Source organism: Paenibacillus sp. FSL R7-0331, from assembly GCF_000758645.1.
Lineage (GTDB): Bacteria > Bacillota > Bacilli > Paenibacillales > Paenibacillaceae > Paenibacillus_AQ > Paenibacillus_AQ camerounensis.
The window spans coordinates 85,001-132,500 of sequence record NZ_CP009284.1; the positions used below are offsets into that span (position 1 = coordinate 85,001).

At 51.0% G+C, this 47,500-nt stretch carries 46 protein-coding genes, 1 tRNA gene, 1 rRNA gene, 1 other RNA gene and 2 riboswitches (1 of these 51 only partly in view); of the genes, 35 read left to right on the forward strand and 14 right to left on the reverse strand.

Annotated elements, in window-relative coordinates; genetic code table 11:
* The 9 genes from guaB to R70331_RS00440 all read left to right on the forward strand — a co-directional run.
* Positions 1-943 carry the 3' portion of an IMP dehydrogenase gene (gene guaB / locus R70331_RS00400; protein WP_042171906.1) on the forward strand. The gene continues 515 nt to the left of window position 1, outside the view, so the window shows 943 of its 1,458 coding nt (coding positions 516-1,458); the start codon falls outside the window, past its left edge; its stop codon occupies positions 941-943.
* Between the two features lie 122 nt (positions 944-1,065).
* Positions 1,066-2,469, forward strand: a complete 1,404-nt coding sequence (locus tag R70331_RS00405; protein ID WP_042171907.1) for a D-alanyl-D-alanine carboxypeptidase family protein — start codon at positions 1,066-1,068, stop codon at positions 2,467-2,469.
* Between the two features lie 40 nt (positions 2,470-2,509).
* Positions 2,510-3,391: a pyridoxal 5'-phosphate synthase lyase subunit PdxS gene (gene pdxS / locus R70331_RS00410; RefSeq protein WP_042171909.1), complete on the forward strand. Its 882-nt coding sequence runs from the start codon at positions 2,510-2,512 to the stop codon at positions 3,389-3,391.
* A gap of 19 nt (positions 3,392-3,410) precedes the next feature.
* Entirely contained in the window at positions 3,411-3,995 is a 585-nt protein-coding gene (pdxT, locus tag R70331_RS00415) for a pyridoxal 5'-phosphate synthase glutaminase subunit PdxT (protein ID WP_042171911.1), read from the forward strand.
* 85 nt (positions 3,996-4,080) lie between these two features.
* The gene (serS, locus tag R70331_RS00420) at positions 4,081-5,370 is read left to right on the forward strand and encodes a serine--tRNA ligase (RefSeq protein WP_042171913.1); all 1,290 of its coding nucleotides are present in this window, start codon (positions 4,081-4,083) and stop codon (positions 5,368-5,370) included.
* Positions 5,371-5,434: 64 nt separating this feature from the next.
* A tRNA-Ser gene (locus R70331_RS00425) sits at positions 5,435-5,523 on the forward strand.
* 130 nt (positions 5,524-5,653) lie between these two features.
* Positions 5,654-5,995 (forward strand): hypothetical protein, encoded by a 342-nt coding sequence (locus tag R70331_RS00430; protein ID WP_042171915.1) that lies wholly within the window; start codon positions 5,654-5,656, stop codon positions 5,993-5,995.
* A 13-nt stretch (positions 5,996-6,008) separates the two neighbouring features.
* Entirely contained in the window at positions 6,009-6,158 is a 150-nt protein-coding gene (locus R70331_RS00435; RefSeq protein ID WP_042171917.1) for a small acid-soluble spore protein P, read from the forward strand.
* Between the two features lie 104 nt (positions 6,159-6,262).
* Positions 6,263-7,354 (forward strand): hypothetical protein, encoded by a 1,092-nt coding sequence (locus tag R70331_RS00440; protein ID WP_042171919.1) that lies wholly within the window; start codon positions 6,263-6,265, stop codon positions 7,352-7,354.
* 67 nt (positions 7,355-7,421) lie between these two features.
* On the opposite strand, the gene R70331_RS00445 is transcribed toward R70331_RS00440, so the two are convergent.
* Together R70331_RS00445 and tadA are read right to left on the reverse strand one after the other, a co-directional pair.
* On the reverse strand, positions 7,422-7,994 hold the full coding sequence (locus tag R70331_RS00445) for a GNAT family N-acetyltransferase (protein ID WP_042171921.1): 573 nt from the start codon (positions 7,992-7,994) through the stop codon (positions 7,422-7,424).
* Between the two features lie 80 nt (positions 7,995-8,074).
* Entirely contained in the window at positions 8,075-8,584 is a 510-nt protein-coding gene (gene tadA, locus R70331_RS00450; protein WP_042171923.1) for a tRNA adenosine(34) deaminase TadA, read from the reverse strand.
* Positions 8,585-8,902: 318 nt separating this feature from the next.
* On the opposite strand from tadA, the gene R70331_RS00455 reads away from it, so the two are divergent.
* Together R70331_RS00455 and R70331_RS00460 are read left to right on the forward strand one after the other, a co-directional pair.
* Positions 8,903-11,182 (forward strand): ATP-binding protein, encoded by a 2,280-nt coding sequence (locus tag R70331_RS00455; RefSeq protein ID WP_042171925.1) that lies wholly within the window; start codon positions 8,903-8,905, stop codon positions 11,180-11,182.
* A 36-nt stretch (positions 11,183-11,218) separates the two neighbouring features.
* Positions 11,219-11,920: a pseudouridine synthase gene (locus tag R70331_RS00460; RefSeq protein ID WP_042171927.1), complete on the forward strand. Its 702-nt coding sequence runs from the start codon at positions 11,219-11,221 to the stop codon at positions 11,918-11,920.
* A gap of 68 nt (positions 11,921-11,988) precedes the next feature.
* On the opposite strand, the gene motB is transcribed toward R70331_RS00460, so the two are convergent.
* Together motB and motA are read right to left on the reverse strand one after the other, a co-directional pair.
* A complete protein-coding gene (motB, locus tag R70331_RS00465; RefSeq protein WP_042171929.1) occupies positions 11,989-12,801 on the reverse strand; it encodes a flagellar motor protein MotB in 813 nt (270 codons plus the stop codon).
* Positions 12,785-13,582 carry a flagellar motor stator protein MotA gene (gene motA / locus R70331_RS00470; RefSeq protein ID WP_042171931.1) on the reverse strand — a complete coding sequence of 266 codons (798 nt, stop codon included), beginning with the start codon at positions 13,580-13,582 and terminating at the stop codon, positions 12,785-12,787. Before motA ends, motB begins: the two co-directional genes overlap by 17 nt.
* Positions 13,583-13,784: 202 nt before the next feature.
* Here motA and R70331_RS00475 point away from each other — a divergent pair, with 202 nt between their 5' ends.
* A complete protein-coding gene (locus tag R70331_RS00475) occupies positions 13,785-14,078 on the forward strand; it encodes a hypothetical protein (RefSeq protein ID WP_039868947.1) in 294 nt (97 codons plus the stop codon).
* A gap of 235 nt (positions 14,079-14,313) precedes the next feature.
* The gene (locus R70331_RS00480; RefSeq protein WP_042171933.1) at positions 14,314-14,601 is read left to right on the forward strand and encodes a 4a-hydroxytetrahydrobiopterin dehydratase; all 288 of its coding nucleotides are present in this window, start codon (positions 14,314-14,316) and stop codon (positions 14,599-14,601) included.
* Between the two features lie 92 nt (positions 14,602-14,693).
* On the opposite strand, the gene R70331_RS00485 is transcribed toward R70331_RS00480, so the two are convergent.
* From R70331_RS00485 to R70331_RS00510, 6 genes are all read right to left on the reverse strand, one after another.
* Positions 14,694-15,050: a c-type cytochrome gene (locus tag R70331_RS00485; RefSeq protein WP_042181948.1), complete on the reverse strand. Its 357-nt coding sequence runs from the start codon at positions 15,048-15,050 to the stop codon at positions 14,694-14,696.
* A 127-nt stretch (positions 15,051-15,177) separates the two neighbouring features.
* The gene (locus R70331_RS00490; RefSeq protein ID WP_042171934.1) at positions 15,178-15,663 is read right to left on the reverse strand and encodes a GNAT family N-acetyltransferase; all 486 of its coding nucleotides are present in this window, start codon (positions 15,661-15,663) and stop codon (positions 15,178-15,180) included.
* Positions 15,664-15,927: 264 nt separating this feature from the next.
* Positions 15,928-16,419 (reverse strand): C40 family peptidase, encoded by a 492-nt coding sequence (locus R70331_RS00495; RefSeq protein WP_042171936.1) that lies wholly within the window; start codon positions 16,417-16,419, stop codon positions 15,928-15,930.
* Between the two features lie 5 nt (positions 16,420-16,424).
* Positions 16,425-16,569: riboswitch (cyclic di-AMP (ydaO/yuaA leader) on the reverse strand.
* 380 nt (positions 16,570-16,949) lie between these two features.
* Entirely contained in the window at positions 16,950-17,378 is a 429-nt protein-coding gene (locus tag R70331_RS00500) for a C40 family peptidase (protein WP_042181950.1), read from the reverse strand.
* A gap of 72 nt (positions 17,379-17,450) precedes the next feature.
* Positions 17,451-17,589, reverse strand: a riboswitch (cyclic di-AMP (ydaO/yuaA leader).
* 223 nt (positions 17,590-17,812) lie between these two features.
* Positions 17,813-18,643 (reverse strand): hypothetical protein, encoded by an 831-nt coding sequence (locus R70331_RS00505; RefSeq protein WP_052418860.1) that lies wholly within the window; start codon positions 18,641-18,643, stop codon positions 17,813-17,815.
* An 11-nt stretch (positions 18,644-18,654) separates the two neighbouring features.
* Complete coding sequence (locus tag R70331_RS00510) at positions 18,655-20,670, reverse strand: M1 family aminopeptidase (RefSeq protein ID WP_042171938.1); 2,016 nt, start codon at positions 20,668-20,670, stop codon at positions 18,655-18,657.
* 158 nt (positions 20,671-20,828) lie between these two features.
* Between R70331_RS00510 and R70331_RS00515 the strand changes: the two genes are divergently transcribed.
* Positions 20,829-21,335 (forward strand): YwhD family protein, encoded by a 507-nt coding sequence (locus tag R70331_RS00515; protein ID WP_042171939.1) that lies wholly within the window; start codon positions 20,829-20,831, stop codon positions 21,333-21,335.
* A gap of 103 nt (positions 21,336-21,438) precedes the next feature.
* Here R70331_RS00515 and R70331_RS00520 read toward each other — a convergent pair whose 3' ends face one another.
* From R70331_RS00520 to R70331_RS00530, 3 genes are all read right to left on the reverse strand, one after another.
* On the reverse strand, positions 21,439-21,906 hold the full coding sequence (locus tag R70331_RS00520; protein ID WP_042171941.1) for an AbrB/MazE/SpoVT family DNA-binding domain-containing protein: 468 nt from the start codon (positions 21,904-21,906) through the stop codon (positions 21,439-21,441).
* A gap of 228 nt (positions 21,907-22,134) precedes the next feature.
* Positions 22,135-22,803 (reverse strand): DNA-3-methyladenine glycosylase, encoded by a 669-nt coding sequence (locus tag R70331_RS00525; RefSeq protein WP_042171942.1) that lies wholly within the window; start codon positions 22,801-22,803, stop codon positions 22,135-22,137.
* 85 nt (positions 22,804-22,888) lie between these two features.
* Positions 22,889-24,952, reverse strand: a complete 2,064-nt coding sequence (locus R70331_RS00530; protein ID WP_042171944.1) for a transglycosylase domain-containing protein — start codon at positions 24,950-24,952, stop codon at positions 22,889-22,891.
* Positions 24,953-25,188: 236 nt separating this feature from the next.
* Between R70331_RS00530 and R70331_RS00535 the strand changes: the two genes are divergently transcribed.
* The 6 genes from R70331_RS00535 (at position 25,189) to argS (ending at position 31,094) form a co-directional block, all read left to right on the forward strand.
* Positions 25,189-26,346 carry a beta propeller repeat protein gene (locus tag R70331_RS00535; protein WP_156131055.1) on the forward strand — a complete coding sequence of 386 codons (1,158 nt, stop codon included), beginning with the start codon at positions 25,189-25,191 and terminating at the stop codon, positions 26,344-26,346.
* 211 nt (positions 26,347-26,557) lie between these two features.
* The gene (locus R70331_RS00540; protein ID WP_042171945.1) at positions 26,558-27,415 is read left to right on the forward strand and encodes a carbon-nitrogen hydrolase family protein; all 858 of its coding nucleotides are present in this window, start codon (positions 26,558-26,560) and stop codon (positions 27,413-27,415) included.
* A 15-nt stretch (positions 27,416-27,430) separates the two neighbouring features.
* Positions 27,431-28,099 (forward strand): GNAT family N-acetyltransferase, encoded by a 669-nt coding sequence (locus R70331_RS00545; RefSeq protein ID WP_042171946.1) that lies wholly within the window; start codon positions 27,431-27,433, stop codon positions 28,097-28,099.
* A gap of 52 nt (positions 28,100-28,151) precedes the next feature.
* Positions 28,152-28,823 carry a hypothetical protein gene (locus R70331_RS00550; protein ID WP_042171947.1) on the forward strand — a complete coding sequence of 224 codons (672 nt, stop codon included), beginning with the start codon at positions 28,152-28,154 and terminating at the stop codon, positions 28,821-28,823.
* A gap of 145 nt (positions 28,824-28,968) precedes the next feature.
* Positions 28,969-29,412: a YwiB family protein gene (locus R70331_RS00555; protein WP_042171949.1), complete on the forward strand. Its 444-nt coding sequence runs from the start codon at positions 28,969-28,971 to the stop codon at positions 29,410-29,412.
* Positions 29,409-31,094: an arginine--tRNA ligase gene (gene argS / locus R70331_RS00560; RefSeq protein ID WP_042171951.1), complete on the forward strand. Its 1,686-nt coding sequence runs from the start codon at positions 29,409-29,411 to the stop codon at positions 31,092-31,094. Before R70331_RS00555 ends, argS begins: the two co-directional genes overlap by 4 nt.
* Before the next feature lie 121 nt (positions 31,095-31,215).
* Here the strand turns inward: argS and R70331_RS00565 are convergent, their stop codons facing one another.
* Positions 31,216-32,391, reverse strand: a complete 1,176-nt coding sequence (locus tag R70331_RS00565; protein ID WP_042171953.1) for a S8 family peptidase — start codon at positions 32,389-32,391, stop codon at positions 31,216-31,218.
* Between the two features lie 358 nt (positions 32,392-32,749).
* Here R70331_RS00565 and rpoE point away from each other — a divergent pair, with 358 nt between their 5' ends.
* The 15 genes from rpoE to R70331_RS00635 all read left to right on the forward strand — a co-directional run bounded on the left by rpoE (position 32,750) and on the right by R70331_RS00635 (position 47,426).
* Complete coding sequence (rpoE, locus tag R70331_RS00570; protein ID WP_042171955.1) at positions 32,750-33,307, forward strand: DNA-directed RNA polymerase subunit delta; 558 nt, start codon at positions 32,750-32,752, stop codon at positions 33,305-33,307.
* 293 nt (positions 33,308-33,600) lie between these two features.
* The gene (locus R70331_RS00575) at positions 33,601-35,208 is read left to right on the forward strand and encodes a CTP synthase (RefSeq protein WP_042171957.1); all 1,608 of its coding nucleotides are present in this window, start codon (positions 33,601-33,603) and stop codon (positions 35,206-35,208) included.
* 279 nt (positions 35,209-35,487) lie between these two features.
* The gene (locus tag R70331_RS00580) at positions 35,488-35,862 is read left to right on the forward strand and encodes a response regulator (RefSeq protein WP_042171959.1); all 375 of its coding nucleotides are present in this window, start codon (positions 35,488-35,490) and stop codon (positions 35,860-35,862) included.
* A gap of 220 nt (positions 35,863-36,082) precedes the next feature.
* The gene (gene fba / locus R70331_RS00585) at positions 36,083-36,937 is read left to right on the forward strand and encodes a class II fructose-1,6-bisphosphate aldolase (protein WP_042171962.1); all 855 of its coding nucleotides are present in this window, start codon (positions 36,083-36,085) and stop codon (positions 36,935-36,937) included.
* A gap of 187 nt (positions 36,938-37,124) precedes the next feature.
* Positions 37,125-38,378, forward strand: coding sequence for a UDP-N-acetylglucosamine 1-carboxyvinyltransferase (locus tag R70331_RS00590; RefSeq protein WP_042171965.1), 1,254 nt, complete (start codon positions 37,125-37,127; stop codon positions 38,376-38,378).
* Positions 38,379-38,513: 135 nt separating this feature from the next.
* Complete coding sequence (gene rho, locus R70331_RS00595; RefSeq protein WP_042171967.1) at positions 38,514-39,872, forward strand: transcription termination factor Rho; 1,359 nt, start codon at positions 38,514-38,516, stop codon at positions 39,870-39,872.
* A 25-nt stretch (positions 39,873-39,897) separates the two neighbouring features.
* Positions 39,898-41,175: a radical SAM family protein gene (locus tag R70331_RS00600; protein ID WP_042171969.1), complete on the forward strand. Its 1,278-nt coding sequence runs from the start codon at positions 39,898-39,900 to the stop codon at positions 41,173-41,175.
* A gap of 114 nt (positions 41,176-41,289) precedes the next feature.
* Complete coding sequence (rpmE, locus tag R70331_RS00605) at positions 41,290-41,487, forward strand: 50S ribosomal protein L31 (RefSeq protein WP_042171971.1); 198 nt, start codon at positions 41,290-41,292, stop codon at positions 41,485-41,487.
* A 124-nt stretch (positions 41,488-41,611) separates the two neighbouring features.
* Positions 41,612-41,880: signal recognition particle sRNA large type (gene ffs, locus R70331_RS30880), an RNA gene on the forward strand.
* 135 nt (positions 41,881-42,015) lie between these two features.
* Positions 42,016-43,788 carry a DNA polymerase III subunit gamma/tau gene (gene dnaX, locus R70331_RS00610; RefSeq protein WP_042171973.1) on the forward strand — a complete coding sequence of 591 codons (1,773 nt, stop codon included), beginning with the start codon at positions 42,016-42,018 and terminating at the stop codon, positions 43,786-43,788.
* Between the two features lie 48 nt (positions 43,789-43,836).
* On the forward strand, positions 43,837-44,148 hold the full coding sequence (locus R70331_RS00615) for a YbaB/EbfC family nucleoid-associated protein (RefSeq protein WP_042171975.1): 312 nt from the start codon (positions 43,837-43,839) through the stop codon (positions 44,146-44,148).
* A 36-nt stretch (positions 44,149-44,184) separates the two neighbouring features.
* On the forward strand, positions 44,185-44,781 hold the full coding sequence (recR, locus tag R70331_RS00620) for a recombination mediator RecR (protein WP_042171976.1): 597 nt from the start codon (positions 44,185-44,187) through the stop codon (positions 44,779-44,781).
* Positions 44,782-45,014: 233 nt separating this feature from the next.
* On the forward strand, positions 45,015-45,272 hold the full coding sequence (locus R70331_RS00625) for a hypothetical protein (RefSeq protein ID WP_052418861.1): 258 nt from the start codon (positions 45,015-45,017) through the stop codon (positions 45,270-45,272).
* Between the two features lie 39 nt (positions 45,273-45,311).
* Complete coding sequence (locus tag R70331_RS00630; protein ID WP_042171978.1) at positions 45,312-45,575, forward strand: pro-sigmaK processing inhibitor BofA family protein; 264 nt, start codon at positions 45,312-45,314, stop codon at positions 45,573-45,575.
* Positions 45,576-45,878: 303 nt separating this feature from the next.
* A 16S ribosomal RNA gene (locus R70331_RS00635) occupies positions 45,879-47,426 on the forward strand.
* Positions 47,427-47,500 lie beyond the last annotated feature (74 nt).

The window sequence follows — 47,500 nt, forward strand, 5'->3', positions numbered from 1 at the left end:
AGAGGTTATGCTGCAGCGCCATAAGATCGAGAAGCTGCCGCTGGTCGATGATAACAATATCCTCAAAGGCCTCATTACTATTAAAGACATCGAGAAGGCCATCCAGTTCCCTAACGGAGCCAAAGATGCGCAGGGCCGCCTTCTTGTAGGTGCGGCTATCGGTATATCTAAGGATGCAGCAGAACGCGCCCAGGCATTGGTTGAAGCCGGAGTCGATCTTCTAGTCGTGGATTCCGCACACGGACACCACATTAATATTATTGAAGCAGTACGCAATCTGCGTGCACAATACCCGGATCTTACCATCGTAGCAGGCAATGTGGCAACAGGTGAAGCAACCCGTGATCTGATTGAAGCAGGCGCATCTATTGTTAAGGTAGGTATCGGGCCAGGCTCCATCTGTACAACCCGCGTTATTGCTGGTATCGGCGTACCGCAAATTACGGCAATTTATGACTGTGCAACAGTCGCACGCGAATACGGAGTACCGATTATTGCTGACGGCGGGATCAAATATTCAGGCGAGATTACAAAGGCGATTGCTGCCGGAGCCTCTGCAGTTATGATGGGAAGCCTGTTCGCTGGAACGGAAGAAAGCCCGGGAGAATCGGAGCTGTACCAGGGACGTAAGTTTAAAGTATACCGCGGTATGGGTAGTATGAGTGCTATGAAGCAGGGCAGTAAGGACCGTTACTTCCAGGATGATGACAAGAAGCTTGTTCCGGAAGGCATTGAAGGAAGAGTCGCATTCAAAGGGCCTCTTTCCGATACAGTTCACCAGCTGATTGGCGGACTCCGTTCAGGCATGGGATACTGCGGAACCAGGAATCTGACTGAACTGCGTAATGATACCAGCTTTATCCGGATTACCGGAGCAGGGCTGCGCGAAAGTCATCCGCATGATGTGCAGATTACTAAGGAAGCACCTAACTATTCCTTATAATCGGGCTAATTTGCTAAAATACGGGCAGGCAGGGCGAAATTCGCACTGTCTGTCTTTTTTTGCAGATACCCCTGTGTTAGAATAGAACAAGCAATGGATATGAGGATTAAAGGAGAGTAGTAATTTTGAAGCACAAGCGTAAATTCAGCAGCAAGCAATTTGTGATCAAGACAGCGACAGTAGGTCTGCTTTTAAATATGTTAGCTTCTCCAGTAAGTTCCGCAGTTTTTGCCTCCGAGGTACAGACTCCGGTAACCAGCGAATCAGGCACGGCAGCAACAAGTACTCCCGCAGCAAATACGGCAGCTGTAAAGATTCCAACCGTGGAATCACTTGGACTGAACGTAAAATCTGCTGTGTTGATTGAGCCTACTACAGGTGAAGTCCTGCTCTCGCTCAATGCAGATCAGGCTATGCCTCCGGCGAGTATGACCAAGATGATGACAGAATATCTTGTTACCGAAGCCGTTAATAATGGCCAAATTTCCTGGGACCAGATCGTAACGGTTCAGGAGAATGCGGCCAAGCAGATCGGCTCAAGAATTTTCTTGGCGCAGGGGGACCAACATACGGTTAAAGAGCTTTACATAGCTATGGCAGTAGGTTCCGCTAATGATGCTACAGTTGCTCTGGCAGAGCTGGTGTCCGGCTCGGAGCAGCAATTCGTGGCATTGATGAACGAGACGGCCCAGAAGATGGGGATGAAGACAGCCTATTTCATTAATTCCACCGGTCTGGACCGGGCTGATATGCCTGCCAAGTACCGGCCGGAAATAGACCGGGAGACAGTTATGTCTGCAATGGATGCGGCTATTCTTGCTAAATTTATTGTAACGGAACATCCTGATTTTAATGAATTTACAACGATTCAATCCTATAAGTTCCGTGAGCGTGATGCCAAGCCGATGATTAACTACAACTGGATGCTCGAAGCCAATAAGGATATTGCGAACTTTAAGGCATATGCCTATCCGGGCCTTGACGGACTGAAGACAGGACATACTACCAATGCAGGTAACTGCTTCACCGGTACGGCTGTACGCGATGGCATGCGCCTGATCAGTGTGGTAATGGGGGCAGACTCTGAGGCGCACCGTTTCACAGAGACAAAGAAGGTGCTTGACTTTGGCTTTAATAATTTTGAAATCAAGCAGGTTGTAGCTGCAAAATCTGTTATCTCCGGGAATGAAACCGTGCCTGTGCAAAAGGGGAAAAGCGAAAGCGTACCTGTAGTCACAGACGCCGGTGTAACCTTCATGGTGCCAAAAGGAACAGTGAACCCTGCAGTGGAAACAGCAGTTGCTGTTAATGATGCCTCCACACTAGTTGCTCCTATTGCCAATGCTACTGCTGTTGGTAAAGTAACCTATAGCTATAAGATTGAAGGCATGGAAAGTGTGCAGCAAAAAACAGTTAATCTGATTACAGCAGAGGAAGCAGAGAAGGCCGGCTGGTTCAAGCTGCTGATGAGGGCAATTGGTGATTTTTTCGGTGATCTGTTTACAGGGATTAAGGATCTGTTCTAAAATTAGCTAGATACAGTTAGATAATCGGGGGGCTGGGGACATGGAAACAGGAACATCGCGGGTCAAAAGAGGTATGGCAGAAATGCAAAAGGGCGGCGTCATTATGGACGTTATGAATGCTGAGCAGGCGAAAATTGCCGAAGCTGCAGGTGCAGTAGCTGTAATGGCGCTTGAACGGGTTCCTTCTGATATCCGCGCAGCAGGCGGTGTAGCCCGGATGGCTGACCCAACCATTGTGGAAGAAGTACTCAAGGTTGTTAGCATCCCTGTGATGGCAAAGGCACGTATCGGTCATTATGTTGAGGCTAAGGTGCTTGAATCACTCGGCGTGGACTACCTTGATGAGAGCGAAGTCCTTACCCCTGCTGATGAAGTATTCCATATTGACAAGCGCGAGTTCACTGTTCCTTTTGTATGCGGAGCCAAAGACCTCGGAGAGGCGTTGCGCCGCATTAATGAAGGTGCTTCCATGATCCGTACCAAGGGTGAGCCGGGAACTGGCAACATCGTCGAAGCTGTGCGGCATATGCGCTTTATTAACAGCCAGATCCGCAAAGTGACCGGCCTGTCTAAGGACGAGCTGTACAACGAAGCCAAAACCCTTGGTGTACCTTATGAGCTGCTGCTCGAGGTTCATGAGCTGGGTAAGCTCCCGGTGGTTAACTTTGCCGCAGGCGGAGTTGCCACACCGGCGGATGCTGCGCTGATGATGCATCTGGGTGCAGACGGCGTATTTGTCGGCTCCGGTATTTTTAAATCGGATAACCCTGAGAAATTTGCCCGTGCAATCGTTGAAGCAACCACTCACTTCACAGATTACAAGCTGATTGCTGAGGTATCCAAGAACCTGGGTACTCCAATGAAGGGCATTGATATTGCCACTCTGACCCCGGCTGAGCGCATGTCAGAACGCGGCCGTTAATAGAGAGAAGGTTGTCCGGATGAAAATAGGAGTGCTGGCGCTGCAAGGCGCTGTTACTGAGCATATTATCAGCATAGAGAAGACTGGTGCACAGGGGCTGCCTGTTAAGCGCGTGGAGCAGCTTGAGGAAATTCAGGGCCTGATTATCCCCGGCGGTGAGAGTACAACCATTGGCAAGCTGATGCGCAAGTACGGCTTTATTGAAGCAATACGTAACTTTTCTAACCAGGGTAAGCCAATATTTGGTACATGTGCCGGGATGATTGTACTGGCAAAGAGAATTGCCGGAGATGAAACCGCTCATCTGGAGCTGATGGATATTACCGTGGCCCGGAATGCCTTTGGCCGTCAGCGGGAAAGCTTTGAATGTGACCTGAATGTAAAAGGAATTAACGAGCCGGTCCGCGCCGTCTTTATCCGCGCTCCGCTGATCAGCGAAGTAGGTCCTGGTGTTGATGTGCTGACAGTCTATAATAATGAGATTGTCACAGCACGCCAGGACAACCTGCTGGTATCCTCTTTTCATCCGGAACTGACAGATGATTACCGGCTGCATCAATATTTTGCCGATATGGTAGAGGCAAGGGCTGCAGCCAAACAATAGAACTGCATATAAGGACAATCTGACTCTTTCAATGCTGTAAACAGCAATTTGAAAGGGTTTAGGCTGTTTTCAGGAGGGAAACTTTGTGCTAGATGTAAAAGTATTGCGCAATGACTACGCTAAAGTAGAAGAAGCGCTTAACAACCGGGGTAAATCGCTTGACCTGATTGCCGGATTCCCGCAGCTTGACCTGCGCCGGCGTGAACTGCTGCAGGAAACAGAGGGCCTTAAGAACCGCCGCAATGTCGTTTCAGGCGATGTAGCCAAGAAGAAAAAGAATGGTGAGCCGGCTGACGATCTGATTGCAGAGATGCGTACTGTATCTGACCGGATTAAAGAGCTGGATGATGAAGTACGCGAGCTAGAAGTACAGATTGATGAACTGACGATGAGCATCCCTAATATTCCTCATGCTTCAGTGCCTGTAGGCAAATCTGAAGAGGAAAATGTCGAGGTCCGCCGCTGGGCTCAGCCGCGTGAGTTCGGATTCACGCCCAAATCCCACTGGGAGCTTGCGCAGCAGCTGGATATCCTGGACTTTGAAGCTGCGGCCAAGGTTACCGGCTCCAGATTCGTATTCTATAAAGGCCTTGGAGCACGCCTCGAACGTGCATTGATTAACTTTATGATGGATCTGCACAGCGGGGAGCATAACTATGAAGAAATGCTGCCGCCGCAAATCGTTAACAAAGACAGCCTGTTTGGTACAGGCCAGCTGCCGAAGTTTGAGGAAGATCTGTTCAAGCTGCGTGATACAGAATACTATCTGATCCCGACTGCTGAAGTACCGGTCACTAACTATTACCGCGAAGAGATTCTGACAGCTGCAGATCTGCCGAAGTATTTTGTCGCTTATAGCTCCTGTTTCCGTTCTGAGGCAGGTTCGGCAGGCCGCGATACCCGTGGTCTTATCCGCCAGCATCAGTTTAATAAGGTAGAGCTTGTAAAGCTCACTACGCCGGATACCTCCTATGAGGAGCTGGAGAAGATGACAGCGGACGCTGAGCGCGTACTGCAGCTGCTGGAGCTGCCATACCGCGTACTGGGACTATGTACGGGGGACATGGGCTTTACTTCAGCTAAAACGTATGATCTGGAAGTATGGCTGCCGGAGAGCGGCATGTACCGTGAGATTTCTTCTTGCTCGAATACAGAGGATTTCCAGGCCCGCCGGGCCAATATCCGTTTCCGCAAAGAGCCTAAAGCGAAGCCGGAGTTTGTTCATACGCTGAATGGCTCGGCACTCGCTGTAGGACGTACTGTGGCAGCTATCCTGGAGAATTACCAGCAGGAGGACGGCAGTGTGCTGATTCCGGAAGTACTTCAGCCGTATATGCGGAACGTAAAAGTAATCAGTCCAAAAGTTTCTCAATAATACTTGCATATTAATCAGGGTGTGTGGTATAATTCCTAATGCATGTGAAATTCGTATGCATTATGGAGAGGTACCGAAGCGGTCATAACGGGGCGGTCTTGAAAACCGTTAGGGTGCAAGCCCACATGGGTTCGAATCCCATCCTCTCCGCCATTTCCTTTAAAGTCATTGATATGCAGATAGAAGCCGTTCTCTAAGGAGAACGGCTTTTTTGTATTCGGCAAACAGGAATAAAAATCCGCACTTCTCCGCAATGTAATAGAGAAGGAGGATGATACTAACAATGAACCGAGACATGCAGTTAGACCAAAACACGCTTGTTTCAGCCTGGCAGGAACGTTTGCCTGAGCTGATGAAAGACGGCGACAGCTTCAGCCTGCAGGGGGATGCGGCAGATCCGGGGAGTCTGCTTATTCATTTCAACGCGGCCGGCCATCAGGCTTATTCTCTGGACTTCCGCTGTACCTATGTGGACAGCCGGGAGGTTGCCGTAAATTTAATTGATGTGGAGCAGGGCGGGCAGCATACGGATGAGCGTACTGATGCTGTACAGCAGCTGGCGCAGCAATATACCAGACGGATTCATGAATGCGCCCAGGCGCTGCAGAATTTGACCAACCCTTAGGAGGAGATGTAAAATGAGCAAGCCGAAAAGTATGCCCGTACCTGGAGCGGACAATAATCAGCAGTCCGGCAACGAGCGTCATTCATCCGGACCCAAGCCGTTATCCGGCTCCAAAAAGGTAAAACAGGCCAATCATGTGGACCATAATAACCCGCAGGGATAGAGTGGAACCGGAGCGATATGTGAAACGTAATGTTTCTCGTATTTACTAATTGGTTTATCATTAACATGGGGAAGTAATATTTTTACATGGGAGAGGAGAACAATATGATTAAAAAGTGGGGGCTATCAGCTGCAGCATTGCTGCTAACGGCTGCAGTAATTCTACCTGGATGTGCAAGTAAAGAATCACCTAAAGAGGCAATATCGTCGTCTGCCAGCAAGGCTTTAACGATGAACTCTTATGAAATGAAGAGTGTACTTACCGTAAACAAGCTGAGTATTGATGCACCTGCGGGCGCCAATGATGATACTACGGGTATGGTGCTTAATATGCTGCAGAACGCAGATATTTCCATCAATGCAGTTCATCAGTCTGAGCCGATGCAGACTGAACTAACAATGGTGCTGAATTTGAAGGGGGACATGGCGATGTCCTTCAACATTCCGATGGTACTGACCGGTGACAAGATGTATGTCAAAATCCCGTCCATTCCGTTCCTGCCGCTTCCGGAGACGGTCGTAGGCAAGTTCCTGGAGCTTGATCCGCAGGAGCTGGCTGCGCAGCAAGGAGTTGCTGTAACACCAGGCACGACCATAGATACCAAAAAGGTTCAGGATCTCTCTAATGAAGTGCTGAGCACATTGCTTGGCGAATATGACGAGGAGACCTACTTCAAGAATGTAAAGCCTGAAGAAGCGGGAATACCTGAAGAGGTAGATGCCAAACAGGTCGTTCAGTTCCAGGTGACGAACAGCAATGTCAAGGAAGCCTTGACCATCCTGGTAAACAATGCGCTTCCTAAAGTTATTGATGTTCTGAATAAAGAGGAGTACAAAGAGCTGCTGAAAATTGACGACACCAAACTGGCAGAGGTCAAGCAGGAGCTGCAGTCCGGTGAAGCCCGGGCAGAGTTCGACAAGAGTGTAGCTGATCTGGATTCCTATCTGACCGTTAACAACTTCCAGCTGAATACAGCCCTTAACGGAGATGACTTCCCTGAGTATCAGAACCTGCTCATGGATGTTGTAGTTAAAAATCCGGAGCAAGGACAGAACATTAACCTGTCTCTGACCGGAAGCAACCAGTACAGCAAAATCAATGAGAAGCAAACCTTCGTGATCGGTATCCCGCAGGACGGGGATATCATAACAATGGAAGAGCTTCAGCAGCAATTTGGAGCAATGAGCACGTACTAATTTTTATCTATCAGAAAAGACCTGCAGGTGCTGAAATGCACTTCTGCAGGTCTTTTCTTTTGTTAACTCAGAGCACAGGCCTGTCTGCCGGTGAATCATCCGCGAGAATACTATACGTCCGGTGATCCTGCCATTCCCCGTTAATTTTAAGATACCGGCGGGCGGTACCTTCCGCTTGAAATCCGCTTTTCTCCAGCACCCGCCGTGAAGCATCGTTATGAAGCAGTATTGACGCCTGAACCCTGTGCAGGGCAAGTGCACGGAAAGCATAATCCAGAACCATTCCTACAGCAGCCGTCATATGTCCCCTGCCTTGAATAGCATAATCTATAAAATATCCCAGGTCTGCATATTGCGCAACTCCGCGCACCAGATTGGAGAGGGTGATTTGGCCAATCAGCTGCCCATCGGCCAGGAAGATACCGAACATGTAAGCCTTGTCCTGTTCGGCATCGCTCAGACGCTGGCTTAGCAGCAGCTTCTGGCTTTCAAGTGTATAATAGTCTGCTTCACGCAGCGGCTCATACGGCTGGTGATGTGCTTGGTTACGCAGGCGCAGCTGGAGCAGTTTATCGGCATCCTGCAGCTGCAAAAGAGAAAGATAAATACCTTGAGTATGATTGTTGAGCGTGAGCTCCATGGCGGGAAAACCTCCTTTTAGCATGAATAATATTGTGTAACAAGAAGCTTAAGCAGTCAACTGCCACAGATGTTCATCCGTTAAGACTTGGGCGGCTTCCGTCGCAGCTGGCGGAAAAAGGAGGTGAGCAGCTCAGCGCATTCCTCCTGAAGTACCCCCTGAATAATTTCAGTCCTGTGATTGAATCGCGGTTCTTCAAGCAGGTTCATAAGGGTGCCTGCACAGCCCGCCTTAGGGTCTGTGGTTCCATATACAGTAAGCGGCAGCCGGGATTGGACCATCGCCCCTGCACACATGGGACAAGGCTCAAGCGTAACATAGAGCTGGCAGTCCAGCAGCCTCCATGAATTAAGCGCAATGCTTGCCTGGCGGATCGCCACCATTTCGGCATGCGCAGTAGAGTCCAGTGTTGTTTCCCGCAGATTGTAGCCGCGCCCGATAATCTCCCCGTAGCGGACAATGACTGCACCGATAGGCACTTCGCCTAAGCTTTCCGCTTTATGCGCTTCTGCAATCGCCTCGTTCATCCAGAATTCATGAAGGCTCCGTTCACTCTCCGGCAATTCACTGCTGTGAATATTCAAGCTCATCTTTCCTTTCCTATAGCAATCCTTGTACAACGAACAAATATTCGTTCTGAACAAATTGTGCATAACTCTGTGGATAACAGGCTACTTATACACAATTTTGTGCACATCTACACTTAATAAAATGTTTATATGTGAATAGCCTGTGGATAGTGTTCATTATTTCCTTCATTATTGTAGAGAAACTGCCTCCAAAATACAATGTCTGTCCGGGGATAAGAGACTCTTGAAGGCTCTTTTCAAATAGAGGGGCAGAAGGTATGATATTTATGAACCACCTGCTTGATTTTTTTACCAGCTGATAAGAGGTGAATATACAGCTTGTCCATAAAAACTAAATTGTCAGCGATCATTTTTGGTTCAGTGTTATTGATACTGGGGCTTAATCTGACGCTGAATCTATATGCGGCACGTAATAATTTGCTTACAGAGAGCAAAAATAATATGAAGACCACGGCCATGCAAATTGCTGTTTCTGTCGAGCAGAGCAACTACAGCTCGAATTATGTCCAGCAGCAGATAGCCCAGAATCTGCGCCTTGCGGCCATTCTGGCAGCAGGAGAGCTTGATCCGGATATTAATAATGTAAGCAACTCACAGCTGAAGCACCTGTCGGACAAGCTGGATGTATCTAACATCTCGCTTCTTGTCCAGACTGATGATGACATCATAGTGGCTAAATCCTCAGATCCTGCCGAACTTGGCTTGTCTACCAAGGGCATGGGTTTTTGGTATGTGGCTTTTCTTGAGCTGTTTGCGGGACAGAAGGTATCGGTTCAGCAGGGACAGACGTTTGAGAACTTCTGGTCAGGGCCGTTTGAATTCTCAACCTCAAATCCTGAGTTTATAGAGAAGTGGGGATATTACCGTGACCCGTCAAGAAACTATATTATAGACCCTTATATTCGCAGCACAGCGGTTAGTGACTATGTGAGGATTATGGAGCCTGAGGAGATTGTCCGGCGCTCCAAGGAGGTCAATCCCGGACTTCTGGAGATTACGGGGATGAATCCGAAGACCTTTGGCTCTGAGTCTATGCAGCCGGACGGTACAGACAGCGTGAATCATAAGCTGCGCAACCGCCCCATCCGATTCGGAACTTATATTTTCGGGAACATTGATGAGGATAAGACAGCTATGATGACGGCGATACGGAAGGATGCTCCGGTTACAATCGATACTTCAGCCCTGGGGAAAAGAGTGCTAAAAAGCTTTATCCCGGTTGCTCTTCCGGGTAACGATGACTATGTCATCAGCGTAGTTATGGATTATTCGGTGATTTCCTCTGTAATCAAAGAGGAGCTTGTCAGTAATATTACAACCTCGGTGCTGCTGCTAATCATTTTTTTCATTTGCAGCTATGTACTGTCCGGAATTGTTACGAGACCGATTAAGGCTATTCTGCGGAAGGTTAATGATGTAGCCAAGGGGAATTACGAATCCCCGCTAAGCGTAGCAAGCGGGGATGAGCTGGGCCAGCTGGCCAGCCGGATTAATGCGATGACCGCTCACCTGCATGAGCATACCAATGAGCTTGGACGGGCGCTGGAGGAGAACCGGGCTGTAAAGGAGCACCTGGAGTCGGTCATTAACGGGACATCCGATGCCATCCACACAGTTGATATGGAGGGGCGGATTACCAGTACGAATATGGCTTTTGAGAAGCTCTACGGCTGGAATGCAGCGGATGCGAGGATTAAGCTGCCTTATCTGGTACCGGCAACCGTACAGAAGCAGGAGGATATGAGACTGCAGGAGCTGAGGGCTGGAGCTGTCCTGCCGCCGGTGGAGACGCTCAGGCTGAAGCGCGACGGATCGGTAGTAGAGGTCAGCGTGAGTACATCCATGATCCGGGATGAGGAAGGCCAGCCTCAGGCCTTTGTTCATGTATCACGTGATATGACCGAACGTAACCGGATTGAAGAGCTGCTCAGACGCTCGGAGAAATTGACGACGGTAGGCCAGCTTGCGGCAGGAGTAGCCCATGAGATCCGTAACCCGCTGACCACACTTCGCGGATTCCTGCAGCTTCAGAGGGAGAAGGGCATTCTTGTACCTCTGCATATTGAGCTAATGCTGTCTGAGCTTGACCGGATTAACCTGATTGTGAGTGAGTTTCTGATTCTGGCCAAGCCGCAGGCGGTGCACTTTCAGGAGAAGGATGTGAGGCATATCCTGAATGATGTTATTTCCCTGCTGGACAGCCAGGCGCATCTGTTCGGAATCGAATTTGAATCACAGCTGTCCGGGAAGCCCGCAATAGTCCATTGTGAGGAGAATCAGCTGAAGCAGGTCTTTATCAATATCGTTAAAAATGCCATTGAGGCTATGCCCGAAGGCGGTACCATTACCGTTTCGCAGCGGATTGAAGGAAATTCTGTTATCATTGTAATCTCAGACGAAGGCGAAGGAATCCCGGAAGAAATGCTGCCTAAGCTGGGAGAGCCCTTCTTCACCAACAAGGAGACAGGAACAGGGCTCGGGCTGATGGTTAGCCAGCGGATCATCCATGCCCACAAAGGCGCTATGGAAATCAGCAGCGAGTACGGCAGCGGGGCTGAGATCACTATCATATTGCCAGTATTATATAATCAGGCCTGATGTAAGGATTGAAAAAGGAACGGAGTGAGGACAGAAATGAGAATTAATAAGTTCATCAGTGAGACAGGCTACTGTTCACGCCGTGAAGCAGACAAGCTGGTAGAGAGCGGAAGAGTTACTATCAACGGACAAACGGCTGTATTAGGCAGCCAGGCTGTTCAGGGAGATCAGGTGCTGATTGATGGTAAGGCGCTTGTAACGGGCAGCCAGGTGGTTTATATCGCCTTAAATAAGCCGGTGGGGATTACCTCAACCACAGAAGCCCATATTCAGGGCAATATTGTTGATTTTATCGGCCATCAGGAGCGGATTTTTCCAATCGGAAGGCTCGATAAGGATTCAGAAGGCTTAATTCTGCTGACTAACGACGGCGATATTGTTAATAGAATCCTGCGGGCTGAAGGCAAGCATGAGAAGGAGTATGTGGTCACTGTAGACAGGCCCGTTACTACATCCTTCCTCACAGGCATGTCCAGCGGGGTGAAAATTCTTGGCGGCAAGACTCTTCCCTGTGAAATAACACGGATATCGGAGCGGGAGTTCCGCATTGTCCTGACCGAAGGCAAGAACCGGCAGATCCGCAGGATGTGCAGTGCCTTTGGTTATGAGGTCAGAAGCCTGCGGCGTATCCGGATTATGAATATTCACCTGGGTGTCCTGAAGACGGGCCAATGGCGGGATTTGAGCACGCAGGAGAAGCAGGAGCTGGGAGCCATGCTCAGTTATGAGCTGCAATAGCAGTAAATCAAAGAAAGAGCTGTTTTCACGGGTAATCCCGGAAAACAGCTCTTTTGCAGCTCTGTCTATTATGTCGGCGGAGTAACGCTTGTTGTTTCAGCTGAATCTGTGTATTTCCGCAGGATCGAGACTTCTACACGGCGGTTTTTGGCCCGTCCGGCAGCAGTTGCATTATCAGCTATCGGATGGTATTCACCGTAACCGATCGGGCTGAACTTAACCGGATCCAGATTCGGGTTCAGCAGCAGGATTTTCATGAAGTGCAGGGCACGGTCTACGCTGAGGTCCCAGTTGGATGAATAGTTATTGTTGGAAATCGGAATATTGTCGGTATGTCCCTGAACCAGCACGTTGTAATCCGGGAATTGCTGCAGCATACTGGAAATCGATTTGGCCAGCTGCCGGGATTCATCCTTAACCACTGCCTGGCCTGAGGCGAACAGGGCGTTATCACTGATTGTAATCATCAGCTGTGACTGGTTCAGCTTGGTGCTCAGCAGGTCAGTAAGCCCGTTCTTCTCGATATACTGGTCAAACTGCTTCTTGAGCTTCTCAAGGTCCTGCTGCTCCTGCTTACGCAGCTTGGCAATTTCGGACTCTCCGGTGTTCGGGGCGACAACGTTGTCCATCTTATCATTCTTACCCTGATCCAGCTGTGACTCGGTAGGAGTAGCTGAACGCTGGTCCAATATACCTGTTCCGCCGTTCAGGGCGGAGCTGAATGCCTGACTCATCTCTTCAAACTTCTTGGCATCAGTAGCACTCATTGCATACATAACAAGGAACAAAGCGACCAGCAGAGTCATCAAGTCGGAATAAGGCAACAGCCAGGATTCGTCGGCATGTTCCTCATGTTCCTCATGCCTAGTCTTTTTGCTCACTAGCGCCGCCCTCCTTATTTAACTTGGCACGTTCTGTTGGTGTAAGGAAGACAGAGAGCTTTTGGTTAATTGCAATGGTTGAAACTCCTGACTGGATAGAGAGCAGCCCCTCGACCATCATCAGTCGGATCTGAATTTCCTTTTTGGAGATACGTTTAAGCTTGTTGGACATGGGATGCCACATTACATAACCGGTAAAGATACCAAGCAGCGTAGCAATAAACGCGCCTGCAATCGCATGGGCAAGCACATCCATGTCACTCATATCCGCAAGGGCGGCAATCAGACCGACAACGGCCCCGAGCACCCCGAGTGTAGGAGCATACATCCCTGCCTGGGAAAAGATCAGTGCACCCGCTTTATGTCTGTCTTCCGTAGCGTGAATATCTTCCATTAATACATCGCGGACAAATTCCTGATCGTTGCCGTCGATGATCATCCGCATGCCGTTTCTCAAAAAATCGTCTTCAATCTCATCGACCTTTGATTCCAGCGCGAGCAGTCCTTCACGGCGGGTAATGGATGCCCATTCCATGAAAGTGGTGATCAGCTCTGATTTCTGCACCATTTTTTGCTGAATGAAGAGCAGCTTGAACAATTTGGGAATATTCTTAATATCAGTCATTGGGAAGGCCATGAATACAGACGCTGCTGTACCGAGAAAAATGATGACATAAGCTGCGGGGTTATTCAAGCTTGAGAGCGGAGCGTGTTTGAGCACCATGCCCCAGAGAACTGCAACCAGACCAAAGACTAAACCGAGTATTGTTGATAATTCCATTATGCACCTCGTCCATGAGAATTAAGAAGTGATCCGTTATATCCGCATATATCATCCTTGAACAGCGGTGGGACACCCTGTATTGCTATAAATCGTATATTCTTATTTATCGACAGCATTCCCTTTTTTGTGAAGTCATTTTTTCGGCTATAATAGATAGGGTAAGTTATTATTCATCTGTGGAGAAAACGGAGTGATAGACGTGGGTGTTAAGCATGGCAGAGATTACAGTGAGATCCTGAACGAGCTGACGGAGGCCGTTAGCCGGATTTCAGACAGTTATGTATTTTTTGAAATGGAGCCGGACGAGTGGCAGGAGCTGCCGCAGGAATCGAAGCTGGAGGTATGGGAAGCGCTCGCAGAGGATTTGTTCTACGGGCTTGGCAATGAGCCTGTAATTCACGTGGGCAGCGGAGTGGTCATCTATGACAAGGAGACGCACCGGATCAACATTCTGCTCGGCGAACAGGACCTGGCTTCGGTCGTTTTGGTCTAAAAGTGCTGCAGCCAAGGGAGGCCGGTTTGCCCGCCTCCTTGCGCACGTGGTAAAATTGATGCGACGAGTGCTATTTGCCGGGAATTCAGAATACATTAAACCGAAAAAAAGCCTTCATCCTGGCGCATCCCTTGGACTTTCAGAAGCTGAGGGATGTTTTGTTTAAGGCTAATGGAACAGGTAAAGAACTGAGGCATACGGACTTTACTGCTAATTAAGTAAGGGAGGAAGCAAATTGCAATTATCAGTGGAAGAGCTGCGTGAACAGATAAGGAAGCTGGAGGGCTGGAAGCTGGAGCAGGAGACTCTGGTGCGCAAGTACATGTTTAGCGAATTTATGAAGGGCATTGCTTTTGTGGACGAGGTAGCAGCCATATCGGAAGCCTTTGACCATCATCCGCATATCACCATTGACTACAAAACCGTCATCCTGCGCTTATCGGCAAAAGAAGAGAACGGTCTTGCGGCCCTTGATATCCGCCAGGCTAATGAATTCAATGAAGCCTTTGACAAAACACGTTAGGACACGGTATTAATATAACGGCTACACCAAAAATGCCCGTACGAGGACCGGCTTGAGTCCTTATACGGGCATTTTAAATGAATATGGGTAATTTACTTTTTTTCTGCAAGCCACAAGGCAATGTTGGCAATCTCCTCCGGGGCCAGCTTATCCTTAAAGGACGGCATTTGCCCGCGGCCCTTAGAGACGATGCTGTATATGCCCTCGGCGTCCCGCTCATTTCCTTCATGCTGCAGGCTTGGGCCGGCACCGCCCTGAAGCTGATCACCGTGGCAGGAAATACAATTGGCTTTGACCACGGCCTCCGCACCAGCGGCATCCAGGGTTACCTGAGGCATTACAGGCTTATTCTCTTCCGCGACCTTTTCTTTACCGGGCAATGTGAACAAGAGTACTACTGCAAAGGCGCAGGCGGCAAAAAACAAACCGCTCATGATCCATTTCTGCATCTTCATCCGTCCCCTCCATGTAAGCTGCTTCCTTCATTATACAGAATGGTAAAGCGTTATCATAGAGTTTGTGTCAAAAAAATGAACAAAATCCGCAGTTGCAGACCACATAACGGAAGGTCCGCTGTCATTGATTATAGACCATGCAGTAAAAGGGCTTATCCCCGGTGGGAGTGCGGCGTTCATATGTATCGGTGATCGTAAAGCCGCATTTCTGATAAGTTCGTATAGCACGCTGATTCCAGGTCAGTACCTCCAGATCAATCTCACGGTCAGGGAATCTGCTGATGGCAGCCTGCACGATTACTTTCATAAAAGAATGACCCATTCCATGTCCGCACAGCTCGGGACGCATGCCTATGCCGAGCCGGACCACGCCTTCCATCGGAAACAGCTGCGCAAAGCCGCAGAGGCTGCCTGTCTTGTCTACAACGGATACATATTGCTCACTGCGCAATACCGGGTCACCGAATTCAATACCGAGCGCCTGCATTTGCTCCCAGGGCAGCCAACCGTAAATGTTATAGGGCGGCCTGTAATCCCAGGTACAGATATCCTCAGCATGGCTGGTGTCCATCGGTACAACGTGAAATGTAACAGGGGAACTGCTCATAAGGCCACAGGCCTCCTTCCAATGCTGCAATTTGCTATATGTGTATATTTAATTATATACAAAAGAGGGCGTGTTCAACTCAGGAATTTGCCGCAGGCAGCAGAAACTTGACAAACCGCCAAAAATATTTTATGAAAACGCAGAAAAATGGGTTTTAAGCTGTTTTATGCATGAGGGAAGGGGTAAGTAATTTTATAGACAAAAAAACAGGAGCCCTCCAAGATTTCGGCAAAAATCCTGGAAAAGCGCCTGTCTTATCGTTACTTATTGAACATCATCGTTATCTTCGGCATCCGTTGCAACTGCATGGTAAGCATCTGTGCTCATGATCCGTTTGGCGCCAACGTAGCGGTTGACGTAGTAGTTGTCACTCAGCGAGCTGATGGTTACGCCCTTTGAGCTTGAAGCATGTGCGAATTTGCCGTCACCGACATAAATGCCGACATGGGATACGCCGCGGCCGCTTGTATTAAAGAATACAAGATCGCCTTCCCGCAGATTATCACGGGAGATCGCAGTACCCATCTGGTATTGGGAGCCGGATTGATGCGGCAGGTTAATGCCGATCTTATCAAACACGTACATGGTGAAACCGGAGCAATCAAAGCCGTTAGTCGATACTCCGCCGGAAACATATTTGGTTCCGATGGCCTTATCGATGACTTTATCCATTTTGGAATCGGCAAAAGCGCTTCCTGCTCCAATGGTTAGCATAATAGAAAAACTGAGTAGTGCGGCGGCTAACTTCTTCTTCAAAAGTAAATACCCCTTCCAAATGCCTACGAGGTTAGCTTAAGGGTTCGGTTGAAGGTCCCCTATGACCCCTCTGTGAATAGGAGGTCAATTCACCCAAAATCGGTTCCCCCGTTTCCCTTATTTCGTAAGGGAACTCGGCACGACTGTTGATTAGGATTAGCTTGCAGAACATTATGACAAAACGTTTGTAAAACCCGGTTGAATAATTACAAAAATGTTACTAAAATCTCACTGCGATAATTGTAACAAAGACAGAGGCCGTTGGCAATCACTTAAAACATATTAGTGCATAATATTTGCGTTATTTAAGAGAGAAAACTGCATATAAAGACTCAAATTTACGTGCAAAGTAAGCTTTTTTCTGAAAAATTGTGGAATTTTTAGTAAGAAGGGTGTTTCAGTACTCTTTGAAGTGTGTAAAAGGTATAATAAGGAAAAAAAGAAGCAACCCGGAGATGATTACGGCAATAATCACGTCCGGGCTGATATAATTTACAATTATGTGTCAGAGGTTATATGTGAGGGGAAGTTCAATCGTAAGCGACAGCCTGGTAAGCTGTTGTGCTCATTACGCGTTTAGCGCCAACGTAGCGGTTGGCCCAGTAAGCCTGACTCAGCGAACTGATGGTTACACCCTTTGAGCTTGAGGATTGTGCGAATTTACCGTCACCGACATAAATACCTACATGGGAGACTCCGTTACCCAGCGTATTGAAGAAGACAAGATCGCCGGCACGCAGATTGCTTTTAGAAACGGGCGTTCCTACACTATACTGCGCTTTAGAGGTGCGGGGCAGTGTAAGGCCGACGTTTTTAAATACGTATTTGGTAAAACCTGAACAATCGAAGCCGGAAGTGCTTGTACCTCCCGTTTTGTACGAAACTCCGATGGTTTTGGAGATAACGGCGTCCATTTTGGAATCAGCTGACACGCTTGTAGCGCCCATAGTGAATACCATCACAAGACCCAGTGCTGCTGCTGTGCATTTCTTTTTAAGATGTGTACGAAATGATGTGTGACTTTTCAAAAGATGTACTCCTTCCAAGGCCTGCGAGGTTAGCTTAAGGATTCGGTAGAAGGTTCCCCTATGACCCCTCTAAAGCGAGATCAATTCACCCAAAATATGGTTCCCCCACTTCCCGGTGCTGGGAATTTGGCGTTTTATGCACCAGAACAGTGACTGTTAAATGACAATGTTGAAGTGTATAAGGTACATACAGTTAGTCGAATTAGTTTCAAAAGATTACAAAGTTGTTACCAGCGGTACAGGCATCATTGTATCAAAGGTTTTAATGTTTTGCAAATGCACTGTAAACTTATCGCTACGGACAAAAGAGCCACACCCCTAAATCAGAGGCAGTGACTCTTTTAATATGCCGTTTTGGCGGGAAATTATTGTGGAAATGTTTTACTGCTCCACAGATGGTACTGGGCGGCGATTCCCCACATTTTGAACAAGGTGGACGGGAGCGGTGATAGCTGGCGGAAGAGCAGCGCAGGCAGGCCGGGATAGAATAGTGCAGTTACAGCGCACAGCAGCCACGTCACCAGTCCTCCCGCACCAAGCACGATTGAAGCTCCGGTAGAAGGAGCAAGCAGTCTTAGGTATGCCAGCAGCCCGGAGAACATGCCTGTTCCTGCGGTATAACCGAATTGCATGTAGAGCAGCGCTGTACGGATGATATACAGGTAGAGCATCCAGGCCAGCAGATAGGGGAGAAGCTTCAGCAGCAGCTTATAATCCAGCAGCCCGCCTAACAGCAGTGAATACAGCTTGGGCAGCAGCCAATAAAGCGGGAGCGCAGAGAGCAGCCATTCAGCCAGGCTGAAGACAAATACCGGAAGCCCGTAGGTCTTCATTCCCGGGAAAAAGAACAGGCCGCGCTCACCTTTGCGTTCCTGATGCAGCTCATGCAGCAGGCCGGCGCGGATCAAAGGGGAAACCAGCAGCCGCAGCAGAGACAGAGCCAGCAGGAGCCAGAGCCAGCGCTGAACTGCAGGATCTCCGCTTAATGCAGCCTGGCCCTCGATATAATACAGCAGTCTGCCCAGAGCGCTGCCCCCGGCATGGGTGTCGGGATAACGCAGGAGCACGGGAATAACGGCAGATCTGACAAACCTGTACAAAAAATAGCCCCAGAGCAGCCGGTAGATAAACAGCAGAATCAGAATGTAAAATTGCTCCTTCATGCTGATCCAGCTGCGGGAAATCGCTCTTTTCACTATCCTTCACCTCACCAGACTAGAGTTCCGAGCAGAGTTTCAAGCAGTTTGGTTACACTTAGCGTCCAGCGCGAAAGTGTCTTCGGCGCAAGCTCAGCCAGCATGAAATTGTTAAGGTGCTTACTCTCAAGAAGTATGGAGTGCCCGGGATCAATATCCACCGAGGCAAGCGGAGCTTTATAGGACAGCTGAAAGGCAGTTGTTTTCTGCTCCCCGTTCCAGAACTGCTGTACGGAATAACCGTCCGAGAAGGTGAACTTAACCGGAACATCGGCATAACTGCTGCCTTTATTGCTTATTTCCACCGTAGCTTCATAAAGGGCTTCCTCGTTATTAGTCTTATTTTTGGCAGGGCCGGTGGTGATGAGGTCTACAGAGAAGTCAGGTGCTCCGCCGCTGTATACATACTTGTCAAAATAGTCCTGCCATGACTGCTTGGTTACTTTTTCAACAACCTTCTGAAAATCAGCAGTGGCGGGATGCTTGAATCTGTACTTACGGGCGTATGAGAGCATGATGGCATCCATAGTTTTGGTTCCGACCTGCTGCTCGATATCCTTCAGCACCAGCTTGCCGCGGATATATACATTGCGGGTATACCCTTCTGCGGCCGTATATTTCCAGGTTTCCAGATTGAGCGGCTGAGGAGCAGATACCAGACTGGCCTGCAGGCTGTTACTGGAGCTTATTCCGTATTCCTGCTCCATCAGCCGGTCCTCCGCATAGGACGTGAAGCTTTCATCGAGCCATGCCTCTTCAAATTCATTGTTTGCCACCATTCCGTAGAAGTACTGGTGACCGATCTCATGAATAACAGTACGCTCAAGCGACATGCCCGGAGAACTTTCGGCTGCGCCGAAGGCAGTGATCAGCGTAGGATACTCCATCCCCCCTGCACCGTTGCCTTCACGGGGAGGGACCACGATTGACAGGGTGGAATATGGATAAGGCCCATACCATTTGCTGAATGCGGTAAGCGCAGCCTTGGCAGCCTGAAAATACCGTTCCTGCAGTTCCTTGTGCAGCGGGTCCAGGTAGAGCTTGATCCGTACACCCGGTACATTAGGTGCGGAGAAGGCCTCCTCGGCAACGACAAAATCAGGGGAGGCTGCCCAGGCAAAGTCATGGACATCATCGGCGTAGAACTGATAGATTTTCCGGTCCTGCTTGATCTGGGCACTTTTCACCGGAAAGCCCGTAGCACCGACGATATAGCCTTCGGGAACAGAAATGGTTACATTATAGATGCCGAAATCGCTGTAAAACTCAGAAGTGCCGTGATACTGGTGAAGATTCCAGCCCTCCTCCTTAACGCCTCTGGTTCCTTCAGGCTCATATACGCTCAGCTTGGGAAACCACTGCCCGGCCATTACAAAATTCCCGGCAGTTCCCATACGGGCGAATATTTTAGGCAGCTTGACCTCAAACTGGATCTTGAGTGTCACACTCTCGCCGCCGTTCACCGGCTGCGGCAGATGCACCTTTACAAGAGTCTGGTCATGAATATTTCCGTCATCAGGCTGCACATACTGCATGCGCTGCATAAGGGATACCCCGTCAGCAGTCCGCAGGTCAGTTATCGTCATGCTCCCGAATCCGTCCTCCGGCATCGCATCTCCGCGCAGCTCGCCGCCGGATTCCTTCATAAATGTTGTTTTTTCAGAAGCGAAGGCGTTGGGATAGAGATGAAAATAGAGCTCTTGTACAGGCTTCCGGCCGGGATGAGTCCAGGTGAGCGTCTCAGCGGCCTCCAGAGTCCGGGCATCTGTATCCAGCCTTACATCGATATGATACTCGGTTATCCGCTGGCTTAAGGCTTCAGAGACCGGAACAGGCTGGCTCTCGGGAAGATCAGGCTGCACCGCCTTAGCCTGAGACACGGCGGAGGGGGACTTGGCCTCTTTTGGGGCAGCGGCAGGCCGGGCGGCAGGGCTGTGCCCGCTCAGGAGCCAAAGGGAGCCTCCCAGCAGGATGAGGGCGGCCAGGGCCGCAGAGATGATCATGAACCTTAATGACAGTGGCTTCATACTGTGATTCCTCCCGTGACAAGCATCTACGGGATGTATATGTTTGCAATCGCTGCATTATTAGCTAAAATTAAATTATTGTAGAACGTGAACTTGATAATGTCCGTTTAAGCATTCTCAAGTTCATCTTGTATAGCAAAAGGGAAGGATGTGCACTTGTGGATAACGTACAACCGGAGGGCAAAAAGCAGATTGCCTTGAATATTGTCAACGCAAAAAGCAAGCATAAAGGCTTTGGAGCCGGCTCCATTGATCTTAACAATGTATCGCCGGTCATTATCGACGGCGGTGAAGCCGTTATCGACATTGGTGCCATGCATGCCAAAAGCAAGGTGGAAAAGGGCATTAAATTCTCGATGAACCGTGATGAGGTACCGGACGGAAGACAGGTCTGGGTAGTCTGGGTTGCCGTTGACCGTACACCTGAGGGACAGCTTTACGGCGGTATTACCGCCTGTGAAATGTGGATTGACTCCGAGGCGCGGCGGGGCTGGAAAATTCTTGCCGATCATGTGAACAAGCTGGATGCTGCCCTAAAGCGCAAGATTATTCTGGAGGGCCTGGGAGCGGCAGAGAAGGCTGCGCTGAAATCGCTGCTGATCTCGCACAATGCCGACTGGTGGGCAGCTACTTCCGATGAGCTGAAGGATGCTTTGGGAGAATAGCAGCGAAAGGTGACAACGGACAAAAGGGCTTGAACCTTCAGAGGAAGAAGGTTCAAGCCCTTATTATATTTCATGAGGGGTCATGGATGTCTGGCAGGTACTTCTATTTCCCGGACGAGCTAAGCTTGCGCTTGAGCTGGCTTACTCTGGCCTGGCTGATGCCAAGCACTTCAGCGAGCTCCTTCTGGTTGGCATAAGGGTGTTCGGCTATTGCCTTCTCCAGACGCTGGCTCATCTCCTCGGTCTTGGTCCGGCGGCTGCCGGCCGGTTCTGCACTGTCCTCCGCGGGATTCTGCAAAGACTCGGCCGCCTCCGGAATGCGTCCCGGGTCGCCCAGCTCCTTGAGGCATGTGTTGCAGATGAACTGATCTTTATAGTAGGTCACGTGGTCCAGGCTCCGGCAAAATGTGCATTCAGTTGAGGTGTATTTCCGGAGTACAATAATCTCATCATTCAAAATGAAAAATTCGATCGGGTCCCCGATGTCGATGTTGCGGGTCATGCGGATTTCTACGGGAACCACAATTCTGCCAAGACTGTCTAAACTCCGGATCATGCCTGTATCCTTCATCTCATGTCCCTCATTTACATCTTCATATTTTTTTGCGGATATATTCGATTATAGCAGTAATTGTAAGTTTAGAGAACGGGGAAGCGCATTCATTTATATGTATATTCTCAGATAATTACATAAGGGAAGCCGCCTGCTCCGGTTATCCGGAGCAGGCGGCTTATTAGGGTTCTATTCTTTTTACCCAAAATACCGGCAGCGAAACAATCAAAGAATGACACCGGAAGTTCAGCTCCATATAAAGGGCTGCTCCAGCTTGTCTTTGACTGAGACATACGGGTTATTCCGCAGGTAAAAACGCCAGGGCAGCGGGGCATACTCCTCAGCGTAGGGAATATTGATACGCGGGGACTGGACGATATCAAGGGATTCAGGTTCTTCACCCTGCTCCAGCCTCAGCGGGCTGCCCGCACTATCAAGCCTGAGCCCGTTCAGGCGCTTATCGATCTGCATCGCCCGGCACAGCTTGCCCGGCCCGCCCGAGAGTCCGCGGGGCGTGCTCCCGGCAGTACCGCGGTAACTGCGCATGAAGCCGGCATCGGCAGCGGTCAGAGGCTCAACAGCCCGTATCAGTACAGCATGCGGATCACCTTCCCCGGCAGTAACAATATTTAGGCAATGATACATACCGTATATCAGATAAATGTAGATCGTTCCGCCTTCGCGAAACATTACATCGGTCCTTGCGGTCCGGCGTCCGCCGAAAGCGTGGCTGCCCTTGTCCTCCGCGCCCCCGTAGCTTTCCGTTTCCACAATGCGGCAGCGGATCTCCCCATCCTCAGTGCTCCGGACCAGATGCCGGCCCAGGAGGAGCGGCGCTGCCTGCAGAGCCGGAAGGCTGTAAAGCTCAGACCCGATCAGCCGTTTATTTACGGGTTTGTTCTCGTTATGGTTCATTTCCGCCCGGCACCTTTCCCGGCAAGCGCGGCCTGCCGCTTATGGGCTCATCGTACCCCAGGGCTGTGCTCGCTGCAACTGCAGCCTAGTTCAGCCACCAGCGCTTGATATCACTCCATAAGGAATGCTCTTCCTTGGCCGGATCAGCAGGTGACTCTTCAACCGGTGCAGTTTCCCCGCCGGTGCTGTGCTCATCACAATATTCTGTCGGCTCTGTACCGCTGATAAAGGTCTCCAGCTCCTTCTCCGGGCAGGCGGCTGTAGCCAGCTTGCCTGACTCCGGATTAATGTAGACACTCACGACTCCGTCAGGAATCGGGAAAATCTTCGGCGGCACATTGGACAGGGCTTTCTCTGTAAACTCTGCAAAAATCGGCGCCGCCCGCCTTCCGTCAGCTGTGGCAATATCGCGGCCCTTATCATACCCGACCCAGACTGCGGTAGACAGCTCCGGCGTAAAGCCGACCATCCAGCCGTCGGTGTCTGTGGTTCCGGTCTTGCCCGCTACAGGGCGCTTGATAATGGAGGCTACACGGTTACCGGTGCCTCCGCTCTCAAAGACACCTTCCATCAGCCGGGTCAGCACATAGGCGGCCGCAGGCTCGACAACCTGCTCCCCTGAAGTCTGCGCGGCTTCGTAGACCAGATTTCCCTTAGAATCGGTAATCTTCAGAATGGCCGTAACCGGCTGTCTGATGCCGCTGCCGCCGATTACGGCGAAGGCGGAGGCCATCTCAAGCGGACTGACCGGTGACGTGCCGAGTGCAAGGGAAGGAACGCTTTGCAGCGGACTGCCGATACCCAGCTTAGCTGCCATATCTGCGACCTGGTCTGCACCGATTGTCATAATTGTATTTACGGCGTAGATATTGTCGGAAGCAGCAATGGCCTGGCGCATATTAATTTCGCCAAGATACTTGTCGCCGAAGTTTTTAGGCTGGTATGTTTTGCGGTTATTGTCGTAATGGAACAGGGTCGGCTGGCTGTTGAAGACGGACAGGCCGGTCATTGCTTTAGTAGACAGGGCGGTCAGGTACATGATCGGCTTAAAGGATGAACCGGGCTGGCGTGTGGTTGCAAGAGCATGATTGAACTGATTGCCCCGGTAATTCTTGCCCCCGACCATTGCTTTGATATAACCGGTGCGCGGGTCAATTGAGACGAGCGCCGTTTCCAGCTCACTGGCGGAATCCATTCCCTTATCCACTGCCTCCTCGGCTGCCCGCTGCATATCGGGATCAAGCGTGGTGTATACATCCAGTCCGCCCAGCTCCAGCTCATCGCTGCTGATTCCCAGTTTATCGGTGACAAGCCCCCGCACATAATCACGGAAGTAAGGGGCTAGCACAACAGTGTTCTTCTCGCCCTGCGGCTTGAAGCTGAGCACCGTTCTGGCAGCCTCCTCTGCCTGTGCTGCTGTAATATCACCCACCTGGACCATTGAGGATAAAATAATTCCCTGCCGTTTCTTGGCATTATCCAGATTAGTGTACGGAGAATAATACGTCGGGCCTTTGGGAATGCCGGCCAGAAGTGCACTTTCCGCAAGGCTCAGGTCTGCCGCCGCTTTGCCGAAATACATGCGTGAGGCAGCCTCGATCCCGTAGGCACCGTGGCCGTAATATATCTCATTTAAATACATGTTTAAAATCTCGTCTTTACTGTATTTCATCTCAAGCTGCATCGTGTAAAGGGCTTCCTTGGCCTTACGTGTCCAGGTTTTTTCATGGGTAAGGTACAGATTGCGGGCGAGCTGCTGTGTAAGTGTGCTGGCCCCCTGGGAGCGTTCACCCGTCTCCAGATTGGCCAGCACAGCCCGTGCCATACCCTTTAGATCAAATCCGGTGTGCTCAAAAAATTTGCGGTCCTCTACGGCCAAAGTAGCCTTAATCAGCTCGGGGGCGATTTTATCCAGCGTAACCGGAGTGCGGCTGCGTCCATCCGTTGTAAAGGTGGCCAGCACATTGCCTCTGGCATCCAGCAGCCGTGAGCGGATATCATCACCGACCGGCGGAAGCGGTTTGTTATACAGGTAGCCAAGCAGTGCTCCGGCAGCGAGCACCAGCAGTATAGTCAGGGCGGCCAGCAGCCGGGCCAGCCGGCGGAGCCGGTGTTTTTTGACTTTCGGTTTAGATAAATCGCGCGGCATGGCTTTGGGCTCCTTGTCCTCGGGGATATGAAACATCCGGCCTGGCATTCCAGAAAAGCTTCGGCCGGTTAATTTCATTATGGGATAGGAAGATGGCAGATATTCAGGCCGGGAGCAGAGAGATAACCAAATTGTCTTCTTTTTGTGACCTTCCGGGGGTAGATAGAACTGCGTCCGGAGAGTATAACAGAGTAGTGTTTATACGAAAGGGTATATATATCACAGGAGGTGTCATCGTGAATTGGACTAAAAAAGTACATTTAAAAGCATTAACGCTTCTCTCGGCCGGACTGCTCACAGTCTCGTCCTGGGGTATGGCTGCTCCGGCGGCACAGGCGGCAGCGCCTGCCGCCGGAGACCACGGACTGCTGCAGCAGCTGCAGGCCAAGCACCTGGCTGCTGAAGATACGCCGCTCAGCTTCAATGATCTGGCGTTTCTCAGCGCAGATACAGGACGGGCAGCAGGTAAAGGCTTTATGATCGGCACATCGGACGGCGGCGGCCATTTCCAGAAAATATATGAAGGCCAATGGAATTTCCGGCAGATCTCCTTCCCGGACAATGTGCATGGATGGGCGTTAGCATCGGTTCAGGAGCAGAACGGGGTCTACCTTATCGGTACTGCTGACGGCGGCTCAACCTGGACAAGAATTTCAGAGTCGCAGGTCGGCTTTGAACGGATCACCTTTACTGACAGCAAGCACGGATTTGGCTATGTCCGGGCATTTACGTATTATACGGAGGACGGGGGACGGAGCTGGAGCCAGATCAAGACTCCGCCGAACACACGCGGAGCTGAGTTTACCAGCCGCAATAACGGCTGGGCAGTAGTAGTGGCACCGGGCGAAGGCTACCGGGTTATGAAAACTACGGATGGCGGAGCGAGCTGGAAGCTGGCACTTAAATCGGCACTTGCTTACCCGGAGTACGGACAGGTATATGCCAAGGGTGACCAGGTATATGCACTTCTGTACGGAGGCTCAGGCATGTCCCAGACCTCCTATTCCCTGTATGCCAGCGGAGATCAGGGAAAGAGCTGGACGCGGGTAATCGCCCAGGAAACAGCAGGCGGCGGACCGGCACCGGGCAGCGGGCCGGCGCTGGTGAAGAAAGGCCCGGCATCCGGCAGACCGGGCAATATGCAGCTGGCCGGCAGCGCAGCCTATCTGGTTGGCTACTCGCCTGCAGGTGAGCAGGTGGCTGTAGGCCGGACAGTGAACGCGGGCAAGCAATGGAGTAACCTTGCGGCAATTGCCGGATACGAGGCAAGGATCTCCTTTCCTGGCAGTCAAGCCGGCTGGATGGCAGTCCGGGGGGCCAACACCTCTTCCCTTTATGCCACTAGCGACGGCGGCATGACCTGGACAGAGAAGTTTACCTTTAAAGGAAAATAAAAGAGCTCCCGGAATGATTACAGAGCAGGCTGACAAGTAAAATATAAGGCTGCCTTTCCGCAAGATTTTGCCGATCTTCCGGAAAGGGGCCTTTTTACGTTTCCCCGCCGAGTGTGATTTTGGCTGCCAGTATGATAAAATTTGATTTACTTTAACAGGACGGTGCCGCGTATTCGCGGAGCCTGTGGACAATTGCTAGGAGGAATGCAGAGTGGCCTTTCGCGTATCCGCGGTTCAGTATCATTTGCATACGATTACTTCATTTGAGGAGTTCGCCGCCCGGTGTGAGCATTATATTAAGACCGCTGAGGAATTCAGCACCGACTTTATCCTGTTTCCGGAGTTCCTTACAACTCAGCTGATGTCCATCGGGGACGGACAGGGAAATGCCTTGGGCATTGAAGACCTGCCGCAGTTTACGGAGCAGTACCGGGAGATGTTCTCCGGCTATGCCAGAAAGTATAATGTGCATATCATCGGAGGCACCCATGTGCTGCGGCGGGAAGGCAAGCTGTATAATGTGGCGCATCTCTTTTATCCTGACGGCAGGATCGCTGAGCAGGCCAAGCTTCATATCACCCCGGCTGAGGTAGAGGGCTGGAATATGGGGGCGGGCGAGGGTCTAGAAGTATTTCAGACTGACAAAGGCACCATCGCTATGCTGACCTGCTATGATATTGAGTTTCCGGAAATTGTGCGGATGGCCCGAGCCAAGGGGGCTGATGTGATTTTTTGTCCTTCCTGCACGGATGACCGCCACGGGTTCCACCGGGTACGCTATACCAGCCATGCGCGTGCAATTGAAAATCAGATTTACGTTGTGCTGACAGGAACCGTCGGGTCGCTGCCGACTGTTGATCTCATGCGTGCGAACTTTGGGCAGGCTGCTGTGATCACGCCTAATGATGTTCCTTTTCCGCCAAAAGGGCTGCTGGCCGAAGGTGAGATTAACGATGATATGATCATAACCGCCGATCTGGATCTGGAGCTGCTGTACCGGGTGCGAGAGCGCGGGTCAGTGACTACCTGGCGCGACCGGAGAACGGACCTCTATACAGACTGGACATAAAGGAGTCAGGCAAAGATGTATAATAAAAGCTTTTTTGCTTTTGACGGTAAAACGCCCGTTCCCGCGGTGATCCGGAATTACACAGCGGCTGATTTCGGCGAGCTGATTACGATACAATCGGAAGCTTTTCCGCCCCCTTATCCCGCGGAGCTTCTATGGAACCGGGAACAGCTGCGTAATCATGTAGAGCGATTCCCGGAGGGGGCGCTTTGTGCGGAAGTGAACGGGGAGCTGGCGGGTTCGGTCACGAGCCTCAAAATTCATTTTAATGAAGAATCGGCGCATAACGGTCATACCTGGTCCGAAGTAACAGCGGACGGATATCTCACTACGCATCAGCCTGACGGCAATACACTGTACATTGCGGATCTCTGCGTACGCCCCAAATTCCGTAAGCTGGGCCTGGGCAAGGAGCTGGTGCAGTCTCTGTATCATGTGGTTGTGGAGCAGAAGCTGGAACGGCTGCTGGGTGCGGGAAGAATGCCGGGTTATCATAAAGAGGTTTCCCGCCTGTCGGCGCAGGCGTACCTTGCTGAGGTTATCGGCGGGCAGCTGGCTGATCCGGTCATAACGTTCCTGCTGCGCTGCGGACGGTCGCCGCTTGGTGTGACAGCGGACTACCTGGAGGACGAGGAGTCCTGCAATTACGCCGCACTGATGGAGTGGCGGAATCCCTTTTTATAGAAAAGACTGGCTAAAGGCAGAACCCAATCAGAGTACCGGAGGAGATTCTACTATGGAATATGTAAGAATTACGAGCCTTTCTGATCCGTTGTTCAGACAAGTACATAATCTGCTGAGTGAGGTATTCCCGCCTGAAGAGGTGCTGGAATACAGCCTGTGGAAGGAGCCGCTGGAGGATCCGGGAATCCGTGTATGCGCAGCTGTCCATGAGGGTAACGTTGTCGGGACTACTGAATACCGGTACTATCCGGACTGGAATGTGGCGATGACCGACTTCACCGTAATCGGACGTGAAGGTCTGGGAATCGGACGTTTTCTGGCTCAGAGCCGGCTGAAGGATCTGAAGAAGCTTGCAGCAGATAACGGTAAAGAGCTATATGGCATGTTTGCTGAAATATACGACCCGTACCGGGTTGAAGCGTTCGGATTTGGCGGCGTCAAGCCGATGGACCCGTTTGTCCGCCGTGAGGTGTTGTCCCATCTCGGCTATGAACGGCTTGATTTCCCTTATGTCCACCCGTCCTGGCAGGGTGACGGTGAAGCAGTAACCGGGCTGGACCTCTGCTTCATGCCCGGACAGGAAGGGCAGGAGACGGTAGAGGCAGCGCTGGTGGCTGACTTCCTGACCTGCTACTATACGGTGCTCGAAGATAAGCCGGCTGCCTGGCATGCCATGGTAGAGCAGCTGCGCTCCACAGATAAGGTGCGGCTGCTGCCGTTGTAACGAATTAAATAGATTGAACCTGAATACCATTCAAAGGGAAAAATAAAAGTTCAATTGTATTGCTCACCCGAACTGGATATAGTGTACAATGGGTAAGCGAATATGCCTTGAATCTATGAATTGAACGATAAGCGAGGAACAGAGAATGTCTGAATTACAGTCCGGCAAATACGGTGTTACTGTAACTCTGGAAAGCCGGCAGGACGGGCAGAAGAATGTAATTACGGCTGCCGGAGAAGCTGTCTCCAAAGGGGAGCAGCTGTTTATCCGTTATGAAGAAACGGAGCAGGGGCCTCAGGGAGAGGCCGTATCCGTCCGTACGATGATAAAGATTACAGGCCGCGAACTGAAGCTGATCCGGCACGGGAGTATCGAGTCTGAGCAGTCCTTTGAGACAGGGAAGCAGTTACCCGGCTTCTACCGCTCCCCGTACGCCCAGTTTAATCTCTCTACCGCAACACGGAAGCTGGATATTACACGTAATGGACGTTCGCTGGAGGCCGCGTGGGAGTATGACTTGTACGTCTACGGGGAGTTATCAGGACAGTTCGCTATCAGTTTGTATATACAGGAGGAACCACAATCATGACACAAAGTTCAAATCCGCTGCAGCTTGCCAATGAGCGGGTCAAAGAAGCGGTAGCAGGTGCTATTCTGGCTGCCGGTCTCGTAACGCAGGAAGAGCTTCCGGCCATTGCGCTGGAGGTGCCGAAGGACAAGGCTCACGGAGATCTGGCTACCAATGCCGCTATGCAGCTTACCAAGATCGCCAAGCGCAACCCGCGCCAGATTGCGGAAGCTATTATTGAGCATCTGGACACCGCTTCCGCCTCTATCGAAAAAGCGGAAATCGCCGGCCCGGGCTTCATCAACTTCACGCTCTCCAAGAGCTACCTGTACCCGGTCATCGGTCTTGTCACAGAGCAAGGCGATAATTACGGCCGGATTGAGACAGGCAAAGGCAAAAAGGTAGAAATGGAGTTTGTCAGCGCCAATCCTACCGGCAGCCTGCATCTCGGACATGCCCGCGGCGCGGCTGTCGGCGATGCCCTCTGCAATGTACTGGATTTTGCCGGTTACCAGGTGACCCGGGAATACTACATTAATGATGCCGGTAATCAGGTAAACAACCTGTGCAAATCGATCGAGGCCCGTTATCTGCAGGAGCTCGGCCAGCCGGCGGAAATGCCGGAGGACGGCTACCACGGTGAGGACATCAAGGGATTCGCCAAGGATCTTGTCGCTGAGAAGGGTGACACCCTGCTGGAGCTGAGTCCGGGAGACCGTGCGGCATTCTTCCGTACCTACGGGCTTACGAAGGAGCTGGACAAGATCAAACGCGACCTTGAACGCTTCCGCGTAAATTTCGACATCTGGTACAGCGAGACCTCGCTGTACGAGAACGGGCAGGTGCTGCGCTCGCTGGATGAGCTGCGCGACCGCGGCGAAGTGTACGAGCAGGACGGGGCTACCTGGCTGAATACGACCAAATACGGCGACGACAAGGACCGCGTACTGATTAAGAACGACGGCACCTACACCTACCTGACGCCGGATATCGCTTATCACAACGATAAGTATGAGCGCGGCTACGATACTATGATCAACATCTGGGGTGCTGACCATCACGGCTACATCCCGCGGATGAAGGCTGCGATGTCTGCACTCGGCAACGACCCTGAGAAGCTGGTCGTGCTGATTGCACAGATGGTCAGCCTGTTCCAGAACGGCGAAAAGGTCAAAATGTCCAAGCGTACCGGCAAAGCCGTTACGATGGAGGACCTGATGGAAGAAGTGGGACTCGACGCGATCCGCTACTTCTTCACCATGCGCAGCATGGATTCCCACCTTGATTTCGACATGGATCTGGCGATTTCCACATCCAATGAGAATCCTGTCTATTATGTGCAGTATGCGCATGCGCGGATCTGCAGCATTTTCCGCCAGGCTGAGGAGCAGGGTATTACCGTGCCTGCCATTGATCAGATTGACTTCAGCAAGCTGACAGCTGTTCATGAATATGATTTGCTGCGCAAAATCGGCGAGCTGCCTGCTGAAATTGCCATTGCTTCCGAAGGCTATGCACCGCACCGCCTGATCCGCTACGTATACGATCTGGCGGCACAGTTCCATAGCTATTACAAGGCTGAGCGCGTCATCACTGACGACGCTGCCCAGACCGTGGCCCGCCTCGCCCTGCTGGGCGCGGCCCGCACCACCATCGCCAACGTCCTGCGTCTCGTTGGCGTAACGGCACCTGAGCGGATGTAACACCCGCTCAGCACACCAAGCACCGCCTCCCCGTGCCCCGGGGAGGCGGTGCTTTTTGGTGCCGCCGGCGCTGCGCCCGGCGGCCTTCCCCGCCGCAGTGCGCGGCGGGGCCCTTACGGGCCTACGCCTTCGCGGCAGCGGCGGCGGCCCGTTTGGCTCTTGCGCCTGCGCGCAGCAGGCGCAGGGCATCGGCTGCGCCGCCGCCGAGGGCGGCGCGGCGCTGGCCCTTGCGCAGCCGCACCGGCATGGCCGTGCGGCGCAGGAGCTGCTTCAGCTCGCGCGGCGTCAGCGCCGGACGCAGCGCGAGCAGCAGGGCCGCGGCACCGGTGACATGCGAGGTCGCCATGGAGGTGCCGCTCATTTCCTTGTAGCCCTCCCGCAGCCAGCAGGAGGGCACACCCTCGCCGGGCCCGTATACGTCGATATACGGGCCGCGGTTGCTGAAGGCCGCGACGCGGTGCCTCCGGTCAAGGGCGCCGACGGCAATCGTCTCGGGATAACGGGCCGGGTAATCCCCGCCCCGCTTGCCGTCGTTGCCGGAGGAGGCGATGATGGCGATCCCGGCCCGGTAGGCCTTGATCACCACATCATGCAGCGCCTTGCTCCGGGTCTTCATGCCGAAGCTCATATTGATGATATCGATCTTATTCTGCACGCACCAGTCGATGCCGAGCACAATATCGGATACATAGGCGGAGCCGTTATGGTCGAAAGCCTTAACCGGGTAGAGCAGCGCCCGCGGCGCAACGCCCATCATGCCGCGCGTGCCTCCGGCGGCGGCCAGCGTGCCGGCAATGTGTGTGCCGTGCCCGTTGTCATCCAGCGGCAGCATGCCGCGGTGGAGCAGGTTAACGCCGGAGGCGAGGGAATGCTTCAGGTCAGGGTGGCGGTAATCGACCCCGGTGTCAATAACACCGATTTTCACATGGACACCGGTGGATTTGGACCAGGCCTGAGGGGCATGAATCGCCTTCACGCCCCAGGGCATCATCGCGGTGCCTGTTTTTTCCCCCGCCAGAGAGTGAACCTGGATTCTGAAATCTTCTTCTATGCTTAAGGAGGCGGCGAATTTGTCCATCAGCTTCTCCGCTCCTGCAGCGGGTACAAAAAACGCCTTAATCAGGCTTGAGACCTGCACCTGCCGCAGCCCCGGGCGCTTGGTCTTCAGGGATTTCCACTGCGACAGGGCCCCGGCATACTGACGGTGGTCATTGAAGGTCACAATGCGCCGCTCCGCATTTTTGGGGGCAGCTGATATCTCTTCAAGCAGCAACTGCCAAAATCCGTAATAATCCATAGGTTACGCCGTCCCCTCCTCGCTGCCGTGCTGCCATATTGTATGAGGGAAGGCGGGTGTCCGAATGGGAACTTGCCCTTTTTTAGCGAAATAGGCTGCCCATCGTGTCAAAAAGCGGAGCTTCACATAAACTAAACAGAAGAGATCTTAAGCTCTCTTTGCAACATCCCGTAAGGAGCCGATCCTTGGCGCGGATACAGTCATGTGCGGAGGAATTTCCTCCGCCTTTTTAACGACCGCCTGCATTTTACATATTATCCCTGATAATTTCGGCCTTCCTGCCGCATTTGACTTGCATTTTGTACTCAAATAGGTTTTACTTAGTTTTGTTAATATGCGTGAGAGGAAGTGTCCCTTAGTGAGTACGCCACTCAATTTAAAGCTGGACCCTGAGAAATTAAAAGAAATGCCGATGGTCGACCTGGCCTTCCTGGTGCTTAAAGCGGCCAATACGCCTTATTATTACCGTGACCTTATGGTCGAAGTGGCCAAGCTGCGCGGTATGACCGAAGAACAAACCAACGATACGATTGCCCAGTTATATACCGAGATCAATATCGACGGGCGTTTTGCCTGTGTCGGAACCAACCTGTGGGGATTGAAGCGCTGGTATCCGCTTGAGCGCTCCGATGATCCAGTCGGCAACTCCAAACGTCCGCGTATCATCAACGATGAAGACGATGATCTGGAAGATGACGACTTTGCTGAAGAGGAAGATAACTACGCTGCCGAGGAAGAGGATTTCGATGCGATCGACGAAGACCGCGACGACCTCTATTCCGACGACGACAGCGAAGAGGAAGTTGACGAAGATGTTGTCATTGATGATGATGACATTGACGAAGACGAGGATGAAGAGGATTCTGAAGACGGTGATAATGAGGACGCTGACGGTGACGGGGAAGACGGTTATTAATATCGTAAGAACGCTTAATTCCTCCCTTGACATGGGTGGGATCGTCAGAGTAAACTATTGCATGGGCTTCTAATGAAAGTTAATATGTTTTCTAAAATAAAAAGTGCCCCGGCTCTACGGGTGTCACTTTTTTTATTTTTTTAGATGGTTTTTCCGTGGTTTTTAGTGATTATCGCCTTTCATTTTAGGCGGCGGAAGTAACTTTAGTTTCCCCCGTTTTGATGATGGAAAAAAGGGTTACGATAAACAAAGCGTCGCCTGAATTTCTGGACTTTATTTAGGAGGGTTTTACAGTGACAAAGTATATTTTTGTAACGGGTGGCGTAGTGTCTTCCCTGGGCAAAGGCATCACTGCCGCTTCGCTGGGCAGGCTGCTCAAAAACAGAGGTCTAAAGGTGACAATCCAGAAATTCGATCCTTACATTAACGTAGACCCGGGAACAATGAGCCCTTATCAGCACGGGGAAGTATTCGTTACCGATGATGGAGCAGAGACAGACCTTGATCTTGGACACTACGAACGGTTTATCGACATTAATCTGTCCAAGAACAGCAATGTGACTACAGGCAAAATCTATTCCTCGGTTATCAGCAAGGAGCGGCGCGGTGAGTACTTGGGCGGAACCGTACAGGTTATCCCTCATATCACGAACGAAATCAAAGAGCGCGTATTCCGTGCGGGACGTGAGACGGGTTCTGATGTAGTTATTACTGAAATCGGCGGTACTGTGGGTGATATCGAGAGTCTGCCGTTCATGGAAGCGATCCGTCAGATTAAGAGCGATATCGGCCGTGAGAACGTAATGTACATTCACGTAACCCTGATTCCTTATATCAAGGCTGCCGGTGAAGTGAAAACCAAGCCGACACAGCACAGTGTAAAAGAGCTGCGCAGCATCGGGATTCAGCCGAATGTGATCGTATGCCGCACAGAGTATCCTTTGACCGATGACATGAAGGCCAAGCTTGCCCTGTTCTGTGATATTGATGCTAATGCTGTTGTGGAATGCCGTGATGCTTCTACATTGTACGAGGTTCCGCTGAACCTGCGCGATGAAGGCCTGGATGAGATTGTAGTCAATCACCTTAAGCTGACTACACCGGCGCCGGATATGCGTGAATGGGAGAGCATGCTGAGCCGCATCCAGCAGCTGGAGCGTACGGTTGAAATTGCGATTGTCGGCAAATATGTAGCTCTGCATGACGCCTACCTGAGTGTAGTGGAGTCGCTCTCCCATGCCGGATTTGCGGCTAATGCAGAGGTTAAGATCCGCTGGGTTGATGCTGAGCTGATTACGGATGAGAATGTGGACGGGCTGCTTGGCGGCATCGGCGGCATCCTTGTTCCGGGCGGCTTCGGAGACCGGGGAATTGAAGGTAAAATCTCCGCAATCCGTTATGCCCGTGAGCAGTCTATTCCGTTCTTCGGCATTTGCCTGGGTATGCAGGTATCGGTAATCGAGTATGGCCGTTCCATCCTTGGACTGGCCGGAGCGAACAGCTCGGAGATTGATCCGGCTACACCGCATGCTCTGATCGACCTGCTGCCTGAACAGAAGGATATCGAGGACATGGGCGGAACGATGCGTCTGGGCCTGTATCCTTGCAAGCTTTTACCGGATTCCCTGGCAATGTCCTGCTATGAGGATGAGCTGGTGTATGAGCGTCACCGTCACCGGTATGAATTTAACAATGCTTACCGCGATGAGATTGAAAAAGCAGGCTTAGTTATCTCCGGAACCTCACCGGATGGGCGTCTGGTGGAAATTGTTGAGCTTCCGGGACATCCTTGGTTCCTGGCAGTACAGTTCCATCCGGAATTCATTTCCCGTCCGAACCGTCCGCAGCCGCTGTTCCGTGAGTTTGTCAAGGCTTCCCTGACACATTCCGAGCAGATGTAATTCTAATCCAAAGCATATGTATACCGGTCTGTACAAGCCGGCTGAAGGCCTCCGCAAGGAGGCTTTCTTTTGGATATAGGAGCATAAATGCTCTGTACGCCGACACTAAAAGTCCACCATTAAATGGAATGTTTTTACCCTTTTTATCCAATTAGCAGGATTTTGGCTGTAAATCACGAATAATAGGTTTCGTATAGACTGAGTACCGAATCATAACGGGCCGTTAGCTGTGAGAGGGCACGGCATAGACAATCTGCCTTAAATCTGGGAGGGTATGATATGGAAAAGAGAAAAGTGTTAATCGTCGATGATCAGAACGGAATCCGGATTCTCCTGATGGAAGTGTTTAATAGTGAAGGGTATGCCACCTATCAGGCTGCTAATGGAAAAACGGCGCTGGAAATTGTACAGAAGGAGTCACCGGATCTGGTTCTGCTTGATATGAAAATTCCGGGAATGGACGGGCTGGAAATCCTTAAACACCTGAAGGAGCTAAATCCGGCTATTAAGGTCATTATGATGACGGCATACGGGGAACTGGACATGATCAAGGAAGCAACTAAATTGGGCGCACTGATGCATTTTACCAAGCCGTTTGATATTGATGAAATGCGGGTGGCGGTGAATACGCACCTTCAGGGGCAGGCCGGTTAAAGTCCGGGGCTATTTCCCGTATTAATGGTTTGGTGTAGGTCTTTTATGGATATCCTAAATAGGATCAGCCAGCCTTTTTTAAGGGTTGGCTAAATATCGTCCCACCGGGACATTTTTTTGTGTGCCCTATTTAGTATTTGACACAGGATGTGCTATAATAAGCCTGTATGTGATGTGGGCTTATATATAGGCAACCAACATTCTTAGGAGGATTGAAACCATGCCATTAGTATCTATGACTGACATGTTGAACAAAGCACTTGAAGGAAAATATGCAGTAGGCCAGTTCAACATTAACAACCTGGAGTGGACTCAAGCGATTCTTGGCGCAGCTGAAGAAGAAAAGTCCCCGGTAATCCTTGGTGTTTCTGAAGGCGCAGCGCGTCACATGGGCGGATTCTTCACTGTAGTGAAGATGGTTGAAGGACTTGTTCACGACATGAAGATCACTGTTCCTGTTGCTATTCACCTGGACCACGGCTCCAGCTTTGACAAATGTAAAGAAGCTATTGATGCCGGATTTACTTCCGTAATGATCGACGGTTCACACCATCCGATCGCTGAAAATATCGAAATGACCAAAAAAGTTGTTGAGTATGCACATGCTAAAGGCGTTTCCGTTGAAGCTGAAGTTGGTACTGTAGGCGGACAGGAAGATGACGTTATCGGCGGTATCCAATATGCAGACCTTAACGAATGTGTTGAACTGGTTAATGCAACCGGAGTAGACACTCTGGCTCCTGCACTTGGTTCTGTACACGGTCCTTACCTTGGCGAGCCTAACCTCGGATTCAAAGAAATGGAAGAAATCCGCGATGCTGTTAAGCTTCCGCTCGTTCTTCACGGCGGTACCGGTATTCCTTTGCACGACATCCAGAAGTCCATCTCCCTTGGAACTTCCAAAATCAACGTAAACACTGAGAACCAGATCGCATTTGCTAAAGTGGTTCGTGAAGTGCTTGCAGCTAAACCGGATGCTTACGATCCGCGTACTTTCATTGCACCGGGCCGTACTGCAATCAAAGAAACGGTTATTGGCAAAATCCGCGAATTCGGCTCCAACAACAAAGCCTAAGCTAGTATCGCCTGAGGCGGACGAGCTATTTATCTTTGCAGAATATATAATATGGATATCCTTTTTATTGAAACGTGTGCCGTCCTTATTCCAAGGGCGGCGCAGCCGTTTCTGCTTCACACTACTAAGCCACAGCAGATATTGCCTGGGCAAGCTGCAATACACGTAGGGGGAAACAGATAATTCTATGGAAAAATTAATGATTGGCGGTGGACGTCCGCTAAAGGGCGTTGTGACCATCAGCGGTGCAAAGAATAGCGCCATCGCGCTTATTCCTGCAGCTATTTTAGCTGAATCTGAAGTTGTTCTGGATAATTTGCCGTCCCTTAGTGATGTAGCCGTTTACTCCGAAATTTTGGAAGAGCTTGGCGCAACTGTCTCCTGGACAGGCAGCCAGATGAGAATCGACCCCTCCCGTATCGTATCCATTCCCATGCCTAACGGACCAGTCAAAAAACTTCGCGCCTCTTACTATATGATGGGTGCACTGCTTGGAAGGTTTAAAGAAGCGACTATAGGTCTGCCCGGAGGGTGTAATTTTGAGCCCCGTCCGATTGATCAGCATATTAAGGGATTCGAAGCGCTTGGGGCAACTGTGACCAATGATCACGGTTCCATTCATTTGTATGCCAAGGAACTGCGCGGTGCAAAAATTTACTTAGACGTATCCAGCGTCGGCGCGACTATTAACATCATGCTGGCGGCTTCACGGGCCAAAGGCTCTACAATTATCGAAAATGCGGCTAAAGAGCCTGAGATTATAGATGTTGCTACCCTGTTAAACTCCATGGGCGCTGTTATTAAAGGCGCCGGTACTGAAACCATCCGGATCGAAGGCGTCACTGAGATGCATGGCTGCCGCCATTCCATCATTCCTGACCGGATTCAAGCTGGAACATATATGATTGCTGCGGCGGCAACGCGCGGCAATGTGTTAATAGATAATGTTATTCCTAAGCATCTTGAGGCATTAACAGCCAAGCTGCTGGAGATGGGTGTCGATATTGAGGAGCTTGACGAGAGCATCCGGGTTATCGGCAGATCCAGATATGAGCATGTCGATGTAAAAGCGCTGATCTATCCCGGCTTTGCAACCGATCTGCAGTCTCCGATGACAAGCATGCTGACCCAGGCTGAAGGTGTAAGTGTACTGAGTGATTTTGTCTACAGCAACCGGTTCAAGCATGTTCCGGAACTGGTGCGCATGGGCGCCAAAATCCGTGTCGAAGGACGCTCGGCAATTATTGAGGGCGGCAGGCTTAATGCAGCCAAGGTAAAAGCAGCTGATTTGCGTGCAGGAGCAGCGCTTGTTATTGCAGGATTGACTGTAGGAGATGGGATTACAGAGGTGACAGGTGTAGAGTATATCGACCGGGGTTACGACAACCTGGTGACTAATATGCGTGATCTCGGCGCAGAAATCTGGCGCGAGGAAGACTAAGGGGAAGGGATTATCCGGTCCTGGAAGACGCTTTTTTGTATATGCTCTGCATATCTCCTTCCAGATTGGGTAATCCTATCCTAATGAGCAATTTACTAGATTTATATTTTATAAAATTGAATAGGTGGTTATTACATGGATCTTCAAATTTCCGATCTGGAAGAAATGAAGCTGACCGAGCTTTACAAGCTGGCCAAGAAATACCAGATTCCGTACTACGGACAGCTGAAGAAACGGGAGCTGATCTTTGCCATCCTCCGGGCACAGGCGGAGCAGAGCGGGCTCATGTTTATGGAAGGCGTGCTGGAAATTTTGCCGGAAGGCTATGGGTTCCTGAGGCCGATTAACTATTTGCCCAGTCCGGAAGATATTTATATTTCAGCCTCACAAATCCGCAAGTTTGATCTGAGAAGCGGCGACCTTGTATCAGGCAAATGCCGTACGCCGAAAGAAAATGAACGGTACTTCGGTCTGCTGCAAGTCAATGCCGTCAACGGCGAGAATCCTGCCAGTGCAGCGGAACGCTTGCATTTCCCGGCGCTAACACCTCTTTATCCGCAAGATAAGCTGCCGCTTGAAACATCCCCTACTCATCTGTCTACCCGTATAATGGATTTACTTGCTCCTGTAGGCCTGGGGCAGCGCGGATTAATTGTAGCACCTCCCAAAGCAGGGAAAACGCTCCTCCTGAAAGAAATTGCCAACAGCATCTCCACTAACAATCCCGAGATTGAACTGTTTGTACTGCTGATTGATGAACGCCCCGAGGAAGTAACGGATATGCAGCGCTCCGTAAAGGGCGAGGTGGTTGCTTCAACCTTTGATGAGCTTCCTGAGAACCACATCAAGGTTGCAGAGCTTGTACTGCAGCGTGCACTCCGTCTTGTTGAGCATAAAAAAGACGTTGTTATTCTGATGGACAGCATAACGCGGCTCGCACGTGCATATAACCTTGTTGTTCCGCCATCCGGACGTACACTTAGCGGAGGGATTGACCCTGCGGCGTTCCACCGTCCAAAGCGTTTCTTTGGTTCTGCGCGGAATGTGGAGGAAGGCGGAAGTCTTACAATACTCGCTACAGCACTGATTGATACCGGGTCACGGATGGACGATATTATTTACGAAGAATTTAAAGGTACAGGCAATATGGAGCTCCACCTGGACCGCAAGCTGGCAGAACGGCGTATTTTCCCGGCGATCGACATCCGCCGCTCGGGAACGCGCCGCGAGGAAGTACTGCTGAGCAAGGAAGAGCTCGATACCATTTGGGCTATCCGCAAAAATATGAACGAATCCTATGATTTTGTAGAAGGCTTCCTCAAAAAGCTGCGTGACAGCAAGACTAACGCTGAATTCCTGGCCTCATTCGATGTATCCGGCAGTAAAGATTCCTCATCGCCAAACGGTACGGCCAGCAATGGAGGAACCTCTAACAGCGGTGCATCCGCGCGCAGGACCTCACGTCCCAAGACACCTTCTGTCCCTACAACCTGAGAATAGAGAATAAGAGGAGATTAACATGTATCTGGTATATGCCGATGAACAAGGAAATGTATATGATCATCCTGAGCTGTATGGTCTGGCCCGCAGCGGGGATATGATCGTTGAGATGCTGGAAGAGGAGCTTATTCCGCTTCCGGAAGGGGCAACCCTGGTCGGGCTTCCGTGCACCCGTGCGGTAGGCATGAATCCCGAAACAGGTGAAATGCTGCCGCTGCCGGAGGGCTCCCAGGCTGTCGGGGCCCTGCTGCCGCAGGGGTTTACAAGGCTGTGCCTTCCCGGTTATGTCAAGACGGACAAGTCGTATAAGCTTCCGCTCTTCGGCTACTCCGCTGTAGTATGGAAAGACGGCAGCTTCTATGTTGCCGCTGATCCGACGGATGATCCGGAGCAGTGGAATCCCCTTAATTGTGACAGGGGAGAGGTAGAGGTAGGAGTAGGCCATTTAAAGGCCAAGTACCCGGAGAACCGCTTATATGACCATCTGTCTAACTGTGCATTGGGATATGAGTGTCTTACTTCATCTAATACTTTCCTTGGCCGCTGGGAAGGGGCTGTCCCTGTTTCTTATTCCTGTAATGCCGGCTGCTTCGGCTGTATTTCAGAGCAGCCTGATGATAGCGGGTTCGTCTCCCCGCAGACCCGGATGAATTTCCGGCCTACGGTAAGCGAGATCTCCCAGGTTATGCTGGAGCACCTGAAGACACCGCAGTCTATTGTCAGCTTTGGCCAGGGCTGTGAGGGCGAGCCTTCCACCCAGGCTAAGCTAATTATTGAAGCGATCCGGGAAGTGCGGGCGGTTACTGATCTGGGATATATCAATATTAATACAAACGCCGGACTGAGCGATCATATCCGGGGAATCGTGGATGCAGGACTTGATCTTATGCGGGTCAGCACCATTAGTGCGCTGGATGATCATTATAATGCCTACTATAAGCCGCGCGGATATACACTTGCCAACGTGGAGAAATCATTGAAGTATGCGTCCTCCCAGGGAGTCTATACATCAATCAATTACCTGATCTTCCCCGGAGTTACAGACCGGGAGGAAGAGATCGAAGCGATGGTTGAATTCTGCCGGCGCACTGATCTGAAGCTGATCCAGATGCGTAATCTTAATATAGACCCTGAGAGCTATCTGGGGCTGATCCCTCCTGCCAGGGGGGAGATTCTTGGCATGAAGACGATGCTGGATATTTTCCGTGAAGAGCTTCCGGATGTAGTGATCGGTTCGTATACGCACATTCCTCCATCTGAGCTGACCCGGGTGAAGGAACGCCGGGTGCATCTCTAGAAGCGACGCGGAATTTAAAAATATTGCAGTGTCCGATATTTCGTGCTAGAATGTCGTTGTGCGTTTAATAACTCTGGGTCCGCATGAGGCCTAGGGCAAGAGAGGTGAAATGAAATGCAAGAAGCCATTCAACCAAAGTACCACATCACTACTGTGACCTGCGCTTGCGGCAACACTTTCGAAGCTGGTTCTGTTAAGCAGGAACTGCGCGTCGAAATTTGTTCAAGCTGCCATCCGTTCTTCACTGGCAAGCAGAAGTTCCTGGATGCTGGTGGTCGTGTCGATAAATTCAAGAAGAAATACGGTATCTAATTACCAGTGCCGCGCTGCGGCTTAGCATTGGAGGACTCCCCGGATGGATTATCCGGGGAGTTTTTATTTGCGGTTTTGGAGCAGAGGTTGATTTTTGGCAGAGCGTGAGCTATACTTAACTTCGCCGTGCTAGACGGGGAGGTAGCGGTGCCCTGTAACTCGCAATCCGCTGTAGCGAGGTTGAATTCCTGTTAGAGGTGCTGTCGATGTGAGGCCTTGGTTCCTATGGGCTGTGTTGACGGTTGGGTCCTCCGCAATGAGTGCTTGTGAACCTGGTCAGGTCCGGAAGGAAGCAGCCATAAGCAAGTTTACTCTTGTGCCGGAGGGTGGCCTAGCCCGAGCAGTTTCGTAGGGTTGCCGCTTGGATCGCAGTCATCAATAACAGGTGCACGGTTTAATAACATCCAGTAACAGCATCTTTGCCACAAGCGAAGATGCTTTTTGTTTTTGGTCAAATTCCCTGGAATATAGTATAATAAATTAGCGATAAATGCCGGAAAGCGGCAGTCTAAGAGAGGGTAATGCATAGTGGAACATATCGCGCTGTACCGTGCTTGGCGGCCGCAGTCATTCCAGGACATGGTAGGACAGCAGCACATTATCCAGACGCTGCAGAATGCAATCCGTGAACAGCGGGTTTCTCATGCCTACCTGTTCAGCGGACCGCGCGGAACAGGTAAGACGAGTGCAGCTAAAGTGCTCGCCAAAGCGGTCAATTGCGAGCGCGGCCCGGGTCCGGAGCCGTGCAATGAATGTCCTTCCTGTCTAAGAATTACTGCAGGTAATATAATGGACGTGCAGGAGATTGACGCGGCGTCCAACCGCGGGGTCGAAGAAATACGCGACCTCCGGGATAAAGTGAAATACGCACCTACCGAGGTGCGCCGTAAAGTGTATATTATTGATGAAGTGCATATGCTTACAACAGAAGCATTTAACGCGCTGCTGAAGACGCTGGAGGAGCCTCCCCCGCATGTAATGTTTATTCTGGCGACAACCGAGCCTCATAAATTGCCGGCAACTATTATATCCCGTTGCCAGCGCTTTGACTTCCGGCGGGTATCCCTTGAAGAGCAGAGCGGCCGTCTTGCTGAAATCTGCCTCAAAGAGGGCATTACGGCAGATGCTGATGCCCTGCAGTATATCGCAAGGCTCTCCGACGGCGGTATGCGTGATGCACTCAGTATACTGGATCAGATCTCTTCCTTTACTGACGGTCAAGTAACCTATCAGCAGGTGCTCGGTATGACAGGAGGAATTCCTTCCGAGCAGTTCGCAAGGCTTGCCACCGCCATTCTGGATGGGGATATGGGGCGGCTTTTGGAGCTGGTAGAGCAGCTGATGCAGGAAGGGAAGAGTGCAGATAAATGTCTCGAGAATCTGCTGTACTATTTCAGGGATCTTCTGATGATCAAGATGGTGCCAAATGCGGATAAGCTGACAGACCGAGTACTTAATCCGGCAGATTTCCGGGATATGGCCGCCGGCTTCTCGCGTGGACGGCTGTTTCAGATTGTCGAAACCTTAAACCGCTATCTTGGTGAAATGAAATATGCGACGCACCCCCAGACGTTGTTTGAAGTGGCTCTAATGAAGCTGTGCACAATGCAGCAGGAGGCTGAGCCGGCGGTAACGTCATCAACGCAAGCGGGGGTGACGCGTGAATCTTCAGCTGCCGGGCAGCCGGCGGCAGGTGAGCTCGACGCTCTGAAACGGCAGATTGCGTCTCTGGAGAAGAAGCTTGAGCAGGCTATTCAAGCGGGCGGCGTTTCTGGAGGAGGACGGGATCAGGCTGCCGGACAGCGCCAGACCCCTGCTGCAACTCCGGCACCGCGTGTCTCTTCAGGCTCCAAGCTGCCTCCGCAGCTTGATAAGTTTATTGCCAGCAAAGATAGCTCAGACTCTAATACTGTCTATAAGCAATGGAGTACCGTACTCCAGGCCGTGAAGGAAGAACGGGTGACTGTTCATGCCTGGTTTGTTGACGGCGAGCCGGTATCCGTTATGGATGATGCGGTACTGGTAGCGTTTAAAAATACCATCCACCGGGATACAACCGAAAAACCGGCAAACCGCCAGGTGATTGAGCAAGTGTTTGCTACGCGCCTGGGCAAGCCTTACCGGCTGGTGACTATGATGCTCCGCGACTGGACTGATGCTTCACAGAAATCAGCTGCCAAGCCGGGAACTGAGGAGCTGCGTCTGGAGCATGAACACGATGCTGCGGAAGTGAAGAGTGAACCATGGATTGACGAGGCCATCCAGCTGTTTGGGGAAGACCTTGTTGTCATAAAAGAGTAACCCTTAAGCCCATCAGCGCATAAGCGCATCCCAAAGGAGAGACGACTAATGAATAATATGAACCAAATGATGAAACAGGTTAAAAAAATGCAGGAGCAAATGCTCAAGGCTCAGGAAGAGCTGGGCAGCAAAACAATGGAAGGAACATCCGGCGGCGGCGTAGTTACTGTTCAGGTTAACGGTCACAAGAAGGTGCTGTCCATTCAGATCAAACCGGAAGCGGTAGATCCGGATGATGTTGAAATGCTGCAGGATCTCGTGATCACTGCGGTTAACGATGCGCTTACCAAAGCCGAAGAGCTGGCTAACAATGACATGGGCAAATTTACAGGCGGAATGAAGATCCCGGGACTGTTCTAAGCCCGCTACACTCTAGCCCAAAGGAGAATCATCGCTTTGTATTATCCAGAACCGCTAGCCAAGCTGATTGATGCGTTTACACGTTTGCCCGGTATCGGGCCGAAGACGGCAGCCCGGCTGGCCTTTCATGTGCTTCACATGAAAGAGGACGAAGTTATTGATTTTGCCAAGGCGCTGGTCAGCGTCAAACGAAATCTCCACTACTGCTCTATCTGCTGTAATATTACTGATACCGATCCGTGCCGGGTGTGCCAGGATAAGACCCGTGATGCTTCGGTAATCTGTGTAGTTCAGGAATCTAAGGACCTTGTGGCTATAGAGCGGACCAAGGAGTTTGACGGCTATTATCATGTCCTGCAGGGCGCGATCTCACCAATGGAGGGTATCGGTCCGGATGATATCCGCCTGAAAGAGCTCCTGACACGCTTAAGTGACGAAAGGGTCAAGGAGCTTATTATGGCTACTAACCCGAATATTGAAGGGGAAGCTACAGCTATGTATATTTCCCGGCTCGTCCGCCCGTTTGAAATTAAGATCACAAGAATAGCCCATGGCTTGCCTGTAGGCGGCGATTTGGAGTATGCGGATGAAGTAACCCTGTCCAAAGCGCTGGAAGGCCGACGCGAGCTGTGAGGCGTCTTCAAAAGGATTCGCTATAGTTGACTTTATAAGGGAAGCCCTCGGGCTTCTTTTTTTTGATTGATCATTGATTGCGCACGGGCCCCGTATTCTCCCTTATCCTTCAAGACATAGTTGCGGCCGCTTTTTGGTTCTAAGTTTGTCCTCCCGCTGATATGAATGAGAATATGCAGTGATGCGGATGTAGCGACTGCGAAGGATGGATACTTCATAAAGGGGGAGTAGTTATGCGCTGGTGGAGAAATGCCCGGCAGGAAGAAGGGGTAAAAAGCTTAAATCAATTAAACATGGATGAGGATTGGGGTGTGTTCCTGGAGGTGCGTAACGCGCAGGTGGAGTGGGAGAGAGCGCATCTGATGTTTGATGAGGCATTAGGCCAGGATCAGATTGATTATGCGATCTTCATTCTGGAGGCAGCTGAGCGGAAGTACCAGATACATCTTAAGCATGCAAAGAGTTTGGGTATTAACCGGAGCCGGATGTAGGGCCGGCAGTTATTTTTGTCTGAAAGGGGAAGAGGCGGAATGAGGAATGTTGCTTTGGCGGTTCTGATTGGTTCGGTGATCCTACTTGGCGTAATTGTGTTCCGTAAAAAGCTCGGCTTTGCCTGGCTGACTTTATTCGGAACTCACCTGGTATTAGCTGCACTTGGCATTTATATTGTTAATTTTTCAGGTTTGCTTACTGAAATTTATATCCCCCTGAATCCGGCGACAATAGGCGCAGTAACGGTTTTGGGTCTGCCGGGTGTACTGATGCTGCTCGGGTTGAAAATAACTTTGTTCTAAAAGGTTGACGGGGCCTAGGGATTTATGGTACATTAATTCTCGGCCCTTCGGACAAGATGTTAACCAACAACTTGTTACCGAGTAAAGCGAAAAAAGAAAATAAAAAAACGCTTGACTTAATCGAAGAGGTTATGATATATTATAAAGGTCGCTGCTGACAAAGACAACGACAAAGAAAAGCACTGAATTGGTCTTTGAAAACTGAACAACGAGTGAGTGGAAATCACCTCGGTGATTTCAAAAGTAGAGAATGCAAATTCTCGTCAGATGTTTCAAAATGAGCAATCGCTCTTTCTAAATACCAATTTGGAGAGTTTGATCCTGGCTCAGGACGAACGCTGGCGGCGTGCCTAATACATGCAAGTCGAGCGGAGCTTATCCTTCGGGGTAAGCTTAGCGGCGGACGGGTGAGTAACACGTAGGCAACCTGCCCCTTAACCTGGGATAACTACCGGAAACGGTAGCTAATACCGGATAATTTCTTTTTTCTCCTGAAGAGAGAATGAAAGGCGGAGCAATCTGTCATTAAGGGATGGGCCTGCGGCGCATTAGCTAGTTGGTGGGGTAACGGCTCACCAAGGCGACGATGCGTAGCCGACCTGAGAGGGTGAACGGCCACACTGGGACTGAGACACGGCCCAGACTCCTACGGGAGGCAGCAGTAGGGAATCTTCCGCAATGGGCGAAAGCCTGACGGAGCAACGCCGCGTGAGTGATGAAGGTTTTCGGATCGTAAAGCTCTGTTGCCAGGGAAGAACGTCCGGTAGAGTAACTGCTACCGGAGTGACGGTACCTGAGAAGAAAGCCCCGGCTAACTACGTGCCAGCAGCCGCGGTAATACGTAGGGGGCAAGCGTTGTCCGGAATTATTGGGCGTAAAGCGCGCGCAGGCGGCTATTTAAGTCTGGTGTTTAAACCTTGGGCTCAACCTAAGGTCGCACTGGAAACTGGGTGGCTTGAGTACAGAAGAGGAAAGTGGAATTCCACGTGTAGCGGTGAAATGCGTAGAGATGTGGAGGAACACCAGTGGCGAAGGCGACTTTCTGGGCTGTAACTGACGCTGAGGCGCGAAAGCGTGGGGAGCAAACAGGATTAGATACCCTGGTAGTCCACGCCGTAAACGATGAGTGCTAGGTGTTAGGGGTTTCGATACCCTTGGTGCCGAAGTTAACACAGTAAGCACTCCGCCTGGGGAGTACGGTCGCAAGACTGAAACTCAAAGGAATTGACGGGGACCCGCACAAGCAGTGGAGTATGTGGTTTAATTCGAAGCAACGCGAAGAACCTTACCAGGTCTTGACATCCCGGTGTAAGCATTAGAGATAGTGCCCCTCTTCGGAGCATCGGAGACAGGTGGTGCATGGTTGTCGTCAGCTCGTGTCGTGAGATGTTGGGTTAAGTCCCGCAACGAGCGCAACCCTTGACTTTAGTTGCCAGCAGGTTAAGCTGGGCACTCTAGAGTGACTGCCGGTGACAAACCGGAGGAAGGTGGGGATGACGTCAAATCATCATGCCCCTTATGACCTGGGCTACACACGTACTACAATGGCCAGTACAACGGGAAGCGAAGCCGCGAGGTGGAGCCAATCCCAGCAAAGCTGGTCTCAGTTCGGATTGCAGGCTGCAACTCGCCTGCATGAAGTCGGAATTGCTAGTAATCGCGGATCAGCATGCCGCGGTGAATACGTTCCCGGGTCTTGTACACACCGCCCGTCACACCACGAGAGTTTACAACACCCGAAGTCGGTGGGGTAACCCGCAAGGGAGCCAGCCGCCGAAGGTGGGGTAGATGATTGGGGTGAAGTCGTAACAAGGTAGCCGTATCGGAAGGTGCGGCTGGATCACCTCCTTTCTATGGAGAATCGTTCTCGGAAGTGGGAACATTCAAATCGGAAGTTTAACTTCCATTAGAACCTTCGGGTTCGA

Bases quoted from the DNA above. Each gene is read 5' to 3' on its own strand.
- pdxS (WP_042171909.1), top strand. From the start codon at position 2,510: ATGGAAACAGGAACATCGCGGGTCAAAAGAGGTATGGCAGAAATGCAA.
- pdxT (WP_042171911.1), top strand. From the start codon at position 3,411: ATGAAAATAGGAGTGCTGGCGCTGCAAGGCGCTGTTACTGAGCATATT.
- R70331_RS00430 (WP_042171915.1), top strand. From the start codon at position 5,654: ATGAACCGAGACATGCAGTTAGACCAAAACACGCTTGTTTCAGCCTGG.
- R70331_RS00435 (WP_042171917.1), top strand. From the start codon at position 6,009: ATGAGCAAGCCGAAAAGTATGCCCGTACCTGGAGCGGACAATAATCAG.
- R70331_RS00440 (WP_042171919.1), top strand. From the start codon at position 6,263: ATGATTAAAAAGTGGGGGCTATCAGCTGCAGCATTGCTGCTAACGGCT.
- R70331_RS00445 (WP_042171921.1), bottom strand. From the start codon at position 7,994: ATGGAGCTCACGCTCAACAATCATACTCAAGGTATTTATCTTTCTCTT.
- tadA (WP_042171923.1), bottom strand. From the start codon at position 8,584: ATGAGCTTGAATATTCACAGCAGTGAATTGCCGGAGAGTGAACGGAGC.
- R70331_RS00460 (WP_042171927.1), top strand. From the start codon at position 11,219: ATGAGAATTAATAAGTTCATCAGTGAGACAGGCTACTGTTCACGCCGT.
- motA (WP_042171931.1), bottom strand. From the start codon at position 13,582: ATGGAATTATCAACAATACTCGGTTTAGTCTTTGGTCTGGTTGCAGTT.
- R70331_RS00485 (WP_042181948.1), bottom strand. From the start codon at position 15,050: ATGCAGAAATGGATCATGAGCGGTTTGTTTTTTGCCGCCTGCGCCTTT.
- R70331_RS00490 (WP_042171934.1), bottom strand. From the start codon at position 15,663: ATGAGCAGTTCCCCTGTTACATTTCACGTTGTACCGATGGACACCAGC.
- R70331_RS00500 (WP_042181950.1), bottom strand. From the start codon at position 17,378: ATGGTATTCACTATGGGCGCTACAAGCGTGTCAGCTGATTCCAAAATG.
- R70331_RS00510 (WP_042171938.1), bottom strand. From the start codon at position 20,670: ATGAAGCCACTGTCATTAAGGTTCATGATCATCTCTGCGGCCCTGGCC.
- R70331_RS00520 (WP_042171941.1), bottom strand. From the start codon at position 21,906: ATGAAGGATACAGGCATGATCCGGAGTTTAGACAGTCTTGGCAGAATT.
- R70331_RS00525 (WP_042171942.1), bottom strand. From the start codon at position 22,803: ATGAACCATAACGAGAACAAACCCGTAAATAAACGGCTGATCGGGTCT.
- R70331_RS00530 (WP_042171944.1), bottom strand. From the start codon at position 24,952: ATGCCGCGCGATTTATCTAAACCGAAAGTCAAAAAACACCGGCTCCGC.
- R70331_RS00545 (WP_042171946.1), top strand. From the start codon at position 27,431: ATGTATAATAAAAGCTTTTTTGCTTTTGACGGTAAAACGCCCGTTCCC.
- R70331_RS00550 (WP_042171947.1), top strand. From the start codon at position 28,152: ATGGAATATGTAAGAATTACGAGCCTTTCTGATCCGTTGTTCAGACAA.
- R70331_RS00555 (WP_042171949.1), top strand. From the start codon at position 28,969: ATGTCTGAATTACAGTCCGGCAAATACGGTGTTACTGTAACTCTGGAA.
- argS (WP_042171951.1), top strand. From the start codon at position 29,409: ATGACACAAAGTTCAAATCCGCTGCAGCTTGCCAATGAGCGGGTCAAA.
- R70331_RS00565 (WP_042171953.1), bottom strand. From the start codon at position 32,391: ATGGATTATTACGGATTTTGGCAGTTGCTGCTTGAAGAGATATCAGCT.
- R70331_RS00580 (WP_042171959.1), top strand. From the start codon at position 35,488: ATGGAAAAGAGAAAAGTGTTAATCGTCGATGATCAGAACGGAATCCGG.
- fba (WP_042171962.1), top strand. From the start codon at position 36,083: ATGCCATTAGTATCTATGACTGACATGTTGAACAAAGCACTTGAAGGA.
- R70331_RS00590 (WP_042171965.1), top strand. From the start codon at position 37,125: ATGGAAAAATTAATGATTGGCGGTGGACGTCCGCTAAAGGGCGTTGTG.
- rho (WP_042171967.1), top strand. From the start codon at position 38,514: ATGGATCTTCAAATTTCCGATCTGGAAGAAATGAAGCTGACCGAGCTT.
- R70331_RS00600 (WP_042171969.1), top strand. From the start codon at position 39,898: ATGTATCTGGTATATGCCGATGAACAAGGAAATGTATATGATCATCCT.
- rpmE (WP_042171971.1), top strand. From the start codon at position 41,290: ATGCAAGAAGCCATTCAACCAAAGTACCACATCACTACTGTGACCTGC.
- R70331_RS00615 (WP_042171975.1), top strand. From the start codon at position 43,837: ATGAATAATATGAACCAAATGATGAAACAGGTTAAAAAAATGCAGGAG.
- R70331_RS00625 (WP_052418861.1), top strand. From the start codon at position 45,015: ATGCGCTGGTGGAGAAATGCCCGGCAGGAAGAAGGGGTAAAAAGCTTA.
- R70331_RS00630 (WP_042171978.1), top strand. From the start codon at position 45,312: ATGAGGAATGTTGCTTTGGCGGTTCTGATTGGTTCGGTGATCCTACTT.